This window comes from Bradyrhizobium sp. AZCC 2230 (genome assembly GCF_036924495.1).
GTDB classification, from domain to species: domain Bacteria; phylum Pseudomonadota; class Alphaproteobacteria; order Rhizobiales; family Xanthobacteraceae; genus Bradyrhizobium; species Bradyrhizobium rifense.
Genome location: NZ_JAZHRS010000001.1, coordinates 8,270,435 through 8,325,716, shown reverse-complemented (window position 1 = coordinate 8,325,716; position 55,282 = coordinate 8,270,435). Strand labels below are relative to the sequence as shown.

The 55,282-nt window shown below is 63.9% G+C and carries 59 protein-coding genes and 1 pseudogene (2 of these 60 cut by a window edge); 25 read left to right on the top strand and 35 right to left on the bottom strand.

Annotated features, from left to right (window positions below):
- A protein-coding gene (locus V1280_RS39710; protein WP_334536070.1) for a cation:proton antiporter crosses the window boundary here: on the bottom strand, window positions 1-1,171 show its 5' portion. It extends 560 nt beyond the left edge of the window; 1,171 of the gene's 1,731 nt are visible here — the first part of the coding sequence; it begins with the start codon at window positions 1,169-1,171; its stop codon lies off the left edge, out of view.
- Between the two features lie 67 nt (window positions 1,172-1,238).
- Between V1280_RS39710 and V1280_RS39705 the strand changes: the two genes are divergently transcribed.
- The 4 genes from V1280_RS39705 (at window position 1,239) to V1280_RS39690 (ending at window position 4,183) form a co-directional block, all read left to right on the top strand.
- Entirely contained in the window at window positions 1,239-1,766 is a 528-nt protein-coding gene (locus V1280_RS39705; protein ID WP_334536068.1) for a DUF3124 domain-containing protein, read from the top strand.
- A 275-nt stretch (window positions 1,767-2,041) separates the two neighbouring features.
- The gene (locus V1280_RS39700; RefSeq protein WP_334536066.1) at window positions 2,042-3,274 is read left to right on the top strand and encodes an aminotransferase-like domain-containing protein; all 1,233 of its coding nucleotides are present in this window, start codon (window positions 2,042-2,044) and stop codon (window positions 3,272-3,274) included.
- A gap of 80 nt (window positions 3,275-3,354) precedes the next feature.
- Window positions 3,355-3,807: a hypothetical protein gene (locus V1280_RS39695; protein ID WP_334536064.1), complete on the top strand. Its 453-nt coding sequence runs from the start codon at window positions 3,355-3,357 to the stop codon at window positions 3,805-3,807.
- 157 nt (window positions 3,808-3,964) lie between these two features.
- A complete protein-coding gene (locus V1280_RS39690) occupies window positions 3,965-4,183 on the top strand; it encodes a hypothetical protein (RefSeq protein ID WP_334536061.1) in 219 nt (72 codons plus the stop codon).
- A 248-nt stretch (window positions 4,184-4,431) separates the two neighbouring features.
- On the opposite strand, the gene V1280_RS39685 is transcribed toward V1280_RS39690, so the two are convergent.
- From V1280_RS39685 to V1280_RS39665, 5 genes are all read right to left on the bottom strand, one after another.
- Window positions 4,432-5,250 carry an aldo/keto reductase gene (locus V1280_RS39685; protein ID WP_334536059.1) on the bottom strand — a complete coding sequence of 273 codons (819 nt, stop codon included), beginning with the start codon at window positions 5,248-5,250 and terminating at the stop codon, window positions 4,432-4,434.
- A 126-nt stretch (window positions 5,251-5,376) separates the two neighbouring features.
- Window positions 5,377-6,942, bottom strand: a complete 1,566-nt coding sequence (locus V1280_RS39680) for an alkaline phosphatase D family protein (protein WP_334536057.1) — start codon at window positions 6,940-6,942, stop codon at window positions 5,377-5,379.
- A gap of 386 nt (window positions 6,943-7,328) precedes the next feature.
- Window positions 7,329-7,748 carry a hypothetical protein gene (locus V1280_RS39675; RefSeq protein WP_334536055.1) on the bottom strand — a complete coding sequence of 140 codons (420 nt, stop codon included), beginning with the start codon at window positions 7,746-7,748 and terminating at the stop codon, window positions 7,329-7,331.
- 107 nt (window positions 7,749-7,855) lie between these two features.
- Entirely contained in the window at window positions 7,856-8,857 is a 1,002-nt protein-coding gene (locus tag V1280_RS39670; protein WP_334536053.1) for an NAD(P)H-dependent flavin oxidoreductase, read from the bottom strand.
- Window positions 8,858-8,920: 63 nt separating this feature from the next.
- A complete protein-coding gene (locus V1280_RS39665) occupies window positions 8,921-9,658 on the bottom strand; it encodes an SDR family oxidoreductase (RefSeq protein ID WP_334536051.1) in 738 nt (245 codons plus the stop codon).
- Between the two features lie 162 nt (window positions 9,659-9,820).
- Here V1280_RS39665 and V1280_RS39660 point away from each other — a divergent pair, with 162 nt between their 5' ends.
- Window positions 9,821-10,285, top strand: coding sequence for a winged helix-turn-helix transcriptional regulator (locus V1280_RS39660; RefSeq protein WP_334536049.1), 465 nt, complete (start codon window positions 9,821-9,823; stop codon window positions 10,283-10,285).
- Window positions 10,286-10,422: 137 nt separating this feature from the next.
- Here V1280_RS39660 and V1280_RS39655 read toward each other — a convergent pair whose 3' ends face one another.
- The 4 genes from V1280_RS39655 to V1280_RS39640 all read right to left on the bottom strand — a co-directional run bounded on the left by V1280_RS39655 (window position 10,423) and on the right by V1280_RS39640 (window position 13,914).
- Window positions 10,423-12,042, bottom strand: coding sequence for a DHA2 family efflux MFS transporter permease subunit (locus V1280_RS39655; protein ID WP_334536047.1), 1,620 nt, complete (start codon window positions 12,040-12,042; stop codon window positions 10,423-10,425).
- Entirely contained in the window at window positions 12,039-13,175 is a 1,137-nt protein-coding gene (locus tag V1280_RS39650; protein WP_334536045.1) for an HlyD family secretion protein, read from the bottom strand. Before V1280_RS39650 ends, V1280_RS39655 begins: the two co-directional genes overlap by 4 nt.
- Before the next feature lie 183 nt (window positions 13,176-13,358).
- Window positions 13,359-13,517 carry a hypothetical protein gene (locus V1280_RS39645; RefSeq protein ID WP_334536043.1) on the bottom strand — a complete coding sequence of 53 codons (159 nt, stop codon included), beginning with the start codon at window positions 13,515-13,517 and terminating at the stop codon, window positions 13,359-13,361.
- A gap of 22 nt (window positions 13,518-13,539) precedes the next feature.
- Entirely contained in the window at window positions 13,540-13,914 is a 375-nt protein-coding gene (locus tag V1280_RS39640; protein ID WP_334538524.1) for a PRC-barrel domain-containing protein, read from the bottom strand.
- Window positions 13,915-14,056: 142 nt separating this feature from the next.
- On the opposite strand from V1280_RS39640, the gene V1280_RS39635 reads away from it, so the two are divergent.
- From V1280_RS39635 to V1280_RS39605, 7 genes are all read left to right on the top strand, one after another.
- Window positions 14,057-15,844: a thiamine pyrophosphate-requiring protein gene (locus V1280_RS39635; RefSeq protein WP_334536041.1), complete on the top strand. Its 1,788-nt coding sequence runs from the start codon at window positions 14,057-14,059 to the stop codon at window positions 15,842-15,844.
- A gap of 3 nt (window positions 15,845-15,847) precedes the next feature.
- Entirely contained in the window at window positions 15,848-16,075 is a 228-nt protein-coding gene (locus tag V1280_RS39630; protein ID WP_334536039.1) for a hypothetical protein, read from the top strand.
- A gap of 81 nt (window positions 16,076-16,156) precedes the next feature.
- Window positions 16,157-16,708: a DUF4142 domain-containing protein gene (locus V1280_RS39625; protein WP_334536037.1), complete on the top strand. Its 552-nt coding sequence runs from the start codon at window positions 16,157-16,159 to the stop codon at window positions 16,706-16,708.
- 83 nt (window positions 16,709-16,791) lie between these two features.
- The gene (locus tag V1280_RS39620; RefSeq protein ID WP_334536035.1) at window positions 16,792-17,682 is read left to right on the top strand and encodes an SDR family oxidoreductase; all 891 of its coding nucleotides are present in this window, start codon (window positions 16,792-16,794) and stop codon (window positions 17,680-17,682) included.
- A gap of 77 nt (window positions 17,683-17,759) precedes the next feature.
- Window positions 17,760-18,335 (top strand): phosphatase PAP2 family protein, encoded by a 576-nt coding sequence (locus V1280_RS39615; RefSeq protein ID WP_334536034.1) that lies wholly within the window; start codon window positions 17,760-17,762, stop codon window positions 18,333-18,335.
- Window positions 18,332-18,679: a DUF3147 family protein gene (locus V1280_RS39610; RefSeq protein WP_334536033.1), complete on the top strand. Its 348-nt coding sequence runs from the start codon at window positions 18,332-18,334 to the stop codon at window positions 18,677-18,679. The genes V1280_RS39615 and V1280_RS39610 overlap by 4 nt, the downstream gene beginning before the upstream one ends.
- Entirely contained in the window at window positions 18,679-19,128 is a 450-nt protein-coding gene (locus V1280_RS39605) for a DUF3147 family protein (RefSeq protein ID WP_334538522.1), read from the top strand. The genes V1280_RS39610 and V1280_RS39605 overlap by 1 nt, the downstream gene beginning before the upstream one ends.
- A 184-nt stretch (window positions 19,129-19,312) precedes the next feature.
- On the opposite strand, the gene V1280_RS39600 is transcribed toward V1280_RS39605, so the two are convergent.
- Window positions 19,313-19,471, bottom strand: a complete 159-nt coding sequence (locus V1280_RS39600) for a hypothetical protein (protein ID WP_334536032.1) — start codon at window positions 19,469-19,471, stop codon at window positions 19,313-19,315.
- Between the two features lie 172 nt (window positions 19,472-19,643).
- Here V1280_RS39600 and V1280_RS39595 point away from each other — a divergent pair, with 172 nt between their 5' ends.
- Window positions 19,644-19,889 carry a hypothetical protein gene (locus V1280_RS39595; protein WP_334536031.1) on the top strand — a complete coding sequence of 82 codons (246 nt, stop codon included), beginning with the start codon at window positions 19,644-19,646 and terminating at the stop codon, window positions 19,887-19,889.
- Between the two features lie 165 nt (window positions 19,890-20,054).
- Here V1280_RS39595 and V1280_RS39590 read toward each other — a convergent pair whose 3' ends face one another.
- The 3 genes from V1280_RS39590 to V1280_RS39580 form a co-directional block, all read right to left on the bottom strand.
- On the bottom strand, window positions 20,055-20,261 hold the full coding sequence (locus tag V1280_RS39590; protein WP_334536030.1) for a hypothetical protein: 207 nt from the start codon (window positions 20,259-20,261) through the stop codon (window positions 20,055-20,057).
- Between the two features lie 83 nt (window positions 20,262-20,344).
- Window positions 20,345-20,476 carry a hypothetical protein gene (locus V1280_RS39585; protein ID WP_334536028.1) on the bottom strand — a complete coding sequence of 44 codons (132 nt, stop codon included), beginning with the start codon at window positions 20,474-20,476 and terminating at the stop codon, window positions 20,345-20,347.
- A 120-nt stretch (window positions 20,477-20,596) separates the two neighbouring features.
- Entirely contained in the window at window positions 20,597-20,791 is a 195-nt protein-coding gene (locus tag V1280_RS39580; RefSeq protein WP_334536026.1) for a hypothetical protein, read from the bottom strand.
- A gap of 96 nt (window positions 20,792-20,887) precedes the next feature.
- Between V1280_RS39580 and V1280_RS39575 the strand changes: the two genes are divergently transcribed.
- The 3 genes from V1280_RS39575 to V1280_RS39565 all read left to right on the top strand — a co-directional run bounded on the left by V1280_RS39575 (window position 20,888) and on the right by V1280_RS39565 (window position 29,500).
- Window positions 20,888-21,412 (top strand): DUF4142 domain-containing protein, encoded by a 525-nt coding sequence (locus tag V1280_RS39575; protein ID WP_334536025.1) that lies wholly within the window; start codon window positions 20,888-20,890, stop codon window positions 21,410-21,412.
- Between the two features lie 290 nt (window positions 21,413-21,702).
- Window positions 21,703-27,993, top strand: a complete 6,291-nt coding sequence (locus V1280_RS39570; protein WP_334536024.1) for a HAMP domain-containing protein — start codon at window positions 21,703-21,705, stop codon at window positions 27,991-27,993.
- Between the two features lie 13 nt (window positions 27,994-28,006).
- The gene (locus tag V1280_RS39565; protein ID WP_334536023.1) at window positions 28,007-29,500 is read left to right on the top strand and encodes a sensor histidine kinase; all 1,494 of its coding nucleotides are present in this window, start codon (window positions 28,007-28,009) and stop codon (window positions 29,498-29,500) included.
- Here the strand turns inward: V1280_RS39565 and V1280_RS39560 are convergent.
- Window positions 29,497-29,748, bottom strand: a complete 252-nt coding sequence (locus V1280_RS39560; RefSeq protein ID WP_334536022.1) for a hypothetical protein — start codon at window positions 29,746-29,748, stop codon at window positions 29,497-29,499. The two genes, V1280_RS39565 and V1280_RS39560, sit on opposite strands and share 4 nt — an antisense overlap.
- 178 nt (window positions 29,749-29,926) lie before the next feature.
- Between V1280_RS39560 and V1280_RS39555 the strand changes: the two genes are divergently transcribed.
- Both V1280_RS39555 and V1280_RS39550 read left to right on the top strand, forming a co-directional pair.
- Window positions 29,927-30,130 carry a hypothetical protein gene (locus V1280_RS39555; RefSeq protein ID WP_246208096.1) on the top strand — a complete coding sequence of 68 codons (204 nt, stop codon included), beginning with the start codon at window positions 29,927-29,929 and terminating at the stop codon, window positions 30,128-30,130.
- Window positions 30,131-30,226: 96 nt separating this feature from the next.
- Window positions 30,227-30,469: a hypothetical protein gene (locus tag V1280_RS39550; protein WP_334536016.1), complete on the top strand. Its 243-nt coding sequence runs from the start codon at window positions 30,227-30,229 to the stop codon at window positions 30,467-30,469.
- Between the two features lie 62 nt (window positions 30,470-30,531).
- On the opposite strand, the gene V1280_RS39545 is transcribed toward V1280_RS39550, so the two are convergent.
- Entirely contained in the window at window positions 30,532-30,654 is a 123-nt protein-coding gene (locus tag V1280_RS39545; protein WP_334538665.1) for a hypothetical protein, read from the bottom strand.
- Between the two features lie 34 nt (window positions 30,655-30,688).
- Window positions 30,689-30,893: pseudogene (locus V1280_RS39540) on the bottom strand (hypothetical protein).
- A 115-nt stretch (window positions 30,894-31,008) separates the two neighbouring features.
- Here V1280_RS39540 and V1280_RS39535 point away from each other — a divergent pair.
- Entirely contained in the window at window positions 31,009-31,203 is a 195-nt protein-coding gene (locus tag V1280_RS39535; protein ID WP_148776215.1) for a DUF3072 domain-containing protein, read from the top strand.
- A 73-nt stretch (window positions 31,204-31,276) separates the two neighbouring features.
- The gene (locus V1280_RS39530) at window positions 31,277-31,558 is read left to right on the top strand and encodes a DUF6496 domain-containing protein (RefSeq protein WP_334536013.1); all 282 of its coding nucleotides are present in this window, start codon (window positions 31,277-31,279) and stop codon (window positions 31,556-31,558) included.
- A 12-nt stretch (window positions 31,559-31,570) separates the two neighbouring features.
- Here the strand turns inward: V1280_RS39530 and V1280_RS39525 are convergent, their stop codons facing one another.
- The 3 genes from V1280_RS39525 to V1280_RS39515 all read right to left on the bottom strand — a co-directional run bounded on the left by V1280_RS39525 (window position 31,571) and on the right by V1280_RS39515 (window position 34,762).
- Window positions 31,571-31,933, bottom strand: coding sequence for a hypothetical protein (locus tag V1280_RS39525; protein ID WP_334536011.1), 363 nt, complete (start codon window positions 31,931-31,933; stop codon window positions 31,571-31,573).
- Window positions 31,934-32,215: 282 nt separating this feature from the next.
- Window positions 32,216-33,748 carry a Do family serine endopeptidase gene (locus tag V1280_RS39520; RefSeq protein WP_334536009.1) on the bottom strand — a complete coding sequence of 511 codons (1,533 nt, stop codon included), beginning with the start codon at window positions 33,746-33,748 and terminating at the stop codon, window positions 32,216-32,218.
- 126 nt (window positions 33,749-33,874) lie between these two features.
- Window positions 33,875-34,762 (bottom strand): amino acid ABC transporter substrate-binding protein, encoded by an 888-nt coding sequence (locus V1280_RS39515; protein ID WP_334536007.1) that lies wholly within the window; start codon window positions 34,760-34,762, stop codon window positions 33,875-33,877.
- Between the two features lie 105 nt (window positions 34,763-34,867).
- Here V1280_RS39515 and V1280_RS39510 point away from each other — a divergent pair, with 105 nt between their 5' ends.
- Both V1280_RS39510 and V1280_RS39505 read left to right on the top strand, forming a co-directional pair.
- On the top strand, window positions 34,868-35,557 hold the full coding sequence (locus tag V1280_RS39510; RefSeq protein ID WP_334536005.1) for a GntR family transcriptional regulator: 690 nt from the start codon (window positions 34,868-34,870) through the stop codon (window positions 35,555-35,557).
- Between the two features lie 41 nt (window positions 35,558-35,598).
- A complete protein-coding gene (locus tag V1280_RS39505) occupies window positions 35,599-36,966 on the top strand; it encodes an NAD(P)/FAD-dependent oxidoreductase (RefSeq protein ID WP_334536003.1) in 1,368 nt (455 codons plus the stop codon).
- A 21-nt stretch (window positions 36,967-36,987) separates the two neighbouring features.
- Here the strand turns inward: V1280_RS39505 and V1280_RS39500 are convergent, their stop codons facing one another.
- The 10 genes from V1280_RS39500 to V1280_RS39455 all read right to left on the bottom strand — a co-directional run bounded on the left by V1280_RS39500 (window position 36,988) and on the right by V1280_RS39455 (window position 48,236).
- A complete protein-coding gene (locus V1280_RS39500) occupies window positions 36,988-37,200 on the bottom strand; it encodes a hypothetical protein (protein WP_148776202.1) in 213 nt (70 codons plus the stop codon).
- A 176-nt stretch (window positions 37,201-37,376) separates the two neighbouring features.
- A complete protein-coding gene (locus tag V1280_RS39495) occupies window positions 37,377-39,233 on the bottom strand; it encodes a putative bifunctional diguanylate cyclase/phosphodiesterase (RefSeq protein ID WP_334536002.1) in 1,857 nt (618 codons plus the stop codon).
- Window positions 39,234-39,499: 266 nt separating this feature from the next.
- On the bottom strand, window positions 39,500-40,237 hold the full coding sequence (gene rpe, locus V1280_RS39490; RefSeq protein ID WP_334536001.1) for a ribulose-phosphate 3-epimerase: 738 nt from the start codon (window positions 40,235-40,237) through the stop codon (window positions 39,500-39,502).
- Window positions 40,234-41,163: a CbbX protein gene (gene cbbX / locus V1280_RS39485; protein ID WP_334536000.1), complete on the bottom strand. Its 930-nt coding sequence runs from the start codon at window positions 41,161-41,163 to the stop codon at window positions 40,234-40,236. The genes rpe and cbbX overlap by 4 nt, the downstream gene beginning before the upstream one ends.
- Before the next feature lie 98 nt (window positions 41,164-41,261).
- Window positions 41,262-41,669, bottom strand: a complete 408-nt coding sequence (locus tag V1280_RS39480) for a ribulose bisphosphate carboxylase small subunit (protein WP_334535998.1) — start codon at window positions 41,667-41,669, stop codon at window positions 41,262-41,264.
- A gap of 11 nt (window positions 41,670-41,680) precedes the next feature.
- Window positions 41,681-43,141: a form I ribulose bisphosphate carboxylase large subunit gene (locus V1280_RS39475; RefSeq protein WP_334535996.1), complete on the bottom strand. Its 1,461-nt coding sequence runs from the start codon at window positions 43,139-43,141 to the stop codon at window positions 41,681-41,683.
- Between the two features lie 31 nt (window positions 43,142-43,172).
- On the bottom strand, window positions 43,173-44,258 hold the full coding sequence (gene fba / locus V1280_RS39470; RefSeq protein WP_334535994.1) for a class II fructose-bisphosphate aldolase: 1,086 nt from the start codon (window positions 44,256-44,258) through the stop codon (window positions 43,173-43,175).
- Window positions 44,259-44,275: 17 nt separating this feature from the next.
- Window positions 44,276-46,294 carry a transketolase gene (gene tkt, locus V1280_RS39465; RefSeq protein WP_334535992.1) on the bottom strand — a complete coding sequence of 673 codons (2,019 nt, stop codon included), beginning with the start codon at window positions 46,292-46,294 and terminating at the stop codon, window positions 44,276-44,278.
- 16 nt (window positions 46,295-46,310) lie between these two features.
- Entirely contained in the window at window positions 46,311-47,186 is an 876-nt protein-coding gene (locus tag V1280_RS39460; protein ID WP_334535990.1) for a phosphoribulokinase, read from the bottom strand.
- A 12-nt stretch (window positions 47,187-47,198) separates the two neighbouring features.
- Window positions 47,199-48,236: a class 1 fructose-bisphosphatase gene (locus V1280_RS39455; protein WP_334535988.1), complete on the bottom strand. Its 1,038-nt coding sequence runs from the start codon at window positions 48,234-48,236 to the stop codon at window positions 47,199-47,201.
- Window positions 48,237-48,355: 119 nt separating this feature from the next.
- On the opposite strand from V1280_RS39455, the gene V1280_RS39450 reads away from it, so the two are divergent.
- A complete protein-coding gene (locus V1280_RS39450; protein ID WP_334535986.1) occupies window positions 48,356-49,333 on the top strand; it encodes a LysR family transcriptional regulator in 978 nt (325 codons plus the stop codon).
- 374 nt (window positions 49,334-49,707) lie between these two features.
- Here the strand turns inward: V1280_RS39450 and V1280_RS39445 are convergent, their stop codons facing one another.
- The 5 genes from V1280_RS39445 to V1280_RS39425 form a co-directional block, all read right to left on the bottom strand.
- Window positions 49,708-49,905: a hypothetical protein gene (locus V1280_RS39445; RefSeq protein WP_148776178.1), complete on the bottom strand. Its 198-nt coding sequence runs from the start codon at window positions 49,903-49,905 to the stop codon at window positions 49,708-49,710.
- Window positions 49,906-50,040: 135 nt separating this feature from the next.
- Window positions 50,041-50,460, bottom strand: coding sequence for a DUF4118 domain-containing protein (locus V1280_RS39440; RefSeq protein ID WP_148776176.1), 420 nt, complete (start codon window positions 50,458-50,460; stop codon window positions 50,041-50,043).
- Between the two features lie 137 nt (window positions 50,461-50,597).
- Window positions 50,598-51,791, bottom strand: a complete 1,194-nt coding sequence (locus tag V1280_RS39435; protein ID WP_334535984.1) for an MFS transporter — start codon at window positions 51,789-51,791, stop codon at window positions 50,598-50,600.
- A gap of 67 nt (window positions 51,792-51,858) precedes the next feature.
- Window positions 51,859-52,479, bottom strand: a complete 621-nt coding sequence (locus tag V1280_RS39430; RefSeq protein ID WP_442895190.1) for a TetR/AcrR family transcriptional regulator — start codon at window positions 52,477-52,479, stop codon at window positions 51,859-51,861.
- A gap of 366 nt (window positions 52,480-52,845) precedes the next feature.
- Window positions 52,846-53,805: an N-carbamoyl-D-amino-acid hydrolase gene (locus V1280_RS39425; protein ID WP_334535982.1), complete on the bottom strand. Its 960-nt coding sequence runs from the start codon at window positions 53,803-53,805 to the stop codon at window positions 52,846-52,848.
- Between the two features lie 251 nt (window positions 53,806-54,056).
- On the opposite strand from V1280_RS39425, the gene V1280_RS39420 reads away from it, so the two are divergent.
- Together V1280_RS39420 and V1280_RS39415 are read left to right on the top strand one after the other, a co-directional pair.
- Window positions 54,057-54,281 carry a hypothetical protein gene (locus V1280_RS39420; protein ID WP_148776162.1) on the top strand — a complete coding sequence of 75 codons (225 nt, stop codon included), beginning with the start codon at window positions 54,057-54,059 and terminating at the stop codon, window positions 54,279-54,281.
- Window positions 54,282-54,478: 197 nt separating this feature from the next.
- Window positions 54,479-55,282, top strand: partial view of a GlxA family transcriptional regulator gene (locus V1280_RS39415; protein ID WP_334535981.1) — the 5' portion only. Its footprint extends 204 nt past the window's final position; the window shows 804 of its 1,008 coding nt (coding positions 1-804); its start codon is at window positions 54,479-54,481; its stop codon lies off the right edge, out of view.

The following is a 55,282-nucleotide window of genomic DNA, read 5'->3' as shown; positions in this document are numbered from 1 at the left end:
GCAAGCCGATCCGCTTGAGCGGACCGATGGCCCAGCGGGTGACCTCGTCGCTGCGCGCCATGACGAAGGTCGAGAGCACGGCCAGCACCACGAAGGCGAAGGAGGCCGCATTCGCCGTTTCGGCTGCGATGTGATTGTCGGCGACGCCGGTCTGGATCACCACCAGCGAGAACTCGGAGATTTGCGCCAGATTGATCGCAGGCAACAGGCTCGCGCGCAGACCCTGCTTCATCAGATAGAGCGGCGTGAAGGTGGTGACGAGGCGGCTCACCACCGTGAACGCGGCAATCATCAAGGCGAGCCCGATCACCGAGAGGCCGGGCACGGGAATGGTCATGCCCAGCGCCACGAAGAACAGCGTGATGAAGAAGTCGCGGAGCGTCGTGACCTTGGCCGTGACATCGAGCGCGTAAGGAAAGGTCGAGAGCGAGACGCCAGCGATCAGCGCGCCCATCTCGCGCGAGAGCGAGAGCTGCTCGGCAGTCTCGGCGACAAGAAAGCACCAGGCGAGCGCCCCGAGCAGGATCAGCTCGGGGCGGCGGGCGATCTGGTGGAACAGGCGCGGCAGCACGTAGCGGCTGACCAGCAGCGCGGCCGCGACCAGCACCGCGACGCGGCCGATCGACAGCAGGATGACGCCGATCTGCAGGTTCGCGAGACTCGGCTGCACCGCCAGGAACAGGATGGCAAAGATGTCCTGAAGCACCAGCACGCCGAGCGTGATGCGGCCGGGCAAGGTGTCGAGCTCGCGCTTCTCGTAGAGCACCTTGACGATGATGACGGTTGAGGAGAGCGCGCAGGCAATGCAGAGATAGAGCGCGTCGAAATGGCCGCCGCCGAGCGAAAGTCCGATGCCGGCGAAGAACAGGATGCCGAGCAGGCAGCCGCCGATCAGCTGGCCGCCGGCCGCGAACAGGATCACCTTGCCCGCCCGCACGATCTTCTTCAGGTCGATCTCGAGCCCGATCATGAACAGCATGAAGATCAGGCCGAGCTCGGAGATGACGCTGATCGATTCCTGCGACTTGACCCAGCCGGCACCGAATGGACCTATGCAGAAGCCGGCGATAAGGTAGGCCAGGATCAGCGGTTGCCGGGAAAAATGGGCGAGCAGGCCCAGCATCCAGGCAAACAGGATACAGAGAGTGATGTCGCGAATGAGCTCGTGCATGCCAGACCGGTCCGTTTCGTCGCACCCTAGAGACCGAGTGCAGCGCGGCAAGCGAGCAATTCGTCACATGCGGGCGGGCCTCGCCGCTGCAATGCTGCTATGCCCCCTCGCCTTCGCGGGCCCGGCGGCCGCGCAGCCCAAAGTGAACCTTGAACAGACCTTCGCCGATTTGCTCACGGCGCTGCCGAAGGAGGAACTGGCGGTCTCCGGTGGCTTCTACGTGCCGGCCTATTCCAGCGTCGCGATGAGCCAGGGCAAGCTGCGGGTCGATTTCTCGGTGACCCTGAGCGTCCACAACGCCTCCGAGACGCAAGCATTGGTGGTCCGGCGCATCGCCTATTTCGACACGGCCGGCAAGCAGGTCGAGAGCTATCTGAAGGCGCCGGTCGCGATAAAACCGCTCGCGACCATCTCGATCTTCATTCCGACCGACGACGTGCGCGGCGGGACCGGAGCCAATTTCATCGTCGACTGGGCCGCCACCGGCGAGATCGCCGAGCCGGTGGTCGAGGCCTTGATGGTTGGCGGCGTCGCCAATGCGCATTACGCTTTCATCAGCCAGGGACGTCCGACCAGGACTGTCAGCAAGAAGTGAAGCGGGTTGAAGCGGCCCGGATCAAGGCCGTCGACCGACCGCTGCTTCCGGCGAATGCTGTCGCGACCGCAGATCGAAAACACGAAAACAACCCCATGCACAGTAGCCACGCCCAGCAAAATCAATGCCTTGTTGGCACGCGCGATGAGGATGCGGATTTTACGAATTTTGTTTGACCCGTCGGGCAAAACACTGGCATGATGACATCATCGAAATCGCGGCGCCCGGTCGGCACCAGGCCGGCCGCCCAATAAAAAACAACGAGGAACGCTCCCATGACGTCCAGCTTCGATTTCGCGCCCCTGTTTCCCGCAGGGCTGCCGGCCCCTTCTGCGCGCTGGACGGGCCTTGCCAAATACAGCTTTGTCGGCGGCAACAACGATTCAGAGCAGCTACCGCTCGACGAGCTGATCGAGGCCGCCAATCAGGCCCTGCGGCGCGAGGGTCGGTCGCTCGCGACTTACGGGCTTGCGCACGGTCCGCAGGGTTACGTGCCCCTGCGCGAATTCCTGGTGGCAAAACTGAAGCGCGATGCCGGCATCAGCTGCACGGTCGACGATCTCATGATCGTCTCCGGCTCGCTCCAGGCGCTCGATCTCGTCAACAACACGCTGCTTTCGCGCGGCGACACCGTGATCGTCGAACAGGAAACGTATCAGGGATCGCTGCAGCGGCTGACGCGGCTGGGCGTGAACACCATCGGCATCCCCCTCGACGACGACGGCATGCGCATGGACGCGCTGGCCGCGACGCTGGCCGAGCTGAAGGTTCGCGGCATCCGGCCAAAATACATCTACACGATTCCGACCGTGCAGAATCCGACCGGCAGCATCATGCCAGAGACCCGCCGCGTCGAGTTGCTGCGGTTGTCGGCCGAGTATGGCGTGCCTGTGTTCGAGGACGATTGCTATGCCGACCTCATCTGGTCGGGGCAAAGGCCGCCCGCGATTCACGCCTTGAGCAAGCACGGCGGCGTGATCCATATCGGCTCGTTCTCGAAGTCGATCGCGCCGGCGTTGCGCGTCGGCTTCATCGTGGCGCCCTGGGATGTGATGTCGCGGATGCTGGCGCTGAAGACGGATGCCGGCTCCGGCGCGCTGGAGCAGATGGTGCTCGCCACCTATTGCAAGCCGCATTTCGCCAGCCACGTGCCGGCCCTGACGAAAACACTGCGCACCAAGCTCGACACGCTGATGGAAGCCCTGAACGAGCAGTTCGGCACCGCAGCTGAATTCGAGGCGCCCAAGGGCGGCATCTTCCTCTGGGTGAAGCTCCCCGACCAGGTCGATACGCTCAAGCTCTCACAGGCAGCACTTGCCGCCGGCGTCTCGATCAATCCCGGACCGGAATGGTCGACCAACAAGGGCCACTCGGGCTCGCGCCTGCGGCTGTGCTTTGCGAGCCCCTCGCATCAGCAGATCCGCGAAGGCGTCGCCGTGCTGGCGGAGGTCTGCCGCAAGGAGTTCGGCGTGCCGGCCCGCAGCGCCAATGTGGAGAAGCGCGCCTGACGCCAGGCGTCAGCCCCTGCTGGACCACCCGCAAGAGAATGATAGACTTCCGCCTCGATTGAGGCGGGGCTTTTCAGGACATGACGCGTTGCTCGGGCCGCTGGATGGCAGCGGCGGTGCTTTGGATTGCGTTGACGTCGCTCGCGCGCGCCGAGACGCTTGCGGCGACGGTCGAGCAATGGGGCTTGCTCGGCTCATGGGCGGTCGACTGCGCTGTCGGTCCCGACCGCGACAAGGGCGCACTGCTCACCTACGAAATCCGGAAGGACGGCCGGGTGATGTACCGGCGCAATTTCGGCGACGCCAAGGACGAGAACGAGGTGGTGTCGGCCACGGTCAACGCCGAAGGCCTGCTCAATGTGATGGTGTACTTCCCCTCGTTGCAGCAGACGCGGGAGTTCGGACTGCTGCTCTCAGAGCAAGGTAGCCTGCGCGCGATCTACAATCGCAGCGAGCGCGGCGCGTACACGATCCGGGACGGCAAATACGTCAAGACCGGCGAGCCGACGCCTCTGCAACAGCGCTGCGATTAGCTTTTACGTTTGAGCATGATCTTTTCCGGAAAACCGCGGCACACTTTTTCGGATCATGCTTTGATCCTGAATATCCATTCAGAATTCTCTTCCCGTTGCTCCGGAACGTTCGCACGTATCCGCCGTTCTCATTGGCAATACGTTGGAGGAGGACATCATGAAGAAACTTGGTTATGTGGTTGCAGCTCTCGGTGCGCTTGCGATCGTTGCACCGACGATGGCGAGTGCCGAGACGGTGGTGATCAAGGGCGGTCATCACGGCGGCTACGGCGCCCGCGCTGAAATGCGCGAGCATCGTGACAATGGCTGGCATCGTGGCTGGCACCATCACGACCACGTCGTGGTGGTCAAGCGTGGCCATCACCACATGTACTAATGCGCAACGCAACATGGAAATGGCCCCTCGCGGGGCCATTTCTTTGTGTTCTCGATTCTTCCTTCTCCCCTTGCGGGAGAAGGTGGCGCGAAGCGCCGGATGAGGGGTATCTCTCCGCGAATGCAGTACCGTAGGGTGGGCAAAGCGAAGCGTGCCCACGATGTGTGACATTCGGTTAGCGATGGTGGGCACGGCGCAAGTGCGCCTTTGCCCACCCTACGAGTCCGAGCTAGCGGATAGAGATCAACCTAATCCCATGCCGGCGCAAAGCCGGGATTGACGCAGCGCTTGTCCTTCGGAAGCGCGGCGATCTTCTTGCGGTCGACATCGTCGAGCGTGATCTTCAGCGCGTCCAGATTGGCCTGCTGGCTCTCGCGGCGAGACGCCTTCGGGATCGCGGCGACGCCATCCTGGTCGAGCAGCCATTTCAGCGCGACTTGCGCGGCGCTCGCATTGTGCCTGGCGCCGATCTCGGCGAGTACCGGATCGGATGCAACGCGGCCCTGCGCGAGCGGGCAATAGGCGACAAGCGGGATCGACTTGGCGTTGAGATAGGCCAGCACCTTCGACTGATCCAGCATCGCGTGATATTCGATCTGGTTGCAGGCGATCGGCGCCTTGACGTCCTCGACTGCGATCTTGAGCAGCGCCGTGGTGAAATTGGCAACGCCGATCGCCCGCGTGCGCCCCTCGTCCTTCAGCTTCATCAGGGTCTCGAACACCGCGCCCCAATTCGCCGACTTCGACGGCCAGTGCACGAGATAGAGATCGACGTGGTCGAGCCCCAATTTACTCAGGCTGGCATCGAAGGCGCGGCTGATCGCATCCGGCGCCAGATTCTCGTGCCAGACTTTGGTCGTAACGTGCAGTTCGCCACGCGGCACGCCGGCCGCAGCGAGCGCGGCGCCGATGGCTTCCTCGTTGGCATACATCTCGGCGGTGTCGACGTGGCGATAGCCGATCGACAGCGCGCTCTCGACCGCGGCGCGGCAGGCATCGCCCTGCATGCGGAAGGTTCCGAGGCCGAGCTTGGGCATGCTGATGCCCTGTGTTTTCAGATTGTCCATTGAACAGGCTCCTGAGTATCTCAGCCCGCCGGATGCGCGCGGCGATGCCGCGTGAGCAGACTCTTCGGTAATGGAAAAGAGGTGGCGGGAGCGGACACTATAGCGCGGCAGGCGCGCGGCGGCCAATCACGAATGCTGCGCAACCATAGCCGGGCGCGCCTGCGGCTGCGGCACGATGTCGACCGACCAGAGGTCGCGGTTGTCGACGTCCTTCAAGGTCACCGTCATCACGCCGCTTGTGCCGTCGATGTCGACGCGACCGAAGAACTGCAGGCCGAAGGAGGGTGCCAGGTTCTCGCCCTGGGCCTCGCTGCAGCCGTTCCGGTACATCGCGACGGGGCCAAACGTGTTGTCGAGCTCGCCGGGCCCCCAGGTGCCGGCGTGGAGGGGACCGGAGACGAATTCCCAGAACGGTTCGAAATCGCAAAACTGCGCCTTGTTCGGATCGTAATAATGCGCGGCGGTGTAGTGCATGTCGGCGGTGAGCCAGACGATGTTACGAACAGAAGCGCGCTTGATGAACGCAAGCAGATCGGCGATTTCATGCTCGCGCCGGTCTGGCGGGCCGTCGCCGAGTGCGACGGCATCGAGGCTGATCAGCCCGATCGGCAGATCTGCCGCGATCACCTTCCAGGTCGCGCGCGAGGCAGCGAGTTCCCGCTTCAACCAGGCGAGCTGCTCGGCGCCCAGAATCCAGCCGCGATGATCGTTGCCCTTGTTCCAGGTCTCGTCGCGATAGCTGCGCATGTCGATCATGAAGACGTCGAGCAGCGGGCCGTAGGCGATCTTGCGATAGACCCGCCCCTGCCGCGCGCCGATGTCGCGGATCGGCATGAAGTCGAAGAAGGCACGGCGGGCGCGCGCGACCAGGCGCGGGGTGCCGTCGTCCTCGTGGCCGGATTCGTCATAGCTGCCGGTCGGCGACCAGTCGTTGGTGACCTCGTGATCGTCCCATTGCGCGAGTATCGGCACTTGCGCATGGAAGGCGCGGAAGTTCTCGTCGAGGTGATTGTATTTGTAGTTGCCGCGGAACTGAGCCAGCGTGTGCGCGACTTGCGCTTTCTCCTCGGTCACGACGTTGCGCCAGATCTCGCCATTCGGCAGCGTCTGCTCGGACGGAATCGTGCAGTCGGCATAGATGTGATCGCCGGAGTGGATGAAGAAATCCGGACGATTGTCGAGCATGGTGCGATAGCCGCGATAGCCGCCGCGGGAGATGTCGATGCCCCACCCCTGCCCCGCGACATCGCCTGACCACAGGAACGAGATCGACTGCCCCTCGGCCGGCGCGGTGCGGAAATGGCCGACGCGGCTTTCGCCGGCGATGCCGGTGGCGATGTCGTCGAACCGCACGCGGTAGAAGATGTCCTGTCCACGCGGTAGATCGTCGAGCTGCAGTTTTGCGGTGAAGTCTGCGTCGGGCAGAGCGTCGCGCGACGCCGACGCGATGATGGTCCTAAAACTCTCGACCGTCGAGCATTCCACCTGCATGCGCGCAGGCCGATCCGCGCGCGCCCAGATCACGGCAGAGCCGTCCGACACGTCGCCGGACTGGATGCCACCCGCCATCTGCGGGCGATCGGCGGCGCGGCTGATGCGCGGCTTTGCGAGCGAGGCGATGGCAAGGCTGGATGTGGAGCGGACCAGGAACTGTCGCCGGGTCCATGCGCGCGAAGCGCGGAGCGTTGCCATTCAGGAGACCTTCGTCGAATCGCGACGGAAGGTGCCTGCGCCGTTTGACTCCCGGCTTACGGTTTCTTGACTCCCCGCCTACGGTTTTGCGACGCGGAGATGACGGGCCGAACTGCGGCTGTGGGTGACGGTCTGCTCCCTCCCCCGCTTGCGGGGGAGGGTTGGGGAGAGGGTATCTCCGCGTTGGGATTGTTGAGAATTTGCCGAGTATGTCCCTGCGTGGCGAGAGCCCTCACCCGCCGCGCTCGGGACGATGCTTCGCATCGCCCGGGGCGCGTCGGCCTCTCCCGCAAGCGGGAGAGGCGGAGCAAGTCCCGCGACAATCCACTTGAAAGAATATGCGATTGCCCTGCTTTGCGGGGCGAGGTGACGAAAGAACGACGCGACTAATGCTTCCAATTGCAGATGCCGCCGGAACGACACGGCCAGGTCTGGATGCGGGTGTCCATCGCCTGCGCGTCCAGCAGATTGCCGTGGCGATGCGCGAGCCTGGTGCGTGCTGCGCCACGCGGCTCTGCGCTCTTCGTGTGAGCGATCTTCGGCTCGGACACATGCACGCGCTCGGCCGCGACCTTCCTCGGCACGTCAACCGGCTCGGCACGGGCCCGCGCCTCGTTGCCGCCCTTCGCCTCCAGCGCCACCGGAGCGAATTGCGTCTCGGGCCCGAGCCGCTTCGGCGACAGGACTGCCTTGGAGAGATCGAGACCGAGATATTCGTCAGGCTTGTAGTCGTCAGCGCGCGCGATGCCGCCCCATGCGAGCACGAGGGCGATGGCAACTGCAAAAGGAACGCTTTTCAGGACCACGGACGCCTCCTGAAATTGATTGTTAAGGAGTAATTTACTCCTATTTAGGAGGCGTCGCGTGCAATTCCAGCGGTCAACTACCGCCTTGGTTAAGAAGTTTGGCGGTGTCAGGCGACTTTTCTTGCCGTTCCCGTACCCTCCAGGAACCCCATAAGCCGGCTGCGGATGATTTGTTCCGCCTCGGTCATGATGCGATCGACGAGTTCCTTGCAGGTGGGGATGTCGTGGATGAGACCTGCGACCATGCCGCAGCTCCAGGCGCCGGCATCCATCTGCCCGTCCAGCATGACCTTGGGATAAACGCCCGCAACCTGGTCGTGGATGTCGTCGATCGTAAGCTTGTCGCCCTTGGCATGCTCGATCTCGAGCAGGCGATCGACATTGGCGTTCTTCAGCACGCGCTCGGTGTTGCGCAGGGCCCGCATGATCAGGCGGGTGTCGAGCTCGGTCGCCGCGACCAGCGCGTTCTTCACGTTCTGATGGACAGGCGCTTCCTTGGTGGCGATGAAGCGCGTGCCCATGTTCATGCCGGCCGCACCCAGCGACAGCACTGCGACGAGGCTGCGCCCATCGGCCATGCCGCCGGAGGCCACGAACGGGATCTTCAACTCCTCCGCCGCGCGAGGCAGCAGGATCATGTTGGGAATGTCGTCCTCGCCGGGATGACCGCCGCACTCAAAACCGTCGACGCTGACGGCGTCGCAGCCGATGCGCTCGGCCTTCAGCGAATGACGCACCGAGGTGCATTTGTGGATCACCTTGATGCCGGCCGCCTTCAGCGCCGGCATGTAGGCTTCCGGGCTGCGGCCCGCGGTCTCCACCGCCTTGATGCCGCCCTCGACGATGGCCGCGATGTATTCCGGATAGGGCGGCGCGGCGAAGGTCGGCAGGAAGGTGAGGTTCACACCGAACGGCTTGTCGGTCATCTCGCGGCAGCGGGCGATCTCCTTGGCGAGCAGCTCCGGTGTCTTCTGCGTGAGGCCGGTGATGATGCCGAGCCCGCCGGCATTGGAGACGGCGGCGGCTAACTCCGCAAAGCCAACGAAATGCATGCCGCCCTGGATGATGGGGTGCTCGATGCCGAACAGTTCGGTGATCGCGGTCTTCACTTAAATTACCTCCCGGAATTTTGCCGATGTTGAGATCAGTCTAACTGTAGTTTAGTCCCGCGGTCACCATTTCTCGCCGAACGGGCGGATCTCCATCTCGAAGGTCCAGGCACTCTTCGGCTGCTGATAGAGCTGCCAATAGGAGTCAGCCACCGACGACGGCGGCATCAGCAGATCGGGATTGTCGAGCGCCTCCTTGCCCCACAGCTGCTCTCGGCGCTCCCGCACCCAAGCCGTGTCGACGCCGGAATCGATGATGAGATGGGCGACGTGAATGTTCTTCGGCCTGAGCTCGCGCGCCATCGCCTGCGCCACCGCACGCAGTCCGAACTTGGCGCTGGCAAAGGCTGCAAAGCCGCTGCCGCCACGCAAGGACGCGGTTGCGCCGGTGAAGAAGATCTTGCCGCCGCCGTGCGGCAGCATCAGCCGTGCGGCTTCGCGGCCGGCGAGGAAGCCGGAATAGCAGGCCATCTCCCAGACTTTTCGAAACACACGCTCGGTGGTGTCGAGGATCGGGAAATTGACGTTAGCGCCGACATTGAAGATGCAGACCTCCAGCGGCGCGTGCTTGTCGGCGTCGTCGAGGAAGGAGATGATCTCCTCCTCCTTCCGTGCGTCGAGCGAGCGCGCGTGGATCTCGCCGCCGGCGGCTTCGATGTCCTGCACCAGCGGCGCGAGCTTGTCGCCGTTGCGACGGCCCGCATAGATCGAAAAGCCTTCGGCGGCGAATTTCTTGGCAATCTCGGAGCCGATGAAATCGCCGGCCCCGATCACGGCGGCTGTCGCGTTTCGCTTGGGCAAGGTCGCCTCCTCCGGTGAGAGCATGTGATTGGGCCGGAGGCTATAGTTCTAAAATAGAACTGTCAAACTTAACCGCTGAATGCTATTCTCTAATACAAATATCGCTGGCCATTCAAGTCAGTGCCTTTTTCTGACTTACTAACCCATGCGGGAAAACCGGATATGAAGTGGGATACGCTGGACGAGGAGCCCTGCTCGCTCTCCCGCACCGTCGCCGCGGTCGGCGACCGCTGGACGCTTCTCATCCTGCGCGAATGCTTCCTGCGCGTGCGCCGCTTCGAAGCGTTTCAGTCCTCGCTCCAGATCACGCGGCATCTTCTCTCGGAGCGCCTGAAGAAGCTGGTCCGCTTCGGCATCCTGCGCCGCGTGCCCTATTCCGAGGCGCCGAAGCGCTACGAATACATCCTCACGCAGAAGGGGCTCGACCTCTACCCGATCATCATGGCGATGGTGCATTGGGGCGACACCCACATGGGCGACGAGCGCGGCCGCCCGCTGCTGCACGAGCACAAGAGCTGCGGCAAGCTGTTCGACCCGGTGATGGTGTGCTCGGAATGCGGCGAGCCGCTGCATGCGAAGCAGGTGCACGTGCATGCGGGGCCGGGACGGCCAAAGGCGATTGCTTAGGTAGCTCCAAACACAGCTGTCATGCCCCGGCTTGACCGGGGCATCCAGTACGCCGTGACGTCTCCGTATCCCCCAACCGTCTCTGGAATACTGGATCGCCCGCCTTCGCGGGCGATGACACTGAGGTTGTCGCGTCCTCAATGCCCCTTCGCCGGCGCGCTCAGATCAATCGGGCGCAGCACTGCCGCGGTCGGGATCATCAGCACGGCAATGATGGCCAGCGTCCAGAACACGTCGATGTAAGCGAGGAAGTCGACCTGCTGCTGCAAGGTCTGGCCGACCCAGGCGACCGCCTGCGAGGCCGCGTCGCTCGCATTCGAGCCCTGGGCCTGGAAGTAGCGCGTCATCGCGTCGATGGTTTGCTGATAGCCGAGATCGGACGGCGCAGCATGCTCGATCAGGCGGCTCTGGTGGAATTGCTGGCGCTGCGCCAGAACCGTCTGCGCCAGCGCCACGCCCATGGAGCCGCCGATGTTGCGGGCGACGTTGATCAGTGCGGAGGCCTGGTTGGTCTTGTCCGGCGGCACGCCGTCATAGGACGCGGTCGTGACCGGCAGGAACAGGAAAGGAAGGCCAATCGCGAGGAAAATGCGCGACAGCGCGGCATAGCCATAGGTGATATCGCCGGTCAGCCCCGTGAGATGCCACATCGAGAACGCGACCACCGTGGCGCCGAACATGATGAGATATTTCGGCTGCACCGCGCTGACGAGGCGGCCGACCACCGGCATCAGCAACAAGGTGGCAATGCCGCCCGGTGACAACGCGAGACCGGCCAGCAGTGCCGTGTAGTTCAGCTCGGTCTGGAGCAGTTGCGGCAGGATCTGGGTCGTGGAGATCAGCACCGCGCCGGTGCCGAGCATGACCAGGAAGCAGGCTGCGAATTGACGCCGGCCGAGCAGGCGGAGATCGATGATGGGATCCTCGCGCGTCAGTTCCCACGGGATCAGCGCCAGCAGTGACGCTGCCGAAAGCACCGCGAAAAACACGATCATGTTGGAGCCGAACCAGTCGTTGCGCTGGCCTTCGTCGAGCACGTACTCGAGCGAGCCGAGCCCGATCGCGACCAGTGCGAAGCCGATATAGTCGACCCGCAGGCCCTTGCTCAGCAGCTTCTCCCTCTCCTCCTCCGCCCCCGATGGCTCCTTGACCAGCGTGCCGACCAGGAACAGGGAGAGCAGCCCCATCGGCACGTTGATCAGGAAGACCCAGTGCCAGCTGTAGGTATCGGTGATCCAGCCACCCAGCGTCGGGCCGATCACCGGCGCGACCACGACGGCGACGCCGTAGATGGCAAAGGCCTGGCCCCGCTTCTGCGGCGGAAAGGAGTCGGCGAGGATCGCCTGCTCGCTGGTCGCCATGCCGCCGCCGCCGAGACCCTGCAAGATGCGGAACAGCACCAGCGACTGCAAATTCCAGGCGAAGCCACACAACAACGACGAGACCGTGAAGGTCGCGACGCAGATCATGTAGAAGCGTTTGCGGCCGATGACGGTCGAGAGCCAGCCCGAGATCGACAGCACGATGGCGTTGGCGACGAGATAGCTGGTGATGACATAGGTGCTCTCGTCGATGCCGACTGCCAGACCTCCGGCGATGTGACGCAGCGCGACATTGGCGATGGTCGTGTCGAGCACCTCCATGAAGGTCGCGATCGAAACGACGAAGGCGATCAGATAGGGGTTGTGCCCGCCGGCCGCCGAGCGCTCCGGCGACCACCCTCCCGCGGAGGCTCCGCCTTCCGCGACGTCCGTCATCGCACCTTCGTCCAGGGCACCACCGACATGCCGGGACCAACCGGCAGATCGGCCGGCCAGTTGTCGACGACGATCTTCACCGGCACGCGCTGCACCACCTTGACGTAATTGCCGGTGGCGTTCTCCGCAGGCAACAGGCTGAAGGCAGTGCCAGAGCCCGGCTGCACGGAATCGACGTGGCCGGTCAGCTTGCGCCCGGGATAGGCATCAATCCGGATTTCGACGGGCTGGCCCGGCCGCATGTCGTTGAGCTGGGTTTCCTTGTAGTTGGCGACGATCCAGACCTCGTCGGGTACGAACATCATCAGACTCTGCCCTGCGGTGACAAAGGTGCCCTTGGCACCGCTGAGCTTGACGACGCGGCCGGACTGCACAGCGACGACACTGGTATATTGCAGGTTCAGGTTCGCCTGATCGAGCTGCGATTGCGACTGATCGAGTTGCGCGTTGGCGCCTTCGAGCTGAGCCTGAAGCGTCTTGATACCGAGTTGCGCGGCCGAGACCGCGGTCTTGGCGCGCTCGGTGTTCGCCTGCTGCGCCTGAAGATCCGAGCGGGTCTGCTGCTGGCGCTGCACGGTGCCGGCGCCCTTCTCGACCAGATCCTGTGCACGCGCAGATTCTTCCTGCGAGAACTGGAGCTGGGCCTGCGCCTGCTCGAGCTGCGCCTGGGTCTGCTTGATCTGCTCCTGCTGTGAGACGATCTGCGCCTCCACATTGGCGATGTTGGCCTTCGAGACCGCGACCTGCGCAGCCGCCTGTTCGACGGCGATCCGGTAGTCGCGCTCGTCGATTTTCGCCAGCAGATCACCCGCATTGACATGCTGGTTGTCGGTGACGGGGATGTCGGTCACGTAGCCGCCGACCTTCGATGCCACGGAAAAGCTGCGCGCGGCCACGAAGGCATCGTCGGTGGATTCGTAGTGACGGACCTCGAGCCAGTACAGCAGCCCGCCGACCAGCACCGCGATCAGCACGATCGCGAGCAGCCAGTGGTCGCGGAGGCGCTCGCGCAGCGACGGCGCCGGCTTCTTCGACCGGTCCTTAGCTGTCTGATCAGGAGACGTCTTTGGAGCTTCCTTCGCCCTCTGCGGCTGCTCCGCGGACGGCTCACGCTCCCGTGTTTGAGCATCCACGGCGAACACCTCTCGGGACTAAAGCGGCAGCATGCGGCTGAGCCTGCTTTGCGCGCCGCAGGCCCAACCGCAGCACCGACGCATGGTTCCGGCTCGGGGAGCACCCCTGTCATTCGTGAATGCATTGCGCAAAAAAAGAAGCGCGGCACCATCGGAGCCGCGCTTCACGAATTGCCTGCGCACTCAGTGCGTCTTGGTCTCGTGCCACTTCTCCAGGTCGGGCTTTTTCTCACCCGACTTCTGCTCCTTCTCCGGATTGCCCTTCCAGGGCTTGTCCGTCTGGGCGTGCGATCCCCAGTCGTTCTGCTGCCGAGGATCGTCGGTCGGCTTTTCCTTGCTCATCGCATCTCCCTTTCCATGGCGCTCAAGCGAAGGGAACGCCGTAATAGGAGTTGATGCCACGAACCGCGGCGTCATCACCCCAGTTCCAGTCGCTGCGTTCACCATATCTGGGCGCACCTTCGAGCGACTTCGCGGTGATCCCGGCGACGTAGCCGCCGAGTTCGGTATCGTACTTCAGCGACTGCCAGGGCAAGGGATAGTGATCGTTGCCGAGGCCCAGAAATCCACCGAAGCCGAGGACGGCGTAGGATACCTTGCCGCTGACCTTGTCGATCATCACGCGTTCGATCGAACCGATCTTGTTCCGATCCGCGCCATAGACCGACGTTCCCTCGACCTTATCGCTGCCGATCAAACGGCCCATCTCGCCGCGATCCAGTTCGCCTTGATTCAACATCTTGTTTCTCCACTCAGCCGGTGTGTGGTGGATCAACCGCACGAAAGGGTGATCGTTCCAGAGGGCACTACCACCAAGCAGGAACATCGCCGGCAACGCGTTGTTCTTGATTGTCAGATCAGGAAACCGGGAGCACTCCACGATGTCCCAGACCGTCTCCGACTTCATCGTCCAGCGTCTGCATCAGTGGGGCGTGCGTCATATATTTGGTTATCCCGGTGATGGTATCAACGGCGTGTTCGGCGCGATGAACCGGGCGGAGACCAAGATCGAGTTTGTGCAGGCCAGGCACGAGGAGATGGCGGCGTTCATGGCCAGCGCCTATGCGAAGTTTTCCGGCGAGCTCGGCGTCTGTATCGCGACATCGGGGCCCGGCGCCTCGCATCTCATCACCGGCCTCTATGATGCGCTGCTCGATCACCAACCGGTGCTGGCGATCGTTGGCCAGCAGGCGCGAAACGCGCTCGGCGGCAGCTATCAGCAGGAACTCGATCTCGTCTCCATGTTCAAGGACGTCGCGGGCGCGTATGTCGCGCAGGCCTCCTCGTCCGCTCAAGTGCGCCATTTGATCGATCGCGCGGTGCGCATCGCGCTCGCACGCCGGGCGCCGACCGCGATCATCCTGCCTAACGACCTCCAGGAAGAGCCCTATGAAGGGCCGCCCCGCGCGCACGGCACCCTGCATTCCGGTGTCGGCTACAGTGCCCCGCGCGTGATGCCGCGCGAGGCCGAGCTCGATCATGCCGCGGAGGTGCTCAACGCCGGCAAGAAGGTCGCGATGCTGATCGGCGCCGGCGCGCTGCATGCCACCGACGAAGTGATCGCCGTGGCCGATCGTCTGTCCGCCGGCTGCGCCAAGGCGCTGCTCGGCAAGGCGGCGCTGCCGGACGACCTGCCATGGGTGACGGGATCGATCGGCCTGCTCGGCACCGAGCCCAGCTACAACATGATGATGGAATGCGACACGCTGCTGATGGTCGGCTCCGCATTCCCTTATGCGGAGTTCCTTCCAAAGGAAGGTGCTGCCCGCGGCGTGCAAATCGACATCGATGCCGGCATGACGTCGATCCGCTTTCCCATGGAGGTCAGCCTCGTCGGCGATGCCGCCGAGACATTGCGGAGCCTGCTGCCGCGGCTCGCGCCCAAGACAGACGGCGCGTGGCGCAAAGGCATCGAGGACGACGTCGCCAAATGGTGGAAGACGCTGGACGACCGCGCGCATCAGCCCGCAGCCCCCATCAATCCGCAGCTGGTCGCCTGGGAATTGTCGCCGCGGCTGCCCGAGCGCGCGATCATCACCAGCGATTCCGGCTCCTGCGCCAACTGGTTTGCGCGCGACCTCAGGATCCGGCGCGGCATGACGGCCTCGCTCTCCGGCGGCCTCGCCTCGATGGGCGCTGCGGTTCCTTACGCGCTCGCCGCGAAATACGCCCATCCGGACCGACCGGTGATCGCGCTGGTCGGCGACGGCGCGATGCAGATGAACAACATGGCCGAGCTGATCACCGCCGCGAAATACTGGCGATCCTGGCGCGATCCGCGCTTTATCGTCTGCGTCTTCAACAACGAAGACCTCAACCAGGTGACCTGGGAGCAGCGCATCATCAATGGCGACCCCAAATTCGAGGCCTCGCAGCGCATCCCGGACGTGCCCTATTCGCGCTTCGCGGAGATGATCGGCCTCACCGGTATTTTCGTCGACAGCCCGCAACTGCTCGGCTCGGCCTGGGAACAGGCGCTGGCAAGCGAGAAGCCTGTCGTGCTGGAGGTGAAGACCGATCCCGAGGTGCCGCCGCTGCCGCCGCACATCACGCTGCAGCAGGCCAAGAACTTCTCTCTCGCGCTGATGAAAGGTGATCCAAACGAGACCGGGGTAATCAAGGGGGCGGCCCGGCAGGTTCTCGAAAAGATCCTGCCCGGAAAGGAGTGAACTATGAGCGATTTTCGCGACATCCAGCACGGCGTCAACGATCCCGTCGATGGCGTCGACGTGAAGCGCCAGATCAACTCCAACCAGACCCCGCACGAGCGGGCGCAACATCATGCCGATGTGAGGTCGGTGCCTTCGGCATCTCCCGGAGAGCCGTTCCTGCCGGAACGGCTGCGGCGGAAGCCGACCGATCCGATCAATCCCCGCACCGGCCGCCATCCGACGGATTAGGAACATCGGCCCCGAGGCCGTGTTGATCGCCGCAAAGATCCGCGCGGCAGAGGCTGCGTGGCCAATCAGAGGGACCGGACCATGAAACGTACTGTCATCGCCTTTGCCTGCGTGCTTCTCGCAAGCCCAACGCTCGCCCAATCGCTCGGTGAGAAGACCGGCGTCAATTCGGCGCTCGGCGTTGCGCCGACCACCGCCGATTTCGTCAAGGAGGTCGCCGTCAGCGACATGTTCGAGATCGAATCGAGCAAGCTCGCCGAGCAGAAGGGCAACGCGCAGGAGAAGAGTTTTGCCCAGCAGATGGTAACCGACCACACCAAGACCAGCAGCGAACTGAAGGCCCTCGTCGGCAACGGCAAGGTGCAGGCAACGCTGCCGACGGCGTTGGACAGCTCGCACCAGAGCAAGCTCGACAAGCTCAAGGGCGCTACGGGCAAGGATTTCAGCTCGGACTTCGATTCCTACCAGACCAGCGCGCACGAAGGCGCAGTCTCACTGTTCGAGCGCTACGCCAAGGGCGGCGATAATGCCGCATTGAAGGACTGGGCCGGCAAGACGCTGCCGGCACTGCGCCACCACCTCGATATGGCACAGGAGCTCGGCAAGGCGCCGAGCGTTGGACAGGCCAAGTAAGCATTGATTGGGATGCCCGCCTCGCCGCGAGCGCAAAGCTCGCGGCTTCGCTGGCAAGTTCAACAGCGAAGGGAAATACGCTCATGGCCGAGCAGGACCTGATCGACCCCGTCACCCGCTATCCGAAGCCGCCGTTCAAGAAGCAGTCGCAGCCCTGGCCGGGCCTTGCCGGCAAGATGGAGCCACCGCCGGACCATGGCGAGACCAGCTACAAGGGCTCCGGCCGCCTCTCGGGCCGCAAGGCGCTGATCACCGGCGGCGATTCCGGCATGGGCCGCGCGGCCGCGATTGCCTATGCCCGCGAAGGCGCCGACGTCGCCATCAACTATCTGCCGGCGGAGGAGCCCGACGCGCAAGAGGTGATCGCGCTGATCAAGAAGGAGGGCCGCATCGGCCTCGCGATCGCCGGCGACCTCAAGGATGAAGCCTTCTGCAAGAAGCTGGTTCAACAGGCTGTGCAAGGCCTCGGTGGGCTCGACATCATCGTCAGCAACGCGGCGCGACAGCAGGCGCGCGCCTCCATCCTCGACGTTTCATCGGAAGATTTCGACGCGACCATGAAGACCAACATCTACGCGCCGTTCTGGATCATCAAGGCGGCGCTGCCGCATCTGAAGCCCGGATCCTGCATCGTCGGCACCACGTCCGAGCAGGCTTACGATCCCTCGCCCGATCTCTATGATTATGCGCAGACCAAGGCGGCGACGATGAATTACGTGAAGTCGCTCGCAAAGCAGCTCGCCTCCAGGGGCATCCGCGTCAACGGCGTTGCGCCGGGGCCGATCTGGACGCCGCTCCAGATTTCGGGCGGCGCCACCATGGAGAAGCTCGAAAAGTTCGGCGGCATGACGCCATTAGGCCGCCCTGGCCAGCCCGCCGAGCTTGCCTCGATCTATGTACAGCTTGCCGCGGCTGATGCGAGCTATGCGACCGGCCAGGTCTATGGCTCCGCGGGCGGATCGGGACAGCCGTAACGCCTGAGCTCAGGAACGATCGTCGGCGTTCGGCTTTACAAAACTGTCATAGAGAACCTTTCGCCGGCCTTGGATCAATGGCGCTCGTAACAGTCAAGCCAACACACATCGACATTGCGATCGCGAATGAAATCGCGGATCGCACCAACCCGAAGCTCGAGGAGACTGCCGAGGCGCTGACCTGGGGCGCAGATGAGCATCTGCTGCTCGCCTTCGCCGCTGCGGGTTGGCTCTACGCCAGGAATCGACCTGACGGAGAGCGCCGTGCGGCCAACCACATCCTCGCGGTGTCGCTGGTGACGGCGATACTTCCCCACATCCTCAAATCCACGTTCGATCAGGTCAGGCCCGATCGGCTGACGGTGCGAGGCCATCGCCGCGGCGTGCCTTACTCCGGACGGCCGCGCGATGCCTTTCCGTCCGGCCATGCCGTGCACATGGGTGCCCTTGCATCCGCCGCCGGCCTGCTGCCAACCGCCCGGCGACGTCTCGTGCGCTCCATCGCCATAGGACTTTCGCTGACGCGCATCGCTTTGCTTGCGCATTGGGCCAGCGATGTGGTCGCAGGCTTCACCCTGGGCATCGTCATCGAGCGGATGATGAGGCCGTGGACGCTCACGAGGACGCCCGCGGATCGGCGGGCACCATCATGACCGAGTACCTCCTCCGCTTCATCGCCGGCGGCGTGATCGTGTCCGCCTTCGCGATCCTCGGCGATATGTTGCGTCCCAAGAGTTTTAGTGGCCTCCTCGGCGCCGCGCCGTCGATCGCGCTGGCAACGCTGGGCATTGGTGTCGTCCAACACGGCCCGCAATATGCTGCGGCGGAAAGCCGGACCATGATCTACGGCGCGGTAGCCCTCGCCTGCTACAGTCTCGCCGTCTGCCATCTCCTGATGAGGTTTCGACTGGCGGCGCTACCTGCCACCATCATCGCTTCCGTCGTATGGTTTGCGGTTGCCTTTGCCCTGCTTGCGGGTGTTGGAGGCGCCGCGTGATGCTGGTCAAACTGTCGTCGTCGGCTCTGAAGCAAACACACTGGTATGAGTACGGCGTCCGCTTCGTGCTCGGCGGACTGGCGACGGTTTTCGCAGGGCTCGTGAGCGCACGCTTTGGCCTCGCCGTCGGCGGGCTCTTCCTCGCGCTACCGGCCATCTTCTGCGCCAGCGCGACGCTGATCGAAAGCCACGAGCGCCGAGCCAAAGAGAAGGCGGGCCTCTCGGGGCGGAGACGCGGGCAGCAGGCTGCAGCTCTCGATGCTGCGGGTGCCGGCCTTGGGAGCATCGGTCTTGCGGCGTTCGCTGCCACATTCTCCGCCCTGGTTGCGGCTAACGAGACCGGGGCATTCGCGGCCGCCATCCTGGTATGGGCGGCCGTCTCGGTGTCAGCGTGGTGGTTGAGGCGGAAGCTTCGTATCACCAGCCGCACCACGCTGGCTGATCGCTGAGGGTGATCAGCGAGAAGCCGCAGCCTCTCCCCGCAGCATCAAGAAACCATACATCTCGGCAGCAGTTTGAAGCTGATCGAGGCGGGCCAGAACGGAGTCGCGCTGATGACCGTCCGTCAGGCTCGCGAGCTCGTGCTCGAGCCGCAGCCTCTGCGAGTCGAGACGCTGTTCGAAAGTATGTGGCTCAGACCGTTTTCGCATCTTCTGTCCTTGGTGGTTGCAGGCCCGGGCTGTTGGCCCAGCGCTCGATCTGGTCGATGACCTTCTGGTGGCTTGGGCGCCTCGGCTTCTGCGCCTCCGGCTCTTCGGAAAGCTTGCGGGGTAACCTGACTTCATCCGTCATGGCCCATCTCCCTTTCCAAGAGAATGCGCCATTGCGGGAGTCGTTTCAAAATAACTTATTGATTTTATTGTGAAATTTTACTCATTTGGCGACGCTATCGACTCTTGTGGAACTCCCCTCAAGTTGGTCCGTTGAGTAAACTACTCAACCTGCACATTTTGCGTGATCGACCATGAACGACCTTCGCGCCGAGCGACTTCAGGTCATGCTCTCCCCGGAAGAACTGGCCGCCGTTGATGATTTCCGGTTCAAACATCGTATGCCGACGCGAGCGGCAGCGGTCCGCGAACTGCTCAAGTTCGGACTGGCTGCCGCCAGCGTCGATGCCGGGGCCGGCGTGAAGTCGAGCAGCTTCGGCGTGTTCGGCCGCGGCCCTGAGGGACACACGGGTGATCCTGAAGGCGGCAGCGGCGGCTGATTCAATCGCCCTCCGACAAAACAAAACGGCCCCGGCACGGTGGGTGCCGGAGCCGCTCTTGGAGATTGCTTCCGGCGCACCGGGGGCATGACAGCCGGAAGCAACCTGTCGACTCTTCGCGCGAAGATTCGTTCCTCGCGAGAATCTCTACCGCTTGATGACCCTCTAGCCGCTCGGCGCAGCGCCGGAATCGTCCGGCGTCATGCCCGAGCCCGGCGTCTTGCTGTTGTCGTTGAGCTTGGGATCGCGCGTCGCCTCACGCGACGGCGAGCTCTTTTGGTCCGTCTTGTGCACGGTTTGCGCGCGCTGCTTGTCGCGCGGCTGATCCTCTGCGCGCTTGTCCTTGACGATGCCGTGGTCGGAATGTGCCATGATGTCCTCTCGCCTGTTCCGATGCCTGAAGCGCCTACGCTCCGGTGCGTCGAATGTTCCGAACGCGCGAAAGGTATGCGACGCTAGCTATGCGCCGCATGCACCGCCACGGATGCGTTTTCCTGATGCACCTGCCGGACCGTCATCACTGTCGCGAACGCGACCGAAACGCCAAAGGCGAGAATGAGTGAGAGAAGTGCCAGACGTGGAGCCATCGCAAAACCTCCTTCTGGAATTTGGAAAATCAACGCGATCGACTATTCCCGGATGATGGCTGATCGGTGCCGCTCATTCCGTGAGCGGTCTCACACGCGGACACACGAAAACGAGAGCGGTCAGGCACTCTGGCTGTGCAGGATGCTGACCTTAACGGGCGGGACTTCGCCATCGAGCCAGTCCTGCTCTTTCGCCAAGGCCGTCCAGGCATCTGCCATGCGCGAATAGCGATTATAGGCGGGTTGCCCTTCCGAGCGCTCGGCCAATTGCAGGCAGTTCTCAGCGTTATCCCTGAAGATGTCGGACTGTTTCATGACTAAGACGTGGGCACGGAACACGCGTTCCGCAACCGCCCTTACAGGATCGTAACCTCCGCCGGAACTTCGCACGCTACCAGTCATTGAATAGTCATGCGGATATTGGTCGCGATCGTCCTGACTATCCAACTGGCCTTCATCAGCACCGCAGCTCTTGCCGACAGCACGGGCGAGCAGGTGCGCGGCGATCGCACGCCCGACGCAACGGACGTCATCAGCGGCCTCTACGCTTTCAGCCGCTTCCAGCAGGGCCTGCTGGAGAGCACCGACCTGAAGGGCAATGCGGAGGTCAAGAACCTCGCCGCGTTGCGCGCCGAAGAGGCGACCAAGCGCGACAAGGCGCTGAAGGAGATTCAGGACGCCATCGGCGCCGAGCCGCGCGCGAGCAAGGCAGATTCAGCCGGCACCAGCCTCGACAAGCCCGATGATACCGATGGACCGGCCTATGTCCGAAGTTTCTATGCGGCGCAGATTCCCGAATACGAATCCACCATCGCCCTGCTCGAGCGCTATCTGAGGACGCCTGACAATCCGGCGCTCGCCGCTTTCGCGCACGAGCACCTGCCGGTGCTGCGCGCGCAGTTGAAGGACGCCGCGCGCACCATGGCCGACAAATAGCAAACTGCTTATCGACGCTCCGGCCGGCGCCGCCGCCTCACGGCTCAGTCCCTTCCCGGCGGACCGAATGCCTGGGACCCATCCGGCAAGACCTTAGAAATTAGATCAAATTTCTCTGGAACCGAATGGAACCAATCAAAATTCTCGTGGTTGTCTTGGCCGGGCTGAGCAGTGCAGGTTCCATTTTCACGCGTCGCAACCTTGGCGCTTGATTTGCGATTCGGCTGACGGTCTAGTCTGGTCAATGCGCTTCGCCGTGGATTCGGTGGGGCACCTGCGGGGGAATCAGTATGAGCGACCTCGATCCCGGAACAGCATCACGCTCCGGTCGTCGCGTCCCAAAGCCAAAACCCAACGGTACATCGGAGCCGGATTCCCGGCCGGAATTGCTGCTGGCGCTGCAAGCCATGCGCAGCGGCGATTTTTCGGTGCGGATGAGCGGCGACTATCTCGGCATCGACGGCAAGATTGCCGACACTTTTAACGAAATCATCGCCGCCAACCAGCGCATGGCGCAGCAGCTCGAGCTGGTCGGCCAGGTGGTGGGACGCGAAGGCAAGACCCGCCAGCGCGTGAAGTTCGGCCTCGCCTCCGGCTCCTGGGCCGACATGGAAGGCTCCGTCAACACGCTGATCGACGACCTGTTGTGGCCGACGCGCGAGGTGACCCGCGCGGTCGCGGCCGTGGCGCAGGGCGACCTGATCCAGACCGTCAAGCTCGACGTCGAGGGCCGCCCGCTGCGCGGCGAATTCCTGCAATCGGCGACCATCGTCAACACGATGATCAAGCAGCTCGGCGTCTTCACCTCCGAGGTGACCCGCGTCGCGCGCGAGGTCGGCACCGAGGGCAAACTCGGCGGCCAGGCCCAGGTGCCTGAGGTGACCGGCGTCTGGAAAGACCTGACCGAGAGCGTCAACTCGATGGCGAACAACCTGACCAACCAGGTTCGTAACATCGCCGAGGTGACGATCGCGGTGGCTAACGGCGACTTGTCCAAGAAGATTACCGTCGACGTCCGCGGCGAAATCCTTCAGCTCAAGGAAGCCATCAACACGATGGTGGATCAGCTCCGCTCTTTCGCCTCCGAAGTGACGCGCGTGGCGCGCGAGGTCGGCACCGACGGCAAGCTCGGCGGCCAGGCCATCGTGCCCGGCGTCGCCGGCACCTGGAAGGATTTGACGGACTCCGTCAACGCGATGTGCGGCAACCTCACCGCGCAGGTTCGTAACATCGCCAACGTGACGACCGCCGTGGCGCGCGGCGACCTTTCGCGAAAGATCACGGTGGACGTGCGCGGCGAAATCCTGGAGCTGAAGGACACCATCAACACCATGGTGGACCAGCTTAACTCGTTTGCCTCCGAAGTGACGCGCGTGGCGCGCGAGGTCGGCACCGAAGGCAAGCTCGGCGGCCAGGCGCAGGTGCCCGGCGTCGCCGGCACCTGGAAGGACCTCACCGACAACGTCAACTTCATGGCGTCGAACCTGACCGCGCAGGTCCGCAACATCGCCGACGTCGCGACCGCCATCGCCGGCGGCGACCTCTCCAAGAAGATCACGGTGAATGTGTCGGGCGAGATCCTTCAGCTGAAGGAAACCCTCAACACCTGCGTGGATCAGCTCAACGCCTTCGCCGGCGAAGTCACGCGCGTGGCGCGCGAGGTCGGCACCGAAGGTCGGCTGGGTGGCCAGGCCAACGTGCTCGGCGTCGCCGGCACCTGGAAGGACCTGACCGAGAGCGTCAACTCGATGGCGTCGAACCTGACCGCGCAGGTCCGCAACATCGCCGAGGTGACGACAGCGGTTGCCGGCGGCGACTTGTCGAAGAAGATCACGGTGGACGTGCGCGGCGAGATTCTGGAGCTGAAGGACACCATCAACACCATGGTGGACCAGCTCAACGCCTTCGCCGGCGAAGTCACGCGCGTGGCGCGCGAGGTCGGCACCGAAGGCAAGCTCGGCGGCCAGGCCCAGGTGCGCGGCGTCGCCGGCACCTGGAAGGATCTGACGGACTCGGTCAACTCGATGGCCTCGAACCTGACCGGCCAGGTCCGCAACATCGCCGAAGTCGCCACGGCCGTCGCCAAGGGCGATTTGTCGAAGAAGATCACGGTGAACGTCTCCGGTGAGATCCTTCAGCTGAAGGAAACGCTCAACACCATGGTCGACCAGCTCAACGCCTTCGCCGGCGAAGTCACGCGCGTCGCGCGCGAGGTCGGCACCGAAGGCAAGCTCGGTGGTCAGGCGCAGGTGACGGGGGTCGCCGGCACCTGGAAAGACCTCACCGACAACGTCAACTCGATGGCGGGCAACCTCACCGCCCAGGTCCGAAACATCGCCGAGGTCGCAACCGCCATCGCCGGCGGCGACCTCTCGCGCAAGATCACGGTGGACGTGCGCGGCGAGATCCTTCAGCTGAAGGACACGCTGAACACGATGGTGGACCAGCTCAACCGCTTCGCGGGCGAGGTGACGCGCGTGGCGCGCGAGGTCGGCACCGAAGGCCGCCTCGGCGGTCAGGCCAACGTGCCTGGCGTTGCCGGCACCTGGAAAGATTTGACCGATTCCGTCAACTCGATGGCAGGCAACCTCACCGCTCAGGTCCGTAACATCGCCGAAGTGACGACCGCCGTGGCGCGCGGCGACTTGTCCCGCAAGATCACCGTAGACGTGAAGGGCGAGATCCTCGAGCTCAAGAACACCATCAACACCATGGTGGACCAGCTCAACGGTTTCGCCGGCGAAGTCACGCGCGTGGCGCGCGAGGTCGGCACCGAAGGCAAGCTCGGCGGCCAGGCCGAAGTGCCAGGCGTCGCCGGCACCTGGAAGGACCTCACCGACAACGTCAACTTCATGGCCTCGAACCTGACGGCCCAGGTCCGCAACATCGCCGAGGTCGCGACCGCGATCGCCGGCGGCGATTTGTCGAAGAAGATCACGGTGGACGTGCGCGGCGAGATCCTGCTGCTCAAGGACACCCTGAACACCATGGTGGAGCAGCTCCGCTCCTTCGCGGCCGAAGTGACGCGCGTGGCGCGCGAGGTCGGCACCGAGGGGCGGCTCGGCGGCCAGGCCGTCGTGCCCGGCGTCGGCGGCACCTGGAAGGACCTCACCGACAACGTCAACCTGCTCGCGGCGAACCTCACCACGCAGGTCCGCAACATCGCCGAAGTGACGACCGCAGTGGCGCGCGGCGACTTGTCCCGCAAGATCACCGTGGACGTGAAGGGCGAAATCCTCGAGCTCAAGAACACCATCAACACGATGGTGGACCAGCTCAATGCGTTCGCCGGCGAAGTCACCCGCGTTGCGCGCGAGGTCGGCACCGAAGGCGAGCTCGGCGGTCAGGCCCAGGTGCCCGGCGTGGCCGGCACCTGGAAGGACCTCACCGACACCGTCAACTTCATGGCGGCAAACCTGACCGAGCAGGTCCGCGGCATTGTCAAGGTGGTGACCGCTGTTGCGAACGGTGATTTGAAACAAAACCTCACCGTGAAATCGAAGGGCGAGGTGGCAGCGCTTGCCGATACCATCAACAACATGACGGAGACGCTCGCGACCTTCGCCGACCAGGTAACGTCAGTGGCGCGCGAGGTCGGCGTCGAGGGCCGGCTGGGCGGTCAGGCCGACGTGCCCGGAGCCGCCGGCACCTGGAAAGACCTCACCGGCAACGTCAACCTGCTTGCGGCCAACCTCACCTCGCAGGTGCGCGCGATCGCGGAAGTGGCGACCGCCGTGACCAAGGGCGATTTGACGCGATCGATTCAGGTCGATGCCCGCGGCGAAGTGGCCGAGCTTAAAGACAACATCAACACCATGATCACGAACCTCCGTCTGACGACGGACGTGAACACCGAGCAGGACTGGCTGAAGACCAATCTCGCCAAGTTCACCAACATGCTGCAGGGCCAGCGCGATCTCGCAACCGTCGGCCGGCTGCTGCTGACCGAGCTGTCGCCGCTGGTCAATGCGCATACCGGCGTGATCTACCAGGTCGAGAACGAGGACAATCCGCAGCTCCTGCTGCTTGCCTCCTATGCCGGCGACGGCGTCTATCCCTATCAGCGCGTGCTTCCGTTCGGCGATGGCCTGATCGGCCAGTGTGCAATCGACCGGCGTCCGCGCGTGGTCGCGGACATTCCCGCCGACGTGGTACCCATCAACTCGGCGCTGCTCCGCGTCGCCCCGAAGAACCTCGTGGTGCTGCCCGTGCTGTTCGAGGGCCAGGTCAAGGCGGTGATCGAGCTCGCCTCGCTCACCTCGTTCACGACCTCACAGATGACATTCCTGGAGCAGCTCACCGACTCCATCGGCATCGTGCTCAATTCGATCGAAGCGACGATGCAGACCGAAGGCCTGCTCAAGCAGTCGCAGCAGCTCGCCGGCGAGCTCCAGACCCAGCAGCGCGAATTGCAGCAGACCAACGACCAGCTCGAGCAGAAGGCGCAGCAGCTCGCCGAGCGTAACGTCGAGGTCGAGCGCAAGAACCAGGAAATCGAGCAGGCCCGCCGCGCGCTCGAGGAAAAGGCAACCGAGCTCGCGCTGACCTCGAAGTACAAGTCCGAATTCCTGGCCAATATGAGCCACGAGCTGCGCACGCCGCTGAATTCGATCCTGATCCTGGGACAGCAGCTCACCGACAATCCGGACGGTAACCTCACGGGCAAACAGGTCGAATTCGCCCGCACCATCCACGGTGCCGGCACCGACCTGTTGAACCTCATCAGCGACATTCTCGATCTCTCCAAGATCGAGTCCGGCACGGTGACGGTTGACGCCGAGGAGATCCTCACCGCCAACCTGCTCGAGACGGTCGGACGGCCGTTCCGGCATGAGGCGGAGAATCGCAATCTGTCGTTCAAGATCGACGTCGATCCGAACCTCGCACGCAGCATCGTCACCGATTCCAAGCGCTTGCAGCAGGTGCTGAAGAACCTGCTCTCCAACGCCTTCAAGTTCACCGCCGAAGGCGAGGTGCGTCTGAAGGTCGCCGCAGCGGTCGGCGGCTGGGGAACGGATCACCCGGTGCTGAACGCCGCGCCGGCCGTGATCGCCTTCGAGGTCTCCGATACCGGCATCGGCATTCCCCTGGAGAAGCAGAAGCTGATCTTCGAGGCGTTCCAGCAGGCCGATGCCGGCACCAGCCGCAAATATGGCGGTACCGGCCTTGGCCTTGCCATCAGTCGCGAACTTGCGAGCCTGCTCGGCGGCGAAATCCACCTGCGCAGCTCGCCGGGCAAGGGCTCGACCTTCACTCTGTATCTGCCGCTGAAATATTCCGGCCCGACGCTCGCGCCGCGTCCCGCGCCCCAGCAATACAGCCAGCCGCCGGCGCTCCAGCCGGCCGCGACGGAGCAGCCGCGCGTCATCGAGCAGCTGCCCGACGACCGGCTCAATCTCGAACCCGGCGACAGCATCCTGCTCATCGTCGAGGACGATCCGCATTATGCCCGCATCCTGGTCGACCTTGCACGCGACAAGGGCTTCAAGGTCCTGGTCGCCGCGCGCGGCGCGGAGGCGCTCGAACTCGCAAAACAATATCAGCCGCGCGCCGTTTCGCTCGATGTGTTCCTGCCCGACATGCTCGGCTGGACGGTGCTGAGCCAGCTCAAGCACAACCCGCTGACGCGCCACATCCCGGTGCAGATCATCACGCTCGACGAGGACCGCCAGCATGCGCTGGCCCGCGGCGCCTTCTCCTTCGTCAACAAGCCGACGACGACCGAGGGCGTCGCCGCCGCGCTGACGCAGATCAAGGAATATGCGCGACCGCGGCGCAAGCGGCTGCTGATCGTCGAGGACAACGAGGCCGAGCAGCTGTCGATCCGGGAGTTGCTGCATCACGACGACATCGAGATCGTGACCACCGACACCGGCGCCGGTGCGCTCTCGACCCTGCGCGAGGCGCCCTGCGACTGCGTCGTGCTCGACCTCAGGCTGCCCGACATGAGCGGCTTCGAGGTGCTGGAGCAGATCCGCCGCGATGACACGCTCTCGAATGTTCCGGTGGTGGTGTTCACCGGCCGCGAGCTCTCGGCGGAAGAGGATGCGGAACTCCACACCATGGCGCGCAGCATCGTGGTCAAGGGCGTGGAATCGCCCGAACGCCTGCTCGACGAGACCGCATTGTTCCTGCATCGCGTGATCACGGAGCTGCCGGTCGAGAAGCAGCGCATGCTGGAGAAGCTGAACAGTTCCGACGAGGATCTGATCGGCAAGACCGCGCTGCTGGTCGACGACGACGCCCGCAACATCTTCGCGCTGTCCAGCGTGCTGGAACGACGCGGCATGAAGGTGCTGACGGCGACCACCGGCCGCGAGGCGGTGACGCTGGTCGAATCCAACCCGGAAATCGCCATCGTGCTGATGGACATCATGATGCCGCAGATGGATGGGTATCAGACCATCGGCGTGATCCGGGAAAATCCGGCCTTCCTGCGCCTGCCGATCATCGCACTGACGGCGAAGGCGATGAAGGGCGATCGCGAAAAATGCCTGGAAGCCGGTGCGTCCGACTACCTCGCCAAACCCGTCAACACCGATCAATTGCTGCTTGCGATCCGCATGTGGCTGCACCGCTGAGTTGGATCCGAGAATGGACCACGAAAAGGTCAACATCCTCCTCGTCGACGACCAGCCGGCCAAGCTGCTCGCCTATGAGGTGATCTTGAAGGAACTCGGCGAGAACCTCGTGATCGCCTCGTCCGGGCGCGACGCGCTGGAGGTGCTGCTCAAGACCGAGATCGCGGTGATCCTGGTCGACGTCTGCATGCCCGAACTCGACGGCTTCGAGCTCGCGGCGATGATCCGCGAGCATCCGCGTTTCCAGAAGACCGCGATGATCTTCATCTCGGCGATCCAGGTCAGCGACATCGACCGGTTACGCGGCTACGAGATGGGTGCGGTCGACTACGTTCCGGTTCCTGTCGTGCCGGAAGTGCTGCGCGCCAAGGTCAAGGTGTTTGCCGAGCTCTACCGCAAGACGCGCGAGCTCGAGCGGCTGAACCAGGATCTCGAGGATCGCGTCCGCGCCCGCACGGCCGAACTGGAAAACTCCACCGCAAAGCTGCGCGAGAGCGAAGAGCGGCGCAGCATGGCGATCGCCGCCGGCAAGATGGGATCCTGGGACTGGGACTGGGTCAACGGCGACTGGATGTGGGATGATGGCCAGTACCGCATTTTTGGCGTGACGCCGGAGACGTTCAACGTCACCTCGGCCAATATCCAGGCGCTGCTGCACCCGGATGACGTCGACCGGTTCGGCCAGGCGATTGCCGCGTTCAATACCGGCGCCCACGCCTATGAAGGAGAATTTCGCGTCTGCCGGCCCAATGGCGAGGTGCGCTGGTGCGTCGGCACGGCGGCCGCAACGGTGGATCCGGGTGGTCGCGTGGTGCGGGTGAGCGGCGTCACGGTCGATATCACCGAACGCAAGCGCGCCGAGGAACGGCAGAACCTGCTGGCGCGCGAAGTCGATCACCGTGCCAAGAATGCGCTGGCGCTGGCACAGTCGATCGTGCGCCTCACCCGCGCCGACGAGGTCAAGGCTTACGTCAGTGCCGTTGAGGGGCGCATCAACGCGCTCGCGCGCGTGCACACCATCCTGTCGCTGTCGAGTTGGCAAGGCGCCGAGCTCTCCAAGCTGATCGAGGAAGAGCTGGCGCCCTATTCGCTCGGCGGGCAGATCAAGCTTGCGGGTCCCGAAGTGCAGTTGCTGCCGGCGACAGCCCAGACACTGGCGCTGGCGCTGCATGAGCTCTTCACCAATTCTGCCAAGTATGGCGCGCTTTCAACCCGGTCGGGGCGGCTCGCGATCGGCTGGCAGACCGAGAACGATCTCCTCATCTTGACCTGGGAGGAGACCGGAGGGCCGCTGGTCAGGACGCCGAAATCGCGTGGCTTCGGCACAAGAAGCCTGCTGGCCAGTGTCGAATCCCAGCTCGGCGGACAGGTGCAGTTCGATTGGCGTTCAGAGGGCCTGTTGTGCCGTCTCGATGTGCCGTTGACGCGCAGGAGCGCGGCAACATCGGCGGTGCAGGACAAGTTCGAGGCCAGCACCTCTGCCGAACTTCAGCGCGCGTCGGGTTAGCGCGACGCAGCGACCTTCAGCCGTAACATCGGCCGCGGTTCATCGGCGACGCGCCCTTCGAGCCAAGCTTCCGTCTGCGCGAGATCGCGCAATGCCGTCGCGTAGCGGCGAGCCGCGCTGCGCTCCGCACCGCGCGGCAGCTTGCGTGCCTTGCGCAACATGTCGGCCGCCGCGTTACGGTAGGCCAGCGAGCGATAGAGAAAGACCACCTTGCCCATATCAAATGTTCCCGTGTTGATGGCGTTCATCCTCGCAAGGTCGGCATGAACGTCGGATGAAGCGGGTCATGACAATTCCTTCATGCGCGATGGAACCCGCGACTGCGGCGGGCGTTTGCATGCCAGATCGATCGGCAGTTCCATGCGCGCAAAAAAGTCGCCAAACGGGTCGCCAAGTCTGATCTCTCCCGCCGGAATCATCAAACTGATGACGCATGCGATGATGGGCGCTGCACTCGGTCTGACCTTCACCCTCGCGCTCATTCTGGCCAATCCCGCGGTCGCAGAATTGCTGAATCATGGCGGCCGTGCGGCAGCCTTCGTCTTTGTCGGCACGATGGTGACGACGTTTGCCATCGGCGCCGCCCTCACGGGGGTCGTGTTCATCCTCAACGAGGACAAGGAATCTTGAAGCGCGCGTGAAGCGCAATGCGGTGTATTGTTCGGAACTCCCGCGGCGAATAGCGGTTGGCTGCCTGCGTCAATTCAACTCAGGGAGTTCCCACGCATGAACACGACCAAGCTCACTCTCGCCGTGATGTTGGCAACCGGCCTCGCCGCCGCGCCCTTCGCCGCGCAGGCCAAGTCGCACAAAGCCAAGCATGATTCATCGACCTCGTCCTCACAGACGACAGGCGCCAACACGAAGTCCAAGGGCAGCGACGCCTCCGGTCAGGGTGGCGCTGGCACCGGCACCGACCAGGGCGGCGCCATGACGAACAACAAGAGCGCCCCGAGCAACACCAAGTAAGCTCGACAGAGCTAAGGCCCCGCGAGAGCGGGGCCTTTTGCTTGGATGCCCTGAACATGCTCTCAGGGCCACATGGCTGCGGCATCGTCGAGGCCCTCACGCTGCAACTGCCGGACCGCGGAGCCCAATTCGAGGATCTCGGCGCGCAGTTTCAGAATCCGGTAGGCGTCCGGGTCTTCCTCCACCGCCTGCCTCCATCCGCCACCTACGTGGCATGTCTCAACGGCGCGCGGGCCTCTCGCCCTTCAGCGGACGAAGACGCCCCCGGTCGCGGATGTCGGGCAACACCGCCACCACCAGCCGCCTTCCATTCGCCGATCAGAAGATTGATTTTCCGGCGCAGATCGATCTGCGCCTGGGCCCGTTCGGTGCAGTCGCGATCGCGATTGACGAGATCGCGGACGGACGCCTCGACATCGGCCATCTCCAGCCTCAAGGCGCTGATTTTACGTCGAATTTCATTAATTCTGTTGTCCATGGCTTGTTAGAACAAAATAAGAACATATAGTCAAGTGACGAATTCAGAATGGAGAGCGGACATGCAGGTTCAGGGTAAATACGACGCCAAGGCTTTTCTCATGGAGCAGATGACCCGGTCGCAGGGTTTGAGGCTCAAGCGGCTGAGCGAAGAAGCCTACCAGCCCGCGCAATACGATCGAGAGCTGTCCTCTGCCGAAGCCGCGCGCCGCATCCAGGTGCTGGAGGCGGAGATCGAGCTCGCGAACTCCTTCTAGAGAGCGCGACCGGCGCGCTTGGAACGTTGCGTCAGCAATGCGGTTCTTTTCCCTGGGCCAAGGGAGAGAGTTGATGGCACGTAAGGCAAAGAAGCGCCGCTACTCACGCAGCGCCGGCAATGACGTCGAGCGCGAGATGCGGCGTTACAAGAAGGGGACTGCGAAGAGCGGACCCGGTGGCCGCGGCGGACGCGTGAAGAGCCGCAAGCAGGCGATCGCAATTGGCCTGTCGGAAGCGCGCGCGAAGGGCAAGAAGGTCCCGAAGAAGGCATCGAAGCGGAAGACGACCAAGAAGAAGACGTCCAAGAAGAAGACGACCAAAAAGAGCTCGAAGCGCAAATCCGCCAAGCGGTGACGCCGACCGGCGTCAGATCATGCTGCCGGGCATGAAGCAACGGATCGAAATGCCGAACGCCGTCTTGACCGGCCAGACCATGGTGCGGCCGGCGCGGTTCGGCTCGGTGATCACGGCTTCGTCGGGGACCTCGACCCACTCCCCATCCAGACGGACCCGGTAGTGCCCATTGCGCGAATCCCAGTCAGGATCGGCCACGGCAACGCCGTCGGCATCCGAACAGCATGGACCGAGATGGCTGCGCAGACTGTCGAACCAGGGTTTTAGCGGCGAGTCGGTGAAGCGGCCGTCATCGCGTCCCATGGCACTTCCACTCGACAGCACGAGAGGCGCCGCGAGCAGCGCAAGCTTCAGCGAGAGCTTCCATCGACCCATGTCGGCACCGATCACATACGAACCACCGGCCGGTTCCACAAAGCAGCCGGACGTTCGAAGTTCCACTCCTGCAATGTGCCTCGGCGCCATCATTGCCGCCGAGGCACAACACGCGATTCCAAAGTCTGATGAGCGAACGCGGCTTTTTCGGACGAACCCGTCATCATTGCTGCCGTTAACGAGAATGTTATCGGCAGCCTGTGGGTATCTCGAGCGGCGCGCACGAAAAAGGCGGCCCGCAGGCCGCCCTTTGAATTTGCCGTCGAGGCCAAGAGAGACAGATTAGGCGAGCGGCACCGCGACGAAACGGGTCGCCTCCGCGCTCTTCACCTGCAGCAGCACGCTGTTCTTGCCGGACGATTTGGCCTGCGCCAGCTCGGAGCGGACGTCGCTGACATTGGCGACCGCCTTGCCGCCCACATTGAGGATGACGTCGCCGGTCTGGATGCCGCGCTGCGCCGCCGGTCCCTGCGGATCGACCTCGGTGACCACGACACCCTTCTGGCCTGCGCCCTGCACGTCGCCGGCCGGCGCCAGGCTGAGGCCGAGGCGCGGCGTGCCGGGGGCCTGCTGCGTCTTGCCGTCGTCAGCTTTGGCCTGCTTTTCGTTCGGCAGTTCGCCGAGCGCGAGCGACACCGTCTTGGTATCGCCCTTGTGGACGACATCGAGCTTCACGGACGAGCCCGGCGCCAGCGTGGCGATGGTGCGGGCGAGATCGCGGGAGTCCTTGATCGCGGTGCCGTTGACGGCGGTGATGACGTCGCCCGCCTCGATGCCGGCCTTCGCCGCCGGGCTGCCCTCCTGCGGGTTGTCGACGATCGCGCCGCGCGCCTCCTTCAGGCCGAGGCTGTCGGCGATCTCCGCGGTCACCGGCTGAACCTGCACGCCGAGCCAGCCGCGGGTGACGGCGCCCTTGTCCTTCAGCTGCGCGACCACGAGCTTGGCGGTCGAGGACGGAATATCGAAGCCGATGCCGACCGAGCCGCCCGAGGGCGAGAAGATCGCGGTGTTCACGCCGATCACGTTGCCGTTCATGTCGAAAGCCGGACCGCCGGAATTGCCCTTGTTGATCGGCGCATCGATCTGGATGTAGTCGTCATAGGGACCGTTGCCGATGTCACGGCCGCTGGCCGAGACGATACCGGCTGTCACGGTGCCACCGAGGCCGAAGGGATTGCCGACCGCGACCACCCAGTCGCCGATCCGCGGCTTCTCGTCGGAGAATTTCACGAACGGGAAGTCCTTCTTGCCGTCGACCTTGATCAGCGCGAGGTCGGTCTTCGGATCTGTGCCGACCACCTTCGCGGTGTAGATCGTGCCATCATCCATCGTCACCTGCACGGACTCGGCGTGGTCGACGACGTGGTTGTTGGTCACGGCATAGCCGTCGGCCGAAATGAAGAAGCCGGAGCCCTCGCCTGTGATCACTTGGTGGCGCTGGCGCGGCATGCCGTTCATGCCGCCGCCTGGGAAGCCGAACTGCCGCGAGAACTGGTCGAACGGGGAAGTCTCGTCCTGATCCATCCGGTTCTGTTGCAGCATCGCGCTCTTGTCGTTGTCCTGGTCGATCTTCACCCGCACCGAGATGACGGCGGGCTTGACCTTGCTGACGAGGTCGCCGAAGCCCGGCGGCGTCGCGGCGCCTTCAGCGGCCTGCGCAGGCGAAATCAGGGAGTTCGCGCCGAACGGCGTCGACGCGGGAGACGCAGCCAGCACGGCCACGCCAAGCGCGGCCACCGTACCGAGCAGCGCAAGCCGGCGCGGCCTCAGAATTGTACGGGTCTTGGTGGTGTCGGAATTGACGCGGTCGATCATGTCGAAATGTCCATGTTGGGTAAGTCGCCTTGCGCCCAACATGGACATCGTCACCTTACGGCGTCCCGTCCACGCGATTAAATCTTGGCAAAGTAGCTGCGCCCGGCGGCCGCAGTCCTTGTGCGATCACACGCCCTTGTCGTTTGGCTTGGCGACCGCGTCCGTTAGCGGCGCCGGCATCGGGAAGTTCAGGTTCACATTCTTGGGCGGAATCGGTTTCGTGAACCATTTGGCGTAGAGCTCCGCGAACTGGCCGCTATTCATCATCGCGACCAACGTCTTGTCGACCAGCGCCTTGAACTCCGGGTCGTCCTTGCGAATGATCAAGCCATAAGGCTCAGTGCGCAAGGCATCATCGATGATCCGCCAATCGCCCGGTACCTGGCTGCTGGCGATGAGACCGGCGAGCAGAATGTCGTCCATGACAAAGGCCTCGCTGCGTCCGGTCGTCAGCGCGAGGAAGGATGCGGCGTGGTCAGGCGACAGCACCTGCTTGACCTCAAACTTCTTCTCCTGAGCGCGCGCCAGCAGCAAGGCAATCGACGTCGATCCGGTGGTCAGCGCGACAGGCTTGTCCTTCATGTCCTCGAACGTCTTGATCGGACCATCCTTGCGAACCACCGCGCGAATGCTCGACACGAAGATGGTGTTGCTGAAGGCCACCACCTTCTGGCGCTCCAGCGTGTTGGTGGCAGGACCGCAGACGATGTCGATGGTGCCGTTCTCGATCAGCGGAATCTGGGTGCTGAGCTGAATCGGCTGGAGCTTCGTTTGAAGCGCGGGCAGCTTCAGCTCGTCCTTCACCGCGTCGACGATCCGCGCGCAGAGATCCATCGCGAAGCCAACCGGCTTCTGGTTGTCGTCGAGATAGGAGAAAGGGACTGAGACATCGCGATGTCCGAGCCGGATTTCGCCAGCCGCCTTGATCTTCGCCAGCGTCCCCGTGGGCGATTGGGCCTGAGCCGGGACAGCCGCCGCGGCCAGAAACATGAGCAAATACAACAGCCTCTTCATGGGCCTGCTCCTCTAATGGATATAATCACTCAATATTTTATACACACGATTGCATAATCCACAAAATGATTTTATACAATCTTGGCAACAACGGCGAGAAGCCGCATGAAATCGCGTGAAGTGACAAAGCAACGGAGTGGCGGCCTCCATGGCTCCACGCCGGACGCCGTGCGCGAGGCGTTACGCCGCGCGATCAGCGCTGGTGAGCTGGCGCCCGGCATTCAGCTCCGGCAGGATGAACTGGCCGAGAAATTCGGAACCAGCCGCATCCCCGTGCGCGAAGCGCTGCGGCAGCTCGAGGCAGAAGGTTTCGTGACCCTCCTGCCCAATCGCGGAGCGGTCGTCTCCGATCTCTCCATCGACGAAGTCGTGGAACTGCTCGAGATTCGCATCGCGCTCGAATGTCACGCGCTGCGTCTTGCCATTCCGGCGATGGGCGACATCGATCTCGACGACGCGAGGGCGATCCTCCGCTCCTATGACGAAGAGCCCGATCCGGAAAAATGGGGCGCGTTCAACTGGCGCTTCCACAAATCGCTCTACGCTCCCTGCAATCGGCCGCGCCTGCTTGCGATGATCGAAGCGAATTACGGTCATGTCGGCCGCTTCACGCGCGCGCTGGTGTCGCGCGCCACCGGCAAGGACAGACCGCAGCGAGAGCATTATCAATTGCTGGAATTCTGCCGCGACGGCGAGATCGAAAAAGCGGTGCGCCTGCTGCGCGAGCACATCGTGCAGACGCAGAAGACGCTTCGGTCCGCGCAACGTCATGCGTCGCGGAACGAAGCCGATTGACCCGACGATCAATCATCGGATCGCGTTGAAGGAGAGTACGCTTGAAAGCGAACGACGTCGAAATCCTGGTCATTGGCGCCGGCATCGCCGGCCTTGCCACCGCCTATTATCTCGCCGTCGAGCACAAGCGCTCGCGCCTTCTAATCGTGGACGAAGGGCAGCCGATGGCGCTGACATCGGCACAATCCGGCGAGAATTATCGCAACTGGTGGCCGCATCCGACCATGGCGGCGTTTACCGACCATAGCACCGACCTGATGGAGGACATCGCGCGCCGCACCGGCAACCGCTTCCACATGACGCGGCGCGGCTATCTTCTGGTGACGCGCGAGGAGAAGCCGGACGAGCTGCTGCGGCAATTATATGCCGGCTACGGTGCGTCGGCCGCGAAGCTGATCCGCCTGCACGAGGGCGCGAGCCGGAACTATTCGCCTCCGCTGTCGGCGGACTGGCAAGCTGCGCCCGACGGTGTCGACGTGCTGCTGGGCCGCGATCTGATCCAGCAACACTATCCGGCCTTCGACAAGGAGATCGCCACTGCGCTGCATATCCGCCGCGCGGGCGACATCAGCGGCCAGCAGCTCAGCCAGTACATGCTTGAGGCGATGCGGATGCTCGGCGCCCAATTTCAGCAGGCGCGTGTGGTCGGCATCGCGAAAGCCGACCGGTTCGTGGTCGACGTCATCGCCGATGGCGAACGCCAGACCATCAAGGCCGACATCATCGTCAATGCGGCTGGTCCCTTTGCGGCGCACATCGCGGCGATGCATGGTGAGAAGCTGCCGATCCTGAACGTGCTTCAGCAGAAGATCGCCTTCGTCGACCGCAATCGCGCGGTGGACCGCAAGATGCCGTTTGCGATCGATCTGGACGGCCAGACGCTCGCCTGGTCAGACGACGAACGCGAGGCCCTGGCCGCTGCGCCTGAACTGGCGCGCCTGCTGGGGCCGATGCCGGGCAGCATTCATTGCCGTCCCGATGGCGGCGATCAGGGGCAGTGGATCAAGCTCGGCTGGGCTTTCAACGCAACGCCGTCCGATCCCGTCCGCGAACCCGAGCTCAATCCGCACTTCCCGGAGATCGTGCTTCGGGCCGCAAGCCGGCTCCAGCCGGCGCTCAAGCAATATCTCGGCGCCCTGCCCCGCGACCGCGTGCATTATGGCGGATTCTATCCGATGACGAGGGAGAACTGGCCGCTGATCGGAGCTGCGAAGACGCCGGGCGTGTTCCTGACCGCGGCGCTGTCCGGCTACGGTACGATGTCGGCCTGTGCAGCGGGTGACCTTTGCGCCCGTTCTGTGGTCGGCGCCCCAGTTGCCTCCTTTGCCGGTACGCTTTCGCTGGCACGCTACGAGAACAAGGTGCTTATGGACGAGCTCGACAGCGCCGAAAGCCGCGGACTGCTCTGATCGCTCGCGAACTCGACACCCTCACGCTGCGGCGGGTCGCTCCCATGCCGCGGCTGCGATGGCGTCCTCTTCGCGTTGCGCATTGCACGCGTCGAAATGCGCCTTCAACGCGATCTCGGCAAGATATTCGAAATGTTCGGCCTGGCCGAGCAGCTGCCAGTTCTGGAGCGGCCGATAGGCCGCCTGCTGGCGACAGAGGGACGCCAGCGCGCGGTAGCGACGTACGTTCTCCATGAGACCCTCCCTCGCATTCACACGGGCTTATTACCCTGATTTGCGTCACGCCGATGGCGGTTATGCAAAACATTTTCCGCGCCCACAGCCGGCTTGACGTAGGTTAACTTTCAGGAAGCCTGCAGACGCACATTGGTTCCTATCGGGCGAACCCAAGCCTGGAACTCGCAATCGGCTTAGGCGTAGCGGCGGCGTTCGACGTTGATGCCGATCAAATCGAAATAATGTTCGATCGGTTCGGGCCGCCCGATCAGATAGCCCTGCATCTCCTCGCAGGCCTCGCGTTCCAGGAAGGCACGCTGTGCCTCCGTCTCCACCCCTTCCGCGACGACCGGCATGTGCAGGGCATGGGCGAGGCTCAGGACCGCGCGGACGATCTCGGCCGATTCCGGCGTCGCCTCGAGGTTGGAGATGAAGCTGCGGTCGATCTTGATCTTGTCGAACGGGAACGACTGGAGATAGGACAGCGATGAGTACCCTGTGCCGAAATCGTCCATCGCGATGCGGATGCCGAGCGCCTTCAGCCGCCGCAGCAGATTGAGCGCGCGGGCAAAATCGCCGATCAGGACGCCCTCGGTGATCTCGACCTCGAGCCGCGTCGGCGCGAGCCCCGTCTCCAGCAGGATCTGGTGGATGGACCGTTCAAGGTCGCCGGCCTGGAACTGGACCGGCGACAGATTGACCGCAACCTGCAACGGACGCGGCCAGGAGGCCGCCTCGCGGCACGCCTCGCGCAGGACCCATTCGCCGATCTGGATGATCAGCCCGTTCTCTTCGGCGAGCGGGATGAACTGGTCGGGTGGCACGATGCCGCGGGTCGGATGGTTCCAGCGCACCAGCGCCTCGAAGCCGATGATCTCGCCGTTCATCCGCGCCTGTGGCTGGAAGTAGATCAGAAGCTCGTTCTGCTCGATGGCCTGCCGCAGATCGTGCAGCAGCAGCCTGCGATCGCGCAGCTCCCTATCCATCTCGGATTCGAAGAAGCACACCCTGCCCCGGCCCTCGCGCTTGGCGCGATACAGCGCGGAGTCGGCATTGGCGAGCAGCGTTGCCGCATCCACGCCGTCATTGGGATAGAGCGCGATGCCGACGCTGAGGCCGACATGGGAGAGATAGTCGTCAACCTCGAGCTCGTTGCCGATCGCCTCGACCAGCCGTTCGCCGATTGCAAGCACCTCTTCGCGGTAGACATCGTCCGGCATCAGGATCATGAACTCGTCGCCGCCGATACGGGCGACGAAGGCACCATCGGCTTCCGCGGCGAGCCGCTCAGCCGCCGCGCGCATCATCATGTCGCCGACAGGATGGCCGAACACGTCGTTGACGTCCTTGAAGCGATCGAGATCGAGGCTGAGCACCGCAAAACTGGCCGACGCTTCCTGCGCCCGCTCCAGCCGCTCGCCCAGCGCCGCATTGAACGCGCTGCGGTTCGGCAGGTCGGTCAGTGCGTCATGATGCGCAAGGTGGCTGATCCGCTCCTGCGTATTGACGCGCTCGGTGACGTCCTCGATCACGCCGACCAAATATTGCGGATCGCCGGCATCATCCGTGATCAGCATCTTGCGCGAATTGACGACGCGATCGTGGCCCTTGACGCCGACTTCGAGCAGGAGCTCCTCGAGGAACATCGGCATGCCGCTGGCGACGACGCGGCGGTCCTGCTCGTTGACCATGCGGGCGACCTCAGCCGGGAAAATCTCCTCGGGAGTCCTGCCGAGCATCTGCTCGCGAGGCACGCCGTAATAGTCCTCGCCAGCGCGATTGAGCAGGATGTAGCGCGAATCCTTCGCGCACTTCGCGAACACGGCGATTGGGATGTTCTCGACGATAGTATCGAGGAACTCCTGGGTCCGCAGCAGATCCTGCGCGGCCTCATCATGCGTATGCGCGCGTGCATCGATCATGCGCTGCCGGTCGCGATCGCTTACCTCATAGGCCGCGCTGACGAGCTCGCCCAGCTTGACGACGTCGACCTGTCCGGTTGCGTCCGTGGCGCAGCGAAGCTGCTCGGCGAACAAGCGATGCATGCTCATGCCACCGCCTTTCGCCGCGTGCAGGCCTCATGCCTGCAGATATCCTGGATCAGCATCCCCACGCTCTCTCGCATTCCTGAACCGGAGACTGCGATGCCTAGCATTGCGTGGGTGTTAATCGAATTTTCGTCTCAGGCGCGTTGGTTACTGCGGCCTGAAAATATTGGTTGGTTTGTGCAACATTCTCCGTGGCCCCCCGGAGAAATGTGGCGCGCCTCGGCACAACCGGAGCTGCGACGGCGGCATCACCGGCCTCATCCGTAGTTCTACCGGATGCGCACGCCTTCTCCTGCACGCATGGGGCGCACGGAACTATCCTGCAGTTTCGGAACCCGGCCGGCCTCCGCGGCAACGCGGATGGCCGCGATGTTGGCGGCATAATCGGCACTGTTCCTGCCGCGGAACACGGCGGAACCGGCAACGAGTGTGTCGGCGCCGGCGGCTGCTACCGCAGCGGCATTGTCACGCGTGACGCCGCCATCAACCTCGAGCCGGATCGGCCGCTCGCCGATCATGCTTCGAATCCGCGCGATCTTTTCGAGCTGGGATTCGAGGAAGGACTGGCCGCCGAAGCCGGGGTTGACCGTCATCACCAGCACGAGATCCAGACGATCGAGCACATATTCGATCGCGCTCTCGGGCGTCGCCGGACACAGGCTGACGCCGGCCTTCTTGCCGAGAGCGCGGATCGCCTGGAGCGAACGTTCGAGATGCGGCCCCGCCTCGGCATGGACCGTGATGACATCGGCCCCCGCTTTCGCGAACGCCTCCAGATAGGGATCAACAGGCGCGATCATCAGATGCACATCAAAGACCTTCGTCGTCACCGGCCGGATCGCCTTGATGACATCGGCGCCAAAACTGATGTTCGGCACGAAATGCCCGTCCATGACATCGCAATGGATCCAGTCGGCGCCAGCCGCATCGATCGCTGCGATCTCCTCGCCGATCCGCGCGAAATCCGCTGCCAGGATCGAGGGGGCGATGAGGATTTCCTTGGTCATGGTTTTGCACTCCGCGCATCGGCCCCGCCGCTGAAGACGCGGCTCGCGAGGATATCCGCCGGATCGATGGTTTCGAGGTCGGCGACATCGAGCATACGGTCGAGATCGGACACCAGGCGGTCGGCCTGTCGCAGCCGGATGCGATCGACCGCGTTGCGGATCGAGCGCGCATTGGAGAAGAACGGCTGGGTCCGGCGCAGCGCGATATACTTCTCGAAGGCTTCGCGCGCAGCTACCGAGAGGCGATAGCCACGCTCCTTCAACATCAGCTCGGCGATGACCAGCAACTCGGCTTCCGCATAATCCGGGAAGTCGATGTGATGGGCGATGCGCGAGCGGAAGCCGGGATTGGAAGCAAAAAAGCTCGTCATGCGCTCGCCGTAGCCGGCGAGGATCACCACGAGGTCCTCGCGCTGGTTCTCCATCACCTGGAGCAGGATCTCGATCGCCTCCTGGCCGTAGTCGCGTTCGTTGTCGGGCCGGTGCAGGTAATAGGCCTCGTCGATGAAGAGCACGCCGCCCATCGCCTTCTTCAGTATCTCTTTGGTCTTCGGCGCGGTGTGGCCGATATATTGCCCGACGAGATCGTCGCGCGTCACCGAGATCACCTGCCCGCGCCGCACGAAACCGAGGCCGTGCAGGATCTTTGCCATGCGCAACGCCACGGTGGTCTTGCCGGTGCCGGGATTGCCGGTGAACGACATGTGCAGCGTCGGCGGCGCGGAGGCGAGGCCCGCGCGCTGCCGGATGCGCTCGATCAGCAGCAGCGATGCGATCTGGCGCACGCGGTTCTTGACCGGCCGGAGGCCGATCAGCTCCTGCTCGAGCTGCTGCAGCGTGCCGGTGATCCCGGCAGCTTCGGCTTCCTTGCGAAGATCGAAATTGGTCTCGCTGCCTTCGGTGGTCACATGAGGAACGTCGAGCATCGGCACCTCGAAGAAAAGAGCTTCGCCGCGGGGGAAGCGGCGAAGCAGTGGTCCGCCAAGGAAACGGAGCAGGGAGCGCTCCGCGCGGAGAGGAATGGCTATTGCGAAGCGTGGGCGGCCGGCTTGCGTACGGTGCTGTACCGGATTGCGCGCCCGCCAACCTCCTGCCGCACCAGCTCGAACTCGGCCTCTTGCGGCGGGCGGTTGACCAGGAAAGAGATCCGCACCGACTCCCAGCCATGGCTGGAATCGAAGCCGCTGATGCGGATGTAACGGTCGCCGTAGACCCGGCGGCATTCGGCGAGCTCCATCATCACGCCGGCGGCGTCCTGGAGATCAAACATCGGCAGGCCCCACATCTCCCAATAGGTGTTGCGGGGATGCGGATCGTCGGTGAACTCGATGTTCACCGCCCAGCCGTTGGCAAGGCAATACTGCACCTGCTTGGTGATCTGGTCGTCGGTGAGATCGGGCAGGAACGAGAAGCAGCCCTGGGTCAGTTTCATGTCTCATCTCCTCAAACGGTTTCGAGCGCGGTCGGCACGAAGTCCGGCGTGTCGGTGGAGTGATAGTTGAAGGTGACGTCCTTCCAGACCTCGAGCGCGGCCTTCAGCGGCGTGCAGGTCTCGGCCGCTCTGGCCAGGATTTCCGGCCCTTCGTGGACATAGTCGCGGCCCTCGTTGCGGGCGAGGATCATCGCCTCCAGCGCCACGCGGTTGGCGATCGCGCCGGCCGCAATGCCCATGGGATGGCCGATGGTGCCGCCGCCGAACTGCAGCACGACGTCCTCGCCGAGCAGATCGAGCAGCTGGTGCATCTGGCCGGCATGGATGCCGCCGGAGGCAACCGGCATCATCTTGTTCAGGCTCGCCCAGGACTGGTCGAAGAACAGGCCATGCTCGAGCCTGGTCGGATTGAAATCCTCGCGGCAGACGTCGTAATAGCCGCGGGTGGTGTTGGGATCGCCCTCGAGCTTGCCGACCACGGTGCCGGCATGGATGTGGTCGACGCCAGCCAGCCGCATCCATTTGGCGATGACGCGGAATGACACGCCGTGGCTCTTCTGCCGCGTATAGGTCGAGTGGCCGGCGCGATGCAGATGCAGGATCGTGTCGTTGCGGCGCGCCCATTTCGCCATGGACTGAATCGCGGTGTAGCCGATCACGAGATCGATCATCACGATGCACGACCCGAGCTCCTTGGCGAACTCCGCGCGCTCGTACATGTCCTCCATCGTCCCGGCGGTGATGTTCAGATAGGTGCCCTTCACCTCGCCGGAGGCCGCCTGCGCGCGGTTCACCGCCTCCATGCAATAGAGGAAACGGTCGCGCCAGTGCATGAAGGGCTGCGAGTTGATGTTCTCGTCGTCCTTGGTGAAGTCGAGCCCGCCCCTCAGCGCCTCATAGACGACGCGGCCGTAGTTGCGGCCCGAAAGTCCGAGCTTCGGTTTGACCGTCGCGCCCAGCAGCGGCCGGCCGAACTTGTCGAGCCGCTCGCGCTCGACCACAATGCCGGTCGCCGGGCCCTGGAATGTCTTCACATAGGCGACCGGGAAGCGCATGTCCTCCAGGCGCAGCGCCTTGAGCGGCTTGAAGCCGAACACGTTGCCGATAATCGACGCCGAGAGGTTGGCGATCGAACCCGGCTCGAACAGGTCGAGGTCATAGGCGATGTAGGCGAAATACGAGCCGGGCGTGCCGGGCACCGGATCGACGCGATAGCACTTTGCGCGATATTTCTCGGCAGCGGTGAGGCGGTCGGTCCACACCACCGTCCAGGTCGCGGTGGAGGATTCGCCGGCAACGGCGGCCGACGCCTCGATCGGGTCGACGCCCTCTTGCGGCGTCACGCGGAACAGCGCGATGACGTCGGTGTCCTTTGGCACATAGTCGGGCTCCCAATAGCCCATGCGCGCGTATTCCATCGTGCCCGATCGATAGCGCTCTTTGCCGCGGACGGTTCCTGCATGTGCATTCATGGCTCTCTCCTGCTCTTCTCTCTCTGAATGACTAGGCTGCGACCGGCTCCCGGGAGCCGACGCTCGGGTCGAGTTCGCCAGTACGATAGCGACGCGCCATCTCGCTCAAGGGAACGACCTTGATCCTGCTGGCGTGGCCCGCCGTGCCGAACTGCTCGAAACGATCGCGGCAGAGCTCGCGCATCGCATCCATCGCGGGTTTCAGGAATTTGCGGGGATCGAACTCGTTGCGGCTCTGTGCGGCGACCTTGCGGAACACGGCGGTCATGGCGAGCCGGCAATCCGTGTCGATATTGACCTTGCGCACGCCGCTCTTGATGCCGCGCACGATTTCTTCCACCGGGACGCCCCAGGTCTGTGGCATCTCGCCGCCGAACTGGTTGAACATGTCTTGCAGTGGCTGCGGCACCGACGAGGAACCGTGCATCACCAGATGCGTGTTCGGCAGCCGACGGTGGATCTCCTCGACCACCCGCATCGCCAAAATGTCACCATCCGGCTTGCGGCTGAACTTGTAGGCGCCGTGCGAGGTGCCCATTGCAATGGCGAGCGCATCGACCTTGGTGGCGCGAACGAAGTCGACCGCCTGGTCGGGATCGGTCAGCAACTGGTCGTGGCTGACCTTGCCCTCGACGCCGTGGCCATTCTCCTGCTCACCACCACCATGCTCGAGCGAGCCGAGCACCCCGAGCTCGCCTTCGACGGAGGCCCCGACCCAGTGCGCGAGATCGACGACGCGGCGGGTGATCGCGACGTTGTAGTCGTAGTCGGCTGCGGTCTTGGCATCGGCCTTGAGCGAGCCGTCCATCATCACAGAAGTAAAGCCGTGGGCGATGGCCGAAGCGCAGGTCGCCTCGTCATTGCCGTGGTCCTGGTGCATGCAGAGCGGAATGTCCGGATAGGTCCGCTCCAGCGCGTCGATCATGTGCGAAAGCATGAGATCGCCGGCATAGCTGCGGGCACCGCGCGAGGCCTGGATAATGACGGGCGCATCGACTTCGGCCGCCGCCTGCATGATCGCGATGCCCTGCTCCATATTGTTGATGTTGAATGCCGGCACCGCGTAGCCGTGGCTGGCGGCATGATCGAGCAATTGGCGAAGAGTGATACGGGCCACGAAGAGTCCTCCTGTTATTACTTGCGAGCGCGGGCGATCGCCCGCCGGGCAGCTTCGGCGATGCTTTGCGGCGTGATGCCGAATTCGCGGTAGAGCACCGGAGCCGGTGCCGAGGCACCGAAACCGCGCATGCCGACGAACTCGCCGTCAGCGCCGATCCAGCGATGCCAATCGCCGGCGACGGCAGCCTCGATGCCGACGCGCGGCGCCGTGCCGAGAACCGCTGCGCGATAATCGTCCGGTTGCTCTTCGAACAGGGCGAAGCACGGCGCGGAGACCACGGCTGCACGCACATGCTCGGCCCCGAGCAGGCGCGCCGCTTCCAGAGCGATCGAGACTTCCGAGCCGGTCGCCATCAGCGTCACGTCGCGTCCGCCATCGGGCGAGACAATCACATAGGCGCCGCGCGCGACCCGGTTCCTGCCGCGGACATCGCTGCGGAAGGTCGGCAACGCCTGGCGCGACAAGCACAGCACGGAGGGACGATCCTCCGCTTCGAGCGCGCAATCCCAGGATTCCAGGGTCTCGACCGCGTCGGCAGGGCGAAACACGAGCAGGTTCGGAATGACGCGGAGAGCGGCGAGATGCTCGACCGGCTGATGCGTCGGACCATCCTCGCCGAGACCGATGGAGTCATGGGTCATCACATGGATGACGCGCAGCCGCATCAGCGCCGCGAGGCGGATCGCCGGCCGGCTGTAATCGGAGAAGGCGAGGAACGTGCCGCCATAGGGAATGAAGCCGCCATGCAGCGCGAGGCCGTTCATCGCGGCCGCCATGCCGTGCTCGCGAATGCCGTAGTGGATGTAATCGCCGGCGAACGCGTCGCGCGTGATGGAAGTCTGCGCCTTGGCATGCGTCAGGTTCGAATGGGTCAGGTCCGCAGAGCCGCCGACAAATCCGGGGATTGTCCCCGCGATGCTGTCGAGCACCTGTTGCGAAGCCTGCCGCGTCGCGAGCTTTGGACGCTCGGTGGCAAAGCGCTCGCGCAATTTCGCCGAGGCCTGGGCATAGGCGTTCGGCAGGGCAACCGACTTGCCCTCGATGAAGAGGTCACGCTGCTCTGGCGTTGCGCATTCGTAGCAATCGAGCCAGGCGAGGCGATCCACCTGCCCGCGCTGGCCAATCATCCGCCACGCCTTCATGATCGTGACAGGCACCACGAACGGCTGATAATCCCAGCCCAGCGTCCGGCGCGCTGCCGCGGTCTGCTCGGGGCCGAGCGGCGCGCCATGCGCCTTCTCGGTACCTTGTCGGTCCGGCGCGCCATAACCGATGATGGTGCGGCAGGCGATCAGCGACGGTTTTGCGCTTTCACGTTCCTCCGCGATCGCCTGAGCAACGGCCTCGGGATCGTGCCCGTCGACGCGGCGCACCGACCAGCCGGACGCGGCGAAGCGCGCCAGCTGGTCATCCGAGGTCGCGAGCGACGTCGGTCCGTCGATCGAGATGCCGTTGTCGTCGAATAGCACGATCAGGCGGCCAAGCTGGAGGTGACCTGCGAGCGAGATCGCCTCCTGGCTGATGCCTTCCATCAGGCAGCCGTCGCCAGCGATCACATAGGTGAAGTGATCGACGAGGCCGTCGCCATGCCGCGCATTGGCCATACGCTCGGCGAGCGCCATGCCCACGGCCGTCGCAATGCCCTGCCCCAGCGGTCCGGTCGTGGTCTCGACGCCCGGCGTGTGACCATATTCTGGATGGCCCGGCGTCTTCGAGCCCCATTGCCGGAACGCCTTGATGTCGTCGAGGCTGACATCGCCACCGGTCAGATACAGCAACGCATAGAGCAGCATCGAACCGTGGCCAGCCGAGAGCACGAAGCGGTCGCGGTCCGGCCAGTTCGGATGCGCCGAGTCGAATTTGAGGAAGCGCGAGAACAGCACGGTCGCGACGTCGGCCATGCCCATGGGCAGGCCGGGATGACCGGACTGCGAGGTCTCGATAGCGTCGACCGCGAGGAAACGGACGGCGTTGGCGAGATCGGAGTGCGCGACCGCCGTGAGGTCGGCATCGGCGTGGACGGAGATGTTCATCAGGTTCTCCCCTTGTTCACTTCAGGTTTCGCTTGCGCTCGATGAGCTGCATGATCAGCGGTGTCAGGATCAGTTGCATCGCCAGGTCCAACTTCGCGCCCGGACATACGATCGAGTTCGCGCGGGACATCCAGCTGTGCGGCAGCATCGAGAGCAGATAGGGGAAGTCGATGCCGCGCGGATTCTTGAAGCGGATCACCACCATCGATTCGTCGGGCGTCGGGATCCAGCGCGCGATGAACGGATTAGAGGTGTCGACCGTCGGCACGCGCTGGAAGTTGATGTCGGTATCGGTGAATTGCGGGCAGATGTAATGGATGTAATCGGGCATCCGCCGCAAAATGGTGTCGGTGACGGCTTCGGTCGAATAGCCGCGGGCGCTGCGATCGCGATGCAGCTTCTGGATCCATTCGAGATTGATGACAGGAACGACGCCGATCTTGAGGTCCGCATAGCGCGCGACGTTGACCCGGTCGGTGACGACGGCGCCATGCAGCCCCTCGTAGAACAGCAGATCGGAATTCTCCGGGAGCCGCTTCCACTCGGTGAAGGTGCCGGGCGCCGCACCATGCAGCGCTGACTCCTCGGCGTCGTGGACGTAGTGCCGCGTCGTCGCAGTGCCGGTCTCGCCATAGTCGCGGAACGCACGCTCGAGCTCCTCGAACAGATTGGTGTCCGGGCTGAAATGACTGAAGTGCTTGTTGCCGCGTTCGGCCTCCTGCGCCATGCGCACGCGCATCTCGGCGCGGTCGTAACGATGGAACGCATCACCTTCGATGTAGACGGCGTTGACCTTCTCGCGGAAGAAGATCTGTTCAAACGTCTTCTTGACCGAAGTGGTGCCGGCGCCGGAGGAACCGGTGATGGAGATGATCGGATGCTTCCTGGACATGGGTCACCTCGCTCACAACCGGAAGAAGCCGCGCCGCGCGAACAGCGGCGCAGAGACGCTGGCAACCAGCAGCGGATCGCAGTGCAGTTCGGCGACGCGCCGCACCTCGTTGCTGGAGCCCATGACCAGCGGCACGCGCTGATGCAGGTTTTGCGCTGAGAGATCGAGGATGCGCTCGCGTCCGGTCGAGGCCGAGCCGCCGGCCTGCTCGATGATCATCGCCATCGGGTGTGCCTCGTAAGTCAGGCGCAGGCGGCCGTCGCCATAGCCGGGCCGCGCGTCGGAGGGATAGAGGAACACGCCGCCGCGGGTCAGGATGCGGTAGGTCTCCGCAACCAGCGAACCGATCCAGCGCATGTTGAAATTGTGGTTGGCGGGCCCATCGGCGCCGGCGAGACATTCGTCGATGAAGGCGCGGACCGGCGAATCCCAATGGCGGCGATTTGAGACGTTGATCGCGAACTCCTCGCAGGCCTCGGAGATCTGCACGGCGCTGCGCGCCAGACGGAAGCAGCCGGCCTTGCGGTCGAGGGTGAAGATGTCGACGCCGTCGCCGAGCGTCAGCACCAGCGAGGTCTGCGGACCGTAGGTGACGAAGCCCGCCGCCAGTTGCGCCGAGCCGCGCTGATGGAAGGCGAGACCGAGATCGTCCGGCGCGGGCAGGATCGAGAAGATCGTGCCGACGGTCATGTTGAGATCGATGTTGGAGGAGCCGTCGAGCGGATCGATCGCGACGCAGATCTTTGCCGCGCGGTCGCCGATCTGCGGCTCGCGCATCTCCTCCGATGCAAGTGCCGCGATCGGCAGCTTGCCGAGGCAGCGGTGCAGGATGGCATCCGCCTGCACATCGAGGTCACGCTGGAGATCGCCGTCGCTGTTGCGGCCGGTTGTGAGGCCCGAGGCGTCTGCGAGACCCCCCGTGCCGATGAGGTCGGAGATCTCGATCGCGGCGGCTGCAATGGCATCAACTGCCGCTGCCACCGCGAGCGCACGCGGCGCCGTCTCGGAATACCGTTGAAGGTGGTCGTCCAGCCTGAGTTGCCCGGTCATCTGCGTCCATCCCCTTGCTGGCGCCGCATCCAGTTCCCTCCGTTTTGGAGGTCGGTGCGGTCGGTCCCGGCACGATGAGATTGACAGGGCCGGCTTAATAAGGAAAATTTCTATTCATAATGAGCGCCAAAGAATTTTCTTATAATGGCCCCGGCCATGCGGCGACCCAGCTCCGGCATCTGACGATCCGGCAGTTGCGCTCGCTTGCGGCGCTGTCGGCCAAGGGCAGCGTCACCGCGGCCTCGACCCAACTCGGGCTGACCCAGCCGGCCGTGACCCAGCAGCTGCGGCAGCTTCAGGACCTCGCCGGCCTGCCGCTGGTGCAGCGGACCGGCGACGGGATGCTGCTGACGGAGGCCGGCAAGGAGGTGCTGGCGCTCGCCGAACGCGTCGAAGCCGCGATCGCCGACTGCCAGGGCGCGCTTGATCTGCTCGCAGGGAAGACCGGCGGCACGGTGCATCTCGGCGCAGTCTCGACCGCGAAATATTTCGTGCCGCACGCGATCGCGGCGTTCTCCAAGCGCTCGCCGAAGATCGAGATCAAGCTGACCGTCGGCAACCGCGAGGAGATCCGCGAGGCCATGCATGGCTACGAGCTCGATTTCGCGGTGATGGGTCGGCCACCGGCCGACGTCAGCGTCGACGTCCGTCAGCTCGGGCGCAATCCGCACATCATCGTCGCGCGCAAGGGGCATTGGCTGGAGAAGGATTCAGGCCTCAGCCTGACCGATCTCGTGCACGAGACCTTCCTCACCCGCGAGCCGGGCTCGGGCACACGCACGCTGATGGAGGGGATGTTCCAGAAGTCCGATCTCGAGCCGATCATCGGCATGGAGATGAGCAGCAACGAGACCATCAAGCAGGCGGTGATCGCAGGGCTCGGCATCGCCTTCATCTCGGCGCATACGGTGGCGCATGAGCTTGCCGAAGGCCGCCTCATCGTGCTCGACGTCGCGGGACTGCCGATCGTCCGGCAATGGTACGTGATCCGCCGCAGCGACAAGGTGCTGTTGCCGCCGGCGCAGGCGATGTTTGATTTCCTCGGCTCGGAAGGCTCGAACTATCTGCCCGAATTGCCCGAGTTCGGCGGGAAATAGCCCGCCGATACTCAGCCCATCAGCTTCATCGCGACCGTCGCCGCCAGAATGACGATGATCTGGAGCAGGCGCTCTGTCGTGAAGATGCGGTTGAAGGTGGTCATCGCTCGCCCCGGCCGTCATAGAGATCCGGACCAGTTGCTAGCACACGCGGCCAGCGGCGTAACTCCGTAGTCGTCACGGGGTCTGCTCGCGCAGCGGATCGTCGGAACTCGAAATGTTTCGAACGATTCAAATCTGATGTTCCGGAATTGCTGAACGCCCAACGTGTTCATGCACGCAGTGACTTCGCGTGCACGGATGCGTCTTGCCCCGCATCCTGCCGCATCCTTGGGGAATTCGGCGGCCGCGGGGTCGCTGGACGCCCGCACCGCTTAGGCCGCGAGCCGCGTGGCGTAATCGGCGCGAGCCGCGAAATAGGCTTCCAGCTCCGACAGCGCGCGGGCTTCCCATTCGCTGGCCTGCTCCAGCAGCGACCAGCGCTGGCCCGGCCGAAACGCCGCGGTCTGGCGATAGAGCGATGCGATGCCGCGGTAGCGGCGCACGTTCTCGAAAATGGCGTGTCCGTTCATGTCGAAAACTCCCTTATTCCCGCGGGAGAAATTGCGGCCAAATCTTTTTCGAAAAGTTAGCGGCGCGGTCAAGCTGCGCGGATGGTTGCCGGACTGTTGCGCGCGTGCAACGCGCGCGCCCCGTGCAGCACCTTATTATTGCGAATTCGTTGCCGGACTATCGCCCGACGACTTCAGCCCGCCCCGGCCGTTGATCGTCATGCTCGCGCGGCAGAGATCGGCCAGGCCGATCAGGAGCACGGCGAGCAGGCAGAACAGATTGATGGAATCCGCGTTCGCGCTGGACAGCGGCATGAACTCGAAGAAAGGCGGGATGAACGCCCACCACACCAGCGGTACAGTGAGCACCGCCGCGAACACCGCCGCCGGTGCACCCGCGACAAGGCCGAGCACGAACAGGCTGGGCAGGAATGCCGCGAAATAGAGCTGCGCGCCGAGCGCGACGCAGACGCCTTGAAGCGCAGCCGACGCTGCGACGACGACAAATCCGAGCAGAAACGCCTGCCACGACCATGGCCGTACTCGCGGTACGCCATACAGTCCCGCACGCCTCATAGGGCCTCCCCTGCCGCCGTTAACCGGCCGCTTGTGACGAAAGTACTACAGCTGCAGGGAATTCGCGAGGCGGAAATTACCCCTTCGGGCCGCCCTCGCCGTGGCTTGGTAAACGGCCACGGCACACAATCGTACCGCTATTCGGTTGCCGCGTAGATCAGGCTGGCGACCGGCAGCGCAAGGCCAATGGCCGAGGCCAGCGGCCAGCCGCCTTGCGCGAACGCCCAGGTGCCGAGCGCGGATCCGGCCGCACCGGCCGCGAAGAACGTCGCCATATAGAGCCCGTTGAGCCGGCTGCGGTTCTCGTGCCCGAGCACGAAGATGGCCCGGAAGCCCACGATGACATTGCCCTGCACGCCGAAATCGATGGCGACCGAGGCCACGACGAGGCAGGCGAGATTCAGCACCGAGCCCGCCGCGCCGATATGCGTCACCAGGAAGCCCGCGACCACGAGTATCATCGCGACGATCGTGGCGACGCGGCTATGGCCGCTGTCGGCGAGCCGTCCTGCGATGGGGGCCGAGGCCACGCCGGCGACGCCGGCGAGCGCAAACAGCGCGATGCCGCGCTGGGTGAAGCCGAATTGACTCGCGAGCTGGAGCGGGACCACCGTCCAGAACAAAGTGAAGGCGCCAAACAGGCCCGCCTGATACAGCGCGCGACGCCGGAGCAGCGGCGTGGTGCGCGCCAGATGCGGCATCGACATCAGCAATGCGCCATAATGCATGCGCCCAACCGGCTTGCGCTTCGGCAGCGTCACCCAGAGCACAGTCGCGAGCACGATCATCAGCGCGGCGGAGCAGAAGAACACCGCGTGCCACGACAGCGCCGCGGTGACGAAGCTCGACACCGGTCGCGCCAGCATGATGCCGAGCATCAATCCGGTCGAGACGTTGCCGACGACGCGGCCGCGAATGGCTTCCGGCGCGAGATGGGCGGCATAGGGGATGATGATCTGCACCGCCACCGAACCGAGCCCGATGAACAGCGCGGCGATCAGGAACGGCACCGCATGGGTCGCAAACGCGGCCGCGAGCAGCGACGCTGCGCCGAGCGTGATGACGGTGCAGATCAACGTGCGGTTCTCGATGAGATCGCCGAGCGGCACGATGAAGAGCAGCCCGGTGCCGTAGCCAATCTGCGTCATGGTCACGATTAGCCCTGCGGCCGCGTGCGACAGGCCGAGCGCGGCGCTGATCGGCGCGATCAGCGGCTGGGCATAATAGATGTTGGCGGCGACCATGCCACAGGCCGCGGCCAGCACGAAGGTCAGTCGCTGCGACACCGCATCCGGCTCGGGTGCGGCGTCGATCGTGGCATTCATCGTCATTCCAAACTCTCCGACACGTCATAGTCTCCAGATATAGGAAACATTCATTCCCTAATTTTACAAATGATCACGCAAGCAGTTTCATCGCGACGCCGACCAGGCGCTCGCCGTCGAGCGGCAGGCGCGCCTTGCCGACAACGCGCAGGCCTTGCGTCACGCAGATCATCAGCCGCGCGGTGTCGTCGGCCTCGACATGGTCCGGAACCGAGCCGTCGGCCTGTCCCTCGCGAATGAGGCCGGCGATGAAGCTTTCGTTGGTCTTGAGCTGCGCCGTGACGCGCGCGCGGATCACCGGATCGACCGCCGACAGCTCCACGGCGCTGCCGACCACGATGCAGCCACGGCGCCCCTCACTGCCCTGGGAGTTCTCGACATAGGTCAGCAGCACGTTGCGCAGCTGCTCGCGGCCGTTCGCACCGCGCGCAGCCGCGCTGCGGGTCTGCTCCCGGCGCACCGACACATAGCGCTCGAAGGCAGCGACAAACACAGCATGCTTGTCGCAAAACGCCTTGTAGACGCTGCCGGTGGCAAGCCGCATGGCAGCAGTGAGGTCTCCAATCGAGGTGGCATGATAGCCCCGCTCGCAAAACACCCGGATCGCGCCGTCCAGGGCCGTGTCCATGTCGAACTCCCGGGGACGGCCGGGTGGCTGAGCGGCAGGCCGGGATTGGCGGGCGGTCTTCTGCATTGCGGGATAATAGGAAATGATCGTTTCCGAATCAAGACACCTGGTTGTGATTGGGGCTGACGACGATGACGCTGTGGCTTCGCCATTGTGCGGGAGTGACGGCGATAGAGCGAGGTGCCGTAGGGTGGGCAAAGGTGCAAAGCGCCGTGCCCACGATTCCGGCAATGAAGCACAAAATACGTGGGCACGCTTCGCTTTGCCCACCCTACGATGCCCGAGTGTTTGGCTGAGCTCTCTCCTCATTGTCATTGCGAGCGCAGCGAAGCAATCCAGAATCCCTCCGCGGAAAGACTCTGGATTGCTTCGCTGCGCTCGCAATGACGGAGTATGAGGTGACGGCTTCGCTCCATCCGGGCTACAAGCGCATCACCCCTTCGGCTGCACAGGCGTGCCGTCCGCCATGGTCGCCACGCCCTTCCGCTCGACGATCATCCCATAGGTCTGCGGCTGGCGGTGAACGTCGAAATTGAAAATCGTGCGCTTGTAGGAATTGCAGAGATCCAGATCGCAACGGGCGAGTGCGAGCTCGTCGCCCTTGGTCGTGCACCGCGCGATGATCTCGCCGGAGGGCGCGATGATGCAGCTGCCGCCGATATGATCGACGCCCTCTTCAACGCCGGCCTTGGCGACGCCAATCACGAAGGTGCCGTTCTGGTAAGCGCCCGACTGCATCACCAGATGATTGTGGAACAGCGAGAGATCATCATGCTCGGGTGCAGGCGGATTGTGCACCGGTGTGTTGTAGCCGATCATCACCATCTCGACGCCCTGCAGGCCCATGACCCGATAGGTCTCGCTCCAGCGACGGTCGTTGCAGATCGCCATCCCCATAACGCCACCGAATGCGTCGACCACGCCGAAGCCGCTTCCCGGCTCGAAATAGCGCTTCTCCAGATGCTGAAACTTGCGCCAGGGCTCGTGCTCGGCGTGACCGGGCAGATGGACCTTGCGGTATTTCGCGACGATGGCGCCGCTTTTGTCGACGAGGATCGACGTGTTGTAGCGATGGATGCTTCCAGCATCGACCGTCAGCTCGGCATAACCGAGGCAAAACCCGATGCCGCTCTCGCGCGCGAGATCGAACAGGGCTTGCGTCTCCGAACCCGGCATCTCGCGCTCGAAGAAGCTGTCGATTTCGGCCTGGTCCTCGAAGTACCAGCGCGGAAAGAACGTGGTCAGCGCGAGCTCGGGATAGACGATCAGATCGCAGCCATTCGCCTTGGCCTGGCGCATCAACACCATCAGCCGCACCACCACCTCACGCCTCGTCTCGGTCCTTGCGATCGGGCCGAGCTGGCCGGCCGCGACAGTCACAATTCTAGCCACGAATCTTCCCTCGTTCGTCTCCCGGAGTGACCGGGCCCAACATCGTGCGCGCGCATGCGACGGTCGCGCATATGCAGATTCCGCGCCTGTTGGAGCCGGTGCTTCACGATGAGCCAGTGCGCTCAGGTATTCCAGGAACTTTCGTTGCCAATCTGCAACGGTTCCCGACGATCTAAGACCGGACAAAAGAAACGCCCATTGCGGCCACGAACCCTGCTCACAACGCCGTGAGACAAGTCAGGGGAACGACGATGCGTGCACAGCGCGTTTGGAACGTGAATGGAGCCGCCAGCATCGGGCAGCTTCAGTCCAGATTGGACGATTTGAACAAGCGACTGAATCAGCTCGAAAGCCAGCATCCCGAAAGCTGGAAGGTGGAGGAGCTGAAATCGAGCGCGCTCAGCCTTTCGCGGGAGATCGACGACATCCGCTGCGCCGAGGCGACGGCGGCGTTGCGGGAATTGCTGCGGAAATAGACAGCGGCAGGCCGCAACGGATTCGTGATCCGCAGCGCGCCCGGCTTTGTGCACAATCCAGCCACATCTTGGACGTTCATTAGGTACCTGCACGTCTCGGGAGCGAGCGCGCGCTCGTCTTCGCGATGGCGGAACACCGATTGCAAGATCGTGAGATTGCAAGATCGTGACCGTACATCGCAGAAATTGACCAAGCCATGAGCACGCCCGCTGCTTCGGCCAGCCCTGAACGCCACATCGTCGTTCTCGTCTATCCGGACATCATGGCGATGGATGTGTGCGGCCCGCTGGAAGCTTTCGCCATGGCGAACGCGCTGGCCGGGCGCGGCCTGTACCGTCTGTCGGTCGCCGCTGTGACCACCGATCCGATCACGACATCGCTGGGGTTTTCGATTCTGCCCAACGCCGCGCTCGCCGATCTCGCTGGCCCGATCGACACGCTTCTGGTCGCGGGCGGATATGGCCACGTCGCCGCGCTGCGCGACCCGGCGCTGACCGGCTGGCTGCGCGAAGCGGCCCCGCGCGCGCGACGGCACGGCTCGATCTGCACCGGCGCTTTTCCGCTTGCTGCGGCCGGCCTTCTCGACGGCAAACGCGCGACCACGCACTGGGCGCTGGCGCCGTCTTTCGCGCAGAATTATCCGGCAACGACGCTCGATATCGACAGCATTTTCGTGCGCGATGGCCAGACCTATACGTCCGCGGGCATCACCGCCGGGATCGATCTCGCCCTTGCCTTGATCGAGGAAGATCACGGGCGAACCTTTGCGCTGCGCGTGGCCCGCAGCCTGGTGGTGTTCCTGAAGCGCCCGGGCGGACAATCACAGTTCTCGACGCATCTCCAGGCACAGTTCAGCGCGGTTCCCGCCCTCCGCAAGGCGCAGGAATGGGCACTCGCGCACCTCGCCGAGGACCTCAGCGCCGAGGCGCTCGCGGCCCATGTCGGGATGAGCGAGCGGAATTTTCGCCGGCTGTTCGTCGACGAGCTTCACGAGACACCG

Bases quoted from the DNA above. Each gene is read 5' to 3' on its own strand.
- V1280_RS39590 (WP_334536030.1), bottom strand. From the start codon at position 20,261: ATGGCACATTCCGACCACGGCATCGTCAAGGACAAGCGCGCAGAGGAT.
- V1280_RS39605 (WP_334538522.1), top strand. From the start codon at position 18,679: ATGCTGGTCAAACTGTCGTCGTCGGCTCTGAAGCAAACACACTGGTAT.
- V1280_RS39610 (WP_334536033.1), top strand. From the start codon at position 18,332: ATGACCGAGTACCTCCTCCGCTTCATCGCCGGCGGCGTGATCGTGTCC.
- V1280_RS39480 (WP_334535998.1), bottom strand. From the start codon at position 41,669: ATGAAACTGACCCAGGGCTGCTTCTCGTTCCTGCCCGATCTCACCGAC.
- V1280_RS39510 (WP_334536005.1), top strand. From the start codon at position 34,868: ATGAAATCGCGTGAAGTGACAAAGCAACGGAGTGGCGGCCTCCATGGC.
- V1280_RS39440 (WP_148776176.1), bottom strand. From the start codon at position 50,460: ATGAGGCGTGCGGGACTGTATGGCGTACCGCGAGTACGGCCATGGTCG.
- V1280_RS39495 (WP_334536002.1), bottom strand. From the start codon at position 39,233: ATGAGCATGCATCGCTTGTTCGCCGAGCAGCTTCGCTGCGCCACGGAC.
- V1280_RS39515 (WP_334536007.1), bottom strand. From the start codon at position 34,762: ATGAAGAGGCTGTTGTATTTGCTCATGTTTCTGGCCGCGGCGGCTGTC.
- V1280_RS39575 (WP_334536025.1), top strand. From the start codon at position 20,888: ATGCGGATATTGGTCGCGATCGTCCTGACTATCCAACTGGCCTTCATC.
- V1280_RS39560 (WP_334536022.1), bottom strand. From the start codon at position 29,748: ATGAACGCCATCAACACGGGAACATTTGATATGGGCAAGGTGGTCTTT.
- V1280_RS39430 (WP_442895190.1), bottom strand. From the start codon at position 52,479: ATGCAGAAGACCGCCCGCCAATCCCGGCCTGCCGCTCAGCCACCCGGC.
- V1280_RS39565 (WP_334536023.1), top strand. From the start codon at position 28,007: ATGGACCACGAAAAGGTCAACATCCTCCTCGTCGACGACCAGCCGGCC.
- V1280_RS39680 (WP_334536057.1), bottom strand. From the start codon at position 6,942: ATGGCAACGCTCCGCGCTTCGCGCGCATGGACCCGGCGACAGTTCCTG.
- V1280_RS39660 (WP_334536049.1), top strand. From the start codon at position 9,821: ATGAAGTGGGATACGCTGGACGAGGAGCCCTGCTCGCTCTCCCGCACC.
- V1280_RS39460 (WP_334535990.1), bottom strand. From the start codon at position 47,186: ATGTCCAGGAAGCATCCGATCATCTCCATCACCGGTTCCTCCGGCGCC.
- V1280_RS39435 (WP_334535984.1), bottom strand. From the start codon at position 51,791: ATGACGATGAATGCCACGATCGACGCCGCACCCGAGCCGGATGCGGTG.
- V1280_RS39630 (WP_334536039.1), top strand. From the start codon at position 15,848: ATGAGCGATTTTCGCGACATCCAGCACGGCGTCAACGATCCCGTCGAT.
- V1280_RS39475 (WP_334535996.1), bottom strand. From the start codon at position 43,141: ATGAATGCACATGCAGGAACCGTCCGCGGCAAAGAGCGCTATCGATCG.
- V1280_RS39530 (WP_334536013.1), top strand. From the start codon at position 31,277: ATGGCACGTAAGGCAAAGAAGCGCCGCTACTCACGCAGCGCCGGCAAT.
- V1280_RS39620 (WP_334536035.1), top strand. From the start codon at position 16,792: ATGGCCGAGCAGGACCTGATCGACCCCGTCACCCGCTATCCGAAGCCG.
- V1280_RS39690 (WP_334536061.1), top strand. From the start codon at position 3,965: ATGAAGAAACTTGGTTATGTGGTTGCAGCTCTCGGTGCGCTTGCGATC.
- V1280_RS39615 (WP_334536034.1), top strand. From the start codon at position 17,760: ATGGCGCTCGTAACAGTCAAGCCAACACACATCGACATTGCGATCGCG.
- cbbX (WP_334536000.1), bottom strand. From the start codon at position 41,163: ATGCTCGACGTTCCTCATGTGACCACCGAAGGCAGCGAGACCAATTTC.
- V1280_RS39655 (WP_334536047.1), bottom strand. From the start codon at position 12,042: ATGACGGACGTCGCGGAAGGCGGAGCCTCCGCGGGAGGGTGGTCGCCG.
- V1280_RS39445 (WP_148776178.1), bottom strand. From the start codon at position 49,905: ATGAACGGACACGCCATTTTCGAGAACGTGCGCCGCTACCGCGGCATC.
- V1280_RS39550 (WP_334536016.1), top strand. From the start codon at position 30,227: ATGAACACGACCAAGCTCACTCTCGCCGTGATGTTGGCAACCGGCCTC.
- rpe (WP_334536001.1), bottom strand. From the start codon at position 40,237: ATGACCAAGGAAATCCTCATCGCCCCCTCGATCCTGGCAGCGGATTTC.
- V1280_RS39580 (WP_334536026.1), bottom strand. From the start codon at position 20,791: ATGAAACAGTCCGACATCTTCAGGGATAACGCTGAGAACTGCCTGCAA.
- V1280_RS39450 (WP_334535986.1), top strand. From the start codon at position 48,356: ATGAGCGCCAAAGAATTTTCTTATAATGGCCCCGGCCATGCGGCGACC.
- V1280_RS39595 (WP_334536031.1), top strand. From the start codon at position 19,644: ATGAACGACCTTCGCGCCGAGCGACTTCAGGTCATGCTCTCCCCGGAA.
- V1280_RS39625 (WP_334536037.1), top strand. From the start codon at position 16,157: ATGAAACGTACTGTCATCGCCTTTGCCTGCGTGCTTCTCGCAAGCCCA.
- V1280_RS39455 (WP_334535988.1), bottom strand. From the start codon at position 48,236: ATGACCGGGCAACTCAGGCTGGACGACCACCTTCAACGGTATTCCGAG.
- tkt (WP_334535992.1), bottom strand. From the start codon at position 46,294: ATGAACATCTCCGTCCACGCCGATGCCGACCTCACGGCGGTCGCGCAC.
- V1280_RS39600 (WP_334536032.1), bottom strand. From the start codon at position 19,471: ATGACGGATGAAGTCAGGTTACCCCGCAAGCTTTCCGAAGAGCCGGAG.
- V1280_RS39525 (WP_334536011.1), bottom strand. From the start codon at position 31,933: ATGGGTCGATGGAAGCTCTCGCTGAAGCTTGCGCTGCTCGCGGCGCCT.
- V1280_RS39635 (WP_334536041.1), top strand. From the start codon at position 14,057: ATGTCCCAGACCGTCTCCGACTTCATCGTCCAGCGTCTGCATCAGTGG.
- V1280_RS39585 (WP_334536028.1), bottom strand. From the start codon at position 20,476: ATGGCTCCACGTCTGGCACTTCTCTCACTCATTCTCGCCTTTGGCGTT.
- V1280_RS39685 (WP_334536059.1), bottom strand. From the start codon at position 5,250: ATGGACAATCTGAAAACACAGGGCATCAGCATGCCCAAGCTCGGCCTC.
- V1280_RS39705 (WP_334536068.1), top strand. From the start codon at position 1,239: ATGCGGGCGGGCCTCGCCGCTGCAATGCTGCTATGCCCCCTCGCCTTC.
- V1280_RS39640 (WP_334538524.1), bottom strand. From the start codon at position 13,914: ATGTTGAATCAAGGCGAACTGGATCGCGGCGAGATGGGCCGTTTGATC.
- V1280_RS39695 (WP_334536064.1), top strand. From the start codon at position 3,355: ATGACGCGTTGCTCGGGCCGCTGGATGGCAGCGGCGGTGCTTTGGATT.
- V1280_RS39570 (WP_334536024.1), top strand. From the start codon at position 21,703: ATGAGCGACCTCGATCCCGGAACAGCATCACGCTCCGGTCGTCGCGTC.
- V1280_RS39420 (WP_148776162.1), top strand. From the start codon at position 54,057: ATGCGTGCACAGCGCGTTTGGAACGTGAATGGAGCCGCCAGCATCGGG.
- V1280_RS39520 (WP_334536009.1), bottom strand. From the start codon at position 33,748: ATGATCGACCGCGTCAATTCCGACACCACCAAGACCCGTACAATTCTG.
- V1280_RS39645 (WP_334536043.1), bottom strand. From the start codon at position 13,517: ATGAGCAAGGAAAAGCCGACCGACGATCCTCGGCAGCAGAACGACTGG.
- V1280_RS39535 (WP_148776215.1), top strand. From the start codon at position 31,009: ATGCAGGTTCAGGGTAAATACGACGCCAAGGCTTTTCTCATGGAGCAG.
- V1280_RS39700 (WP_334536066.1), top strand. From the start codon at position 2,042: ATGACGTCCAGCTTCGATTTCGCGCCCCTGTTTCCCGCAGGGCTGCCG.
- V1280_RS39555 (WP_246208096.1), top strand. From the start codon at position 29,927: ATGACGCATGCGATGATGGGCGCTGCACTCGGTCTGACCTTCACCCTC.
- V1280_RS39500 (WP_148776202.1), bottom strand. From the start codon at position 37,200: ATGGAGAACGTACGTCGCTACCGCGCGCTGGCGTCCCTCTGTCGCCAG.